At 34.9% G+C, this 57,671-nt stretch carries 34 protein-coding genes (2 of these 34 cut by a window edge); 3 read left to right on the top strand and 31 right to left on the bottom strand.

The genetic code is table 11. The annotated features are described in order from the left end of the window. The 25 genes from HC176_RS02880 to HC176_RS02760 all read right to left on the bottom strand — a co-directional run. Positions 1-1,191, bottom strand: partial view of a GH92 family glycosyl hydrolase gene (locus HC176_RS02880; RefSeq protein WP_167916688.1) — the 5' end (the start) only. 1,548 nt of this gene lie to the left of the window's left edge; 1,191 of the gene's 2,739 nt are visible here — the first part of the coding sequence; the start codon lies at positions 1,189-1,191; its stop codon lies beyond the left edge, outside the window. 252 nt (positions 1,192-1,443) lie between these two features. Then, complete coding sequence (locus tag HC176_RS02875) at positions 1,444-3,783, bottom strand: GH92 family glycosyl hydrolase (protein ID WP_280818670.1); 2,340 nt, start codon at positions 3,781-3,783, stop codon at positions 1,444-1,446. 26 nt (positions 3,784-3,809) lie between these two features. Further along, positions 3,810-4,883, bottom strand: a complete 1,074-nt coding sequence (locus HC176_RS02870) for a mannonate dehydratase (RefSeq protein WP_167916686.1) — start codon at positions 4,881-4,883, stop codon at positions 3,810-3,812. Between the two features lie 12 nt (positions 4,884-4,895). Then, a complete protein-coding gene (locus HC176_RS02865) occupies positions 4,896-6,083 on the bottom strand; it encodes a CaiB/BaiF CoA transferase family protein (RefSeq protein WP_280818669.1) in 1,188 nt (395 codons plus the stop codon). 3 nt (positions 6,084-6,086) lie between these two features. Further along, entirely contained in the window at positions 6,087-6,857 is a 771-nt protein-coding gene (locus HC176_RS02860) for an enoyl-CoA hydratase/isomerase family protein (protein WP_167916684.1), read from the bottom strand. Between the two features lie 2 nt (positions 6,858-6,859). Then, complete coding sequence (locus tag HC176_RS02855) at positions 6,860-7,999, bottom strand: extracellular solute-binding protein (RefSeq protein ID WP_167916683.1); 1,140 nt, start codon at positions 7,997-7,999, stop codon at positions 6,860-6,862. A 15-nt stretch (positions 8,000-8,014) separates the two neighbouring features. After that, a complete protein-coding gene (locus HC176_RS02850) occupies positions 8,015-9,103 on the bottom strand; it encodes a lactonase family protein (protein ID WP_167916682.1) in 1,089 nt (362 codons plus the stop codon). After that, a complete protein-coding gene (locus tag HC176_RS02845; RefSeq protein WP_167916681.1) occupies positions 9,104-9,907 on the bottom strand; it encodes an SDR family NAD(P)-dependent oxidoreductase in 804 nt (267 codons plus the stop codon). It abuts the gene before it with no gap. A gap of 6 nt (positions 9,908-9,913) precedes the next feature. After that, positions 9,914-10,345 carry a cupin domain-containing protein gene (locus HC176_RS02840; RefSeq protein ID WP_167916680.1) on the bottom strand — a complete coding sequence of 144 codons (432 nt, stop codon included), beginning with the start codon at positions 10,343-10,345 and terminating at the stop codon, positions 9,914-9,916. Positions 10,346-10,351: 6 nt separating this feature from the next. Then, entirely contained in the window at positions 10,352-11,803 is a 1,452-nt protein-coding gene (locus tag HC176_RS02835; protein ID WP_167916679.1) for a sugar porter family MFS transporter, read from the bottom strand. Positions 11,804-11,839: 36 nt separating this feature from the next. After that, positions 11,840-12,544, bottom strand: a complete 705-nt coding sequence (locus HC176_RS02830) for an RraA family protein (RefSeq protein WP_167916678.1) — start codon at positions 12,542-12,544, stop codon at positions 11,840-11,842. Positions 12,545-12,561: 17 nt separating this feature from the next. Then, a complete protein-coding gene (locus HC176_RS02825; RefSeq protein WP_167916677.1) occupies positions 12,562-15,417 on the bottom strand; it encodes a glycoside hydrolase family 38 N-terminal domain-containing protein in 2,856 nt (951 codons plus the stop codon). Positions 15,418-15,481: 64 nt separating this feature from the next. Next, a complete protein-coding gene (locus tag HC176_RS02820; RefSeq protein ID WP_167916676.1) occupies positions 15,482-16,516 on the bottom strand; it encodes a LacI family DNA-binding transcriptional regulator in 1,035 nt (344 codons plus the stop codon). A gap of 25 nt (positions 16,517-16,541) precedes the next feature. Next, complete coding sequence (locus tag HC176_RS02815) at positions 16,542-18,428, bottom strand: GxGYxYP domain-containing protein (protein ID WP_209309643.1); 1,887 nt, start codon at positions 18,426-18,428, stop codon at positions 16,542-16,544. A 25-nt stretch (positions 18,429-18,453) separates the two neighbouring features. After that, positions 18,454-20,787 (bottom strand): GH92 family glycosyl hydrolase, encoded by a 2,334-nt coding sequence (locus HC176_RS02810; RefSeq protein WP_167916674.1) that lies wholly within the window; start codon positions 20,785-20,787, stop codon positions 18,454-18,456. A 10-nt stretch (positions 20,788-20,797) separates the two neighbouring features. Beyond that, positions 20,798-21,772, bottom strand: a complete 975-nt coding sequence (locus HC176_RS02805; RefSeq protein WP_167916673.1) for a type I phosphomannose isomerase catalytic subunit — start codon at positions 21,770-21,772, stop codon at positions 20,798-20,800. Between the two features lie 191 nt (positions 21,773-21,963). Then, complete coding sequence (locus tag HC176_RS02800; RefSeq protein WP_167916672.1) at positions 21,964-23,010, bottom strand: DUF4998 domain-containing protein; 1,047 nt, start codon at positions 23,008-23,010, stop codon at positions 21,964-21,966. A gap of 28 nt (positions 23,011-23,038) precedes the next feature. After that, positions 23,039-24,226 carry a DUF5000 domain-containing lipoprotein gene (locus tag HC176_RS02795; protein WP_167916671.1) on the bottom strand — a complete coding sequence of 396 codons (1,188 nt, stop codon included), beginning with the start codon at positions 24,224-24,226 and terminating at the stop codon, positions 23,039-23,041. A gap of 30 nt (positions 24,227-24,256) precedes the next feature. Beyond that, positions 24,257-26,170, bottom strand: a complete 1,914-nt coding sequence (locus HC176_RS02790) for a RagB/SusD family nutrient uptake outer membrane protein (protein WP_167916670.1) — start codon at positions 26,168-26,170, stop codon at positions 24,257-24,259. A 9-nt stretch (positions 26,171-26,179) separates the two neighbouring features. Then, a complete protein-coding gene (locus HC176_RS02785) occupies positions 26,180-29,305 on the bottom strand; it encodes a SusC/RagA family TonB-linked outer membrane protein (protein WP_167916669.1) in 3,126 nt (1,041 codons plus the stop codon). A gap of 1,125 nt (positions 29,306-30,430) precedes the next feature. Continuing rightward, the gene (locus HC176_RS02780; RefSeq protein WP_167916668.1) at positions 30,431-31,801 is read right to left on the bottom strand and encodes a sugar porter family MFS transporter; all 1,371 of its coding nucleotides are present in this window, start codon (positions 31,799-31,801) and stop codon (positions 30,431-30,433) included. A gap of 401 nt (positions 31,802-32,202) precedes the next feature. Then, positions 32,203-33,522: an L-fucose:H+ symporter permease gene (gene fucP, locus HC176_RS02775; RefSeq protein WP_167916667.1), complete on the bottom strand. Its 1,320-nt coding sequence runs from the start codon at positions 33,520-33,522 to the stop codon at positions 32,203-32,205. Positions 33,523-33,637: 115 nt separating this feature from the next. Beyond that, positions 33,638-37,672, bottom strand: coding sequence for a hybrid sensor histidine kinase/response regulator transcription factor (locus HC176_RS02770; protein WP_167916666.1), 4,035 nt, complete (start codon positions 37,670-37,672; stop codon positions 33,638-33,640). A gap of 592 nt (positions 37,673-38,264) precedes the next feature. Beyond that, positions 38,265-40,952: a GH92 family glycosyl hydrolase gene (locus HC176_RS02765; protein WP_167916665.1), complete on the bottom strand. Its 2,688-nt coding sequence runs from the start codon at positions 40,950-40,952 to the stop codon at positions 38,265-38,267. 69 nt (positions 40,953-41,021) lie between these two features. Further along, complete coding sequence (locus HC176_RS02760) at positions 41,022-41,141, bottom strand: CoA transferase (RefSeq protein ID WP_167916664.1); 120 nt, start codon at positions 41,139-41,141, stop codon at positions 41,022-41,024. Between the two features lie 323 nt (positions 41,142-41,464). On the opposite strand from HC176_RS02760, the gene HC176_RS02755 reads away from it, so the two are divergent. After that, positions 41,465-45,022, top strand: coding sequence for a glycoside hydrolase family 38 N-terminal domain-containing protein (locus tag HC176_RS02755; protein ID WP_167916663.1), 3,558 nt, complete (start codon positions 41,465-41,467; stop codon positions 45,020-45,022). 83 nt (positions 45,023-45,105) lie between these two features. On the opposite strand, the gene HC176_RS02750 is transcribed toward HC176_RS02755, so the two are convergent. From HC176_RS02750 to HC176_RS02735, 4 genes are all read right to left on the bottom strand, one after another. Further along, on the bottom strand, positions 45,106-46,224 hold the full coding sequence (locus tag HC176_RS02750; protein ID WP_167916662.1) for a peptide-N-glycosidase F-related protein: 1,119 nt from the start codon (positions 46,222-46,224) through the stop codon (positions 45,106-45,108). Between the two features lie 233 nt (positions 46,225-46,457). Continuing rightward, a complete protein-coding gene (locus HC176_RS02745) occupies positions 46,458-48,326 on the bottom strand; it encodes a LamG domain-containing protein (RefSeq protein ID WP_167916661.1) in 1,869 nt (622 codons plus the stop codon). A gap of 12 nt (positions 48,327-48,338) precedes the next feature. Beyond that, positions 48,339-49,853, bottom strand: a complete 1,515-nt coding sequence (locus HC176_RS02740) for a SusD/RagB family nutrient-binding outer membrane lipoprotein (RefSeq protein WP_167916660.1) — start codon at positions 49,851-49,853, stop codon at positions 48,339-48,341. A gap of 25 nt (positions 49,854-49,878) precedes the next feature. Next, a complete protein-coding gene (locus HC176_RS02735) occupies positions 49,879-52,971 on the bottom strand; it encodes a SusC/RagA family TonB-linked outer membrane protein (protein WP_167916659.1) in 3,093 nt (1,030 codons plus the stop codon). Positions 52,972-53,387: 416 nt separating this feature from the next. On the opposite strand from HC176_RS02735, the gene nagB reads away from it, so the two are divergent. Beyond that, the gene (gene nagB, locus HC176_RS02730; RefSeq protein ID WP_167916658.1) at positions 53,388-55,295 is read left to right on the top strand and encodes a glucosamine-6-phosphate deaminase; all 1,908 of its coding nucleotides are present in this window, start codon (positions 53,388-53,390) and stop codon (positions 55,293-55,295) included. 2 nt (positions 55,296-55,297) lie between these two features. On the opposite strand, the gene HC176_RS02725 is transcribed toward nagB, so the two are convergent. Then, positions 55,298-56,014 (bottom strand): LytR/AlgR family response regulator transcription factor, encoded by a 717-nt coding sequence (locus HC176_RS02725; RefSeq protein ID WP_167916657.1) that lies wholly within the window; start codon positions 56,012-56,014, stop codon positions 55,298-55,300. Further along, positions 56,011-57,075 (bottom strand): sensor histidine kinase, encoded by a 1,065-nt coding sequence (locus HC176_RS02720; RefSeq protein ID WP_167916656.1) that lies wholly within the window; start codon positions 57,073-57,075, stop codon positions 56,011-56,013. The genes HC176_RS02725 and HC176_RS02720 overlap by 4 nt, the downstream gene beginning before the upstream one ends. Positions 57,076-57,186: 111 nt before the next feature. Here HC176_RS02720 and HC176_RS02715 point away from each other — a divergent pair, with 111 nt between their 5' ends. Then, on the top strand, positions 57,187-57,671 hold the 5' end (the start) of the coding sequence (locus HC176_RS02715) for a GH92 family glycosyl hydrolase (protein WP_167916655.1). 1,765 nt of this gene lie beyond the right edge of the window; only the first 485 of its 2,250 coding nucleotides appear in the window; the start codon lies at positions 57,187-57,189; its stop codon lies beyond the right edge, outside the window.

The following is a 57,671-nucleotide window of genomic DNA, read 5'->3' as shown; positions in this document are numbered from 1 at the left end:
GCTGGTATATGAAATGGCTATTTTTAACTGCACCTCATCTCCTGCTTTAGATTTATACTTCATGGATACACCACCATTATCGCCTTTTAAAGATGAAATATCTGTATAGTTTTCGTCTTCATTCCAACCATCAAACGATTTCCATTTTTCATCAACCTGAACAACAAAATATATTTTAACGTCTTTGGGCCCCACATTGTAAGCTCTATCTACAGAACTAATAGAACCTTCAAATTCTTTTTTATTAATTTTAGTAACATCGGCATTGGTCATTCTACTATTTCCTAATAGACCTCCAAGCGAAAGGAGTAATTGCGACTCAACATCTTCGGTCCATTTAAATCGGTAAAAGCTAACACGATCAGTAGAAGTTTGCTCCACCCACACTTTACTATCTGGAAGGAACACACGGTGGTAGCCTGGTTGTACGATTTCATCATCGTGTTTAAAAGATGATTTCCAAAACTGTTCGCCTTTGGTTGGATTTACAGAAGCTAAGGTTGGCATAAGGTTTAGCCCTGAAAGTGTCCAGGCGTGAATTTGAGGAAATCCTAAAATACTATCGGATTTATGGGCATACCCACCTCCGCCATTGTTCCAATTAATGGTCATTGGTGCCGCACTAATTACACCATAAGGGCGAGAACCTGTTGCGAATAAAAAAAAACGTCCTCTGTTGGTTTCTATATATGGGTCTACCCACTCTACTGGGGTAGTGTATTGATTAGGCGATGCGTAAACCTCAATTTCTGAAAGCCCTGATTTTTCACCTACCGATTCTTCAATTATAAAACGTACAGTTTGTGTACTTTTTTCGTCAAACTCTACGGCGATAGCACTTCCATCGCTTGGCAAATCTACATTAATAGTAGTACCATCACTAAACAACAATTTACCTTTTATTACTCTGGCAGTTTGGTCTGGATGATTATAGAGAACTACTTTATTAATTATTTGAGTATGTTCCCAAGCAAGCTCAACCCATGCTTTTTTAGATTTCGCCATCCAATTACCCTGATTCTTTATTGCTATAATGCCATCATTAATTTTTGAGCTATTATTTTTTTTGTTTAGAGACGATGAAGCATTAACTTTTGCTTTTGAGGCAATGCTTAAAGACTTGGCATACAGTGATTGACCACTCCATACCATTAACACAAAAAACAAGATACCAAACTTGAAGTTTTTCATTTTTTTTCTAAAGAGTTTAAATGTTAATTATTTTTGTTTTCAGACAATATTATTTATTACTTATCAGCAAGCCAAGATAATTATGTCTATACATATGAACAAATATATAATTTATTTTGAAATATTACATCTTTTTGGTGTTTTTTAACTCTTTTAATAAATTTAGAAACTTAAAATTTAACGCTACTAAAGACTATATATCTTAGAAAAATAAAGGCTTGCTTAAAGTGAAATACTATTTAATTCCTTTAACTAATAATTACCCATTTCAAAAATTAGTTCTCCACCATTAATAATTTCATTGTGATTAATATAATTTCTATCAATTTTTTTTCCATTTAGCATTATAGATTTAACCACAAAATTTTTATCTGTTAAATTGTTGGCTTTAATCGTAAACATCTTATTATTTGGCAATCTAATTGTAGCTTCCTCCACTTGTGGCGCACCTAAAACATACTCGCCTCCAGTAGGGTTTACTGGATAGAACCCTAAGACCGAAAACATGTACCATGCAGACATTTGTCCGCAATCATCATTCCCCATAAGGCCATCTGGCTTGGTATAATAATACTCGTCTACCAATGTTTTTATTATTTTATCTGTTTTTTCTGGAGCATTGGTATATTTATATAAATAAGGCAAGTGATGACAAGGTTCATTTCCATGCCAGTATTGCCCATATGTACCATGAATGTTCCATACTAAAGTTTTCACTTCTGGTTTAGATTTTGAAAAAAACAATTGGTCTAGTTTTTTTTCAAAGGCCTGTTTACCTTCCATAAGTTGTTGTAAACCGGGAATATCATGAAGCACGTGAAACTGATAATGAAATGCATTTCCCTCGGTAAAATCTGAACCCTCTAACCACTCACCTACTACCTCAGTATTATCTACATGCTTTCTAAAAACGCCATTGGCATTTTTACCGCGCATAAATCCGCTTTCTTTATCATAAACATTTTTGTAATACCCTGCTCGCTTATAAAGAAAATTCGCTTCGTTACTTTTGCCTAATTTTTCGGCAAACCTTGCCGCCGCATAATCATCATATATACCTTCTAAAAGTCTGGATACGGTTTCCCTTCCATCGTCAATCGAAGATAGCTTAACATCATAAGGAATGTAGCCAAAGGAATCTATTAATTGTACATGATTACGGTAATGTGGTTTTGTTACAGAAATCCATACGGCATCAAAAATATCATCATCGGTATACTGCTTAGGTTTTATTCCTTTTAAATACGCATCAACAATTACTGGTACAGCGTGATTACCCACCATGGTATGGGTTTCTTTCCCCCATAACTGCCATCTTGGTAAATATTTATTGGCTTCTTTAGGGTTTAGAGAATCGGTCACCATGTGTGTATAACTATCTAACATTGATGTGTTAATATCACTAACCAATTCTGGACTTAAAATTGTGTACATAGGGTTTGCCGCTCTAAATGTATCCCATAAGGATAATGTAGAGTAATATTTACCACTAGACGCCTTTTGAATTCCAGAATTGGCACTTCGATACTGCCCATCTACATCGGCAATATTATTAGGTTGAATATATAAATGATACAGAGACGTGTAAAAGGCTTCTTTTTTCTTTTTACCTCCTTGTATAGAAATAGTGTTTAAAATAGCATTCCATTTTTGGTTGGTGTTTTTTCTAACACTATCAAACGTATTCCATGAAGCAACTTCTGCTTCTAAATTCTTTTTTGCTTCTTTAATACCAACGGTTGACACGCCTATCAAAATTTCTAGTTCCTGATGGCCTTCCATATTAAAATCCAACACATACCGAGGTGCTTTCTCTGTGGTACCTTTTGCAGCTGGTAATTGGCGCTTAGTTACTACTGGTTTATTAAATTTAATTACATAATATAAATCTCTAGCGGCCCATTCTTTTGCTTTTCTATAGCCTGATAATACATACTCACTCTCAAATTGTTGCGAGGCTTCCAATATATTCGAGGATATGGTGTTGATATCCCAAGATACGCCATATTGCAAATCTATGAGTAGTCGTGCATCTTCAGGGTTGTCAAAAGTATATTTATGATAAGCGACATGTTCGGTAGCAGTAAGTTCTACCTTTACCTTAAAATCGTCTAAAAAGACTTTATAATATCCTGGTTTCGCTATTTCTGTTTCTTTTCTATATGCTGATTTAAAATTAAACCGAGATTCACTATTGATGGTATCCGTATTAATTGGAAGCAATAAAATATCTGACATTGATGGGCAGCCAACCCCATTTAGATGCGTTTGGGTAAAACCTAACAACCAAGGGTCGTTGTATTGATAGCCTGCAACGTGGTCCATTTCATAACCTTTATAATAGGTATTGTAAGATTCTGGACTAGGTTGAACCATTCCATGTGGGGTTGTTGCTCCTGGAAACGTATGGCCTTCGTTTTGGGTCCCTATAAAAGGGTTTACGTATTGGGTATAATCTGTGCCGTTAATTTCATTTTGACACGAAAGCAATCCTATGGCAAACAAAACAAACAAGCTTTGTTTCAAGATAAAACATAAGAAAGTGTTAGCTTTAAAACTCTTATACCACAAATACTTAACTACTTTTATCATGATATTTTTACTCTTTTATATAGTATTTAATCTCTATTAAGATTACCAAGAGCTGCTTTCATATAGCCCATTGCGTAAGCCATACCCGCATACCAAGCCCCATCGCAACTCATTTGTGGCGTATGATCTGGTATTAAAACACCTTCAAAGTTATTGCGCTTTAAAATCTCTAATATTTTGAACATGTCGATATCTCCCTCATCTACAAATACTTCATGGTAATTAGGAACTTTGCCAACTACATTTCTAAAATGTATATAGGCTATTTTATTTTGCTCGCTATATTGATCGGTAGCTTCGTATACATCGCCTTCAGTCATTTCAGATATGGTGCCCAAACAAAACTCTAAGTTGTTGTTATCACTGGGTTTCATATCTATTAAGCGTTGGTACATGTCTGGTTGATACACCAATCTTGGCGTGTTTCTAACATAAGGCATTGGCGGGTCATCTGGGTGTGCCGCCATCTTAACACCGGCTTCTTCAGCTACTGGTATCACGTGGTCTAAAAAGTATTGTAAACGTTCCCAAAGGATATCGTGAGATACCTTTTCTACCGTTCCTTCTGGTGCGTTTTCTTCATATATCATATTCCATACCATACCGTTTGGAATAGGTGTTTCATCCACACTACCTTCCATTCCCACGGAAACTGCGCCACCACGAGCAAAAGGTTTTTCCACTCTACTGGATACGCCTGCTAAAGAAAAATTATAACCAAATACAGGAATTCCTGCTTTGCCCACAATTCGTATTTGTTCCTTTACCAGTTCTATTTGCTCTTCTTTTTTAGGGCCATCTAGAAGAATATCGTGCCATATTGAAGGGTCAAAATTCTCAATAGCATACCACTCCAAACCATGGCTATTAATGTCTTCTTTAATTTTTAAAAGTTCCTCTAAAGACCATAGCTCTCCATTACCTGCTTTACCCCAGCCTTTATTACCGCCTATGGGTTGGTTGGCGTTTGATTTACTATTATCGGCATTCCCAAAATAATCTACCATGTGCACTACCACGTGTGTTGCTCCACATTGCTTTGCAAACTTATAATGCTGTTCATTAAGCATGTGACGGTATAATCCGAATCCTAATTTCATTTCACTAATTTTTTATGTTTTGTTTAAAAATGATTGGACATCCATATCGGAATATCCACAGTATTGTTTTAATATCTCTTCGGCATGTTGGTTGAGTAAAGGTGCCGGTTTTTCAATTTTTTGTGGTGTTTCACTAAACTTCACAGGAAAGCCTGTAGTTTTTATAGTGCCCACCTTTGGGTGTTCGTACTCCAAAATCATGTTATTATGTTTTATCTGTGGGTCTTCTACCATTTCTTTAAAACTATTGACTTGCGAACACCAAATGTCTCGTTCTAAAAGCTCTTCCAACCAAACCTTAGTTGTTTTAGTCTTTAAAACCGCTTCAATATCTAACTTGATAACATCACGATTTTCAATAATGTTATTAGAATTAAACGCTTCAGAATTATATTTTTCAAGACCAATAGTTTGCGCTATTTTCTGCACAGAACACATCCCTATTGAGATATAGCTATCTTTAGTACGATATATACCATAAGGCGCCCCAATCCATGGGTTTGGAATACCGCTTTCACTTCTCTCTGGGTTACTTCCTCGGTGTAAAAAAGCAGTAATTTCCTGTATATGGAAACCAACAACTGAATTGAGCAGGTTAGCTTCAATTTTTTGTCCTTTTCCTGTTTTTTCTCTAGAGTAAATAGCTGCTAAAACAGACTGATTGATAAATAGGCTTGTTAACAAATCTGCTTGTCCAACGGCTGTTACTATTGGGATTTGCCCTTTAAAACCATTTAAAGCAGCACTTCCACTTATAGACTGCGCTAACAAATCTTGACCGGGTCTATGTAAATAAGGCCCCGAAGCTCCATATCCTGAGCTTGAACAATACACTAAACCCTTGTTTAATTTTCGCATATCTTGATAACCTAAACCAAGCCTTTCCATGACTCCAGGACGAAAATTTTCTACTAAAACATCAGCCTTTTTAATAATATCAATTGCTATTTTCTTATCAATAGCATCTTTTAAGTTTAATGCAATACTTCTTTTATTTCTATTGAAGCTAACAAATGAGACACTCTCACCTTCTGGATACATATTGCCATAAGCATAGTGCCGCATCCAATCTCCTTTAGGTGGTTCTATTTTAATAATTTCTGCCCCCATATCACCCAACATTTGGGTAGCCCAAGGGCCTTGTGCCAATTGTGAAAAATCGGCTACTATTAAACCTTTTAGTGGTCCGTGTTGCTCCATAATTTATTGGTCAGATTTTTTTATAAATTTTTGAATAGCCGCTTGTGCTTCCTCTTGTAAATACAATTTCTTAACCGTCTGCGCTTCGTTATTTATGCGTTCTTCAAAAGGGGTAGCTGTCATACTTAAATTTACCAAACGCTTTAATTCTGCAATAGATTGTTGAGGTCTTCTGGATAATTTACCTGCATAATCCATAGCTTCATACAGAAAGTTATCATTTGGAAATACAGCATTTACAACCCCCCAATCTTTTAAGGTTTTAGCATGGTACTGCCCTCCTAAAAACAACATTTCTTTAACGCGGTTAACTCCTATTTTCTGAATTAATCTTTGCGTACCACCGCCGCCAGGTATTAAACTTAGAAATACTTCTGGCAGTCCCATTTTTGCGTCTTCCGAAGCAACTATCAAATCGCAAGACAATGCAATTTCAAAACCACCTCCTAAGGCAAAACCATTTACAGCTGCAACCCAAGGTTTTGATGCGTTTTCGATAGCATCATATAATTGCATTCCTTTTTCCTGAAACGTATCAAATTCTTCTGCCGTTTGATTGCCATATTCTTTAATATCAGCTCCTGCCATAAACGCTCTTCCTGCCCCAGTAATTACTGCAACATGATAGTCAGATTGGGCGTTAATCCAATGGATACCTTCAATTATTTCATCCATCATCTCCCGATTCATGGCATTTAATTGTGCTGGCCGATTAAATTTTAATACGGCAATGGCATCTGTAGTTTCAATGGTTATCGTTTTAAATACTTTCATAACTAAACGGATTTGTAACAGTCGTTTAACGTATTCATTATTGCCTCTGAACTCGTATCTTTTAATATACCATCGTGAATAATATCGGCACCCTGTTCTTGAAATGCATTCCAACCCGGATGTTGCGGACGTATATAAGCGTTTTCAATAGTCCATTCTGTATCATTAAAAAAGTTGTGACACAACGTATTGTTCGTTTGGCTCTCCCAAGCAGTTCTACTTGCTGGTTGTCCGCCATTTTTGGTAAACACCCCTTCTTGAACCTCTGCACTAGCTGCATAATTAACATACTTTGAAGCTATTTCAGGATGTTTGGTTAAAGCAGATACGGCTAGTCCTACACCTCCCATAATCGTTGATATATCTTTTTGTAATCCTATAGGGCTATTTGTAAAATGTACTAGATTTTTGGTGTAACCTTTGCGCGAATAATTGGTATACCCAAATAGATAAGGCGAATAAATTATACTTTCTTCATTCCCCATATTATCCAATATCTGAATGGGGTTCCAGTTTAAGGATTGGGGATGACTTTGCTCTACATAAAATTTTATATCATCTAAAACAGAAATACCAACTTTGGAACTAATTTCATTATTATCAATAAATCCAGAACCAAAATTTTGGGCGCATAACGTTAAAAATGTACACCAAATATCTGTTGGACATAATGCCCAAGCCACTGAAAACCCGGAAGGTAACTTTTTATAAAATGCTTTTAGCTCCTCCTGGTTTTTAGGTAAACCCAGTCCTAAACTATCTATAATATCTTTTCTATATGATGCCACTAAAGCAGCCGCATCAATGGGTGTAGCATAGACGTGCTTTTCGTAATTATAGATATCAAAGCATTTGCCTAAAGCCTGTTGTTTCAAGGCGCTTAATTCCTCGGTTTTTAAATAATCTTCTAACGGAAGTAATAAACCATTTTTATGGGCTTGCCCCATGTAGGGATGGTCTATGGTTATGATATCGAAATTTTCAATTAAATCTTCAATAGGCGTGTCTCCAAATTCCTTTAGGGAACGCACTTTCCAAGTGATATTGACATTTGGATTATTTTCTTGAAATGTCTTTGATGTAGCTATGAGTGGTTCATACCCTCTTGGATGGTCCCATGCTATGCCTTTTAATTCAATCATTATAACTTAATTAAATTATAACCAGCAAATATTTACTGGTGTATTTACTTTAAATGTTGATTTTCTTTGTAGTGTACCGTCGTTGGTATTTATTTCAAACACCACTAGGGTATTGCTGTCCTGATTGGCAGCTATAAGCCATTTGCCTTCGGGATGGATATTAAAGTCTCGTGGGGTTTTGCCATAGGTGGATTGATGCCCTACAAGGGATAACTGTTTGGATTGAGCATCAATTTTAAAAATAGCAATGGTTTCAGAACCGCGATTGGATGCGTATAAGAACTTTCCGTTGGGATGCATTCGTATGGCCGCACCACCAATTGCTCCATCATGATTTTCAGGAACAAAACTTATCTTTTGAATGCTCTTACTATCAATTTTCTTTACATCGACAACAAAAATCTCTCCTGTTAATTCTCCCAGTACATAGGCAAACTCTTGGTTGCTATCCATAACCATGTGTCGTGCACCACTTCCTGGCTCAATTGATATATCTAAAACTGGATTGCTCTGCCATTTTTGTTCTTTATCTTGCCATTGGTAGGCCTTTGCAGTATCTAAAGTTAAATCTACCGCATACATCTGATTGTCGGCAAAAGGGTATATCATGTGGGCATGTGCCGCTTCTTGCCGTTCTTTATTAGGGCCAACACCTTCGTGCTGGATGTCTTGCGAATATAGATTAAGACTACCATCTGCCTTTATGGGATAGGATAAAATATTTCCTGACACGTAACTTGCCAGTACCAATTTGTTTTCAATAATAGCTAGATGACATGCGTAATCGCCATTGATAGGTTGGGAATTTATAAGGCTTAAGCCTCCATTATTTTCAATCTTATAGGCATGTACCTTTGGCTTGAGATTTTCTTGGGTTTCCTCAACTGCATAAAGGTATTTTTTATCTTTAGAAATTACCAAGTAGCTCGGATTTCGCTGTTTTGTATAGCTTTTTTGGGTAATTTCTCCTGTTTCTAAATTAAATTCAAAACACTCGATACCTTTTCCTTCTGGATTTTCTGCCGGGGTACCTTGCCCCGTGTAGCTTCCTGTATAAAAAACACCCATACTTTGTAATGCAATTGTTATTAAAATTAATTTCATCTACTCATTCGTTTTTCTTGGAGGACGTGGGTCGTATTGTATAGTGTGGTTCATGTAAGCACCATCGATGTACAAATCTGCCCCGTTGATATACTCTGCCATATCACTTGCTAAAAATGCCACGGTACTGGCAACTTCGGTAACATTTCCTATTCGCCCAGATGGTATCCAATTATGAAACTTCTCTCTACCAAATTTGTTAATTTCCTCTCGGTTCATATTCGTTTCAATAGCTCCTGGCGCTACAGATACCACTCTAATGTTATCTTCTGCCAACTCTAAAGACAGACATTTTGTAAACATCTTTAATCCTGCTTTTGCAGAACAATAGTGAATCAATCCCTTTCTGGGAACCGTATCATGAATTGAGGAAATATTTATAATAACACCGCCTCCATTGTTTTCCATACGTTTTCCTGCTTCTTTAGCACATAAAAAAGGGCCTTTTAAATTGATGCCCATTACCCTATCCCATTCGTCTTCTTCTAAATCCAAAACATGTTGTACGCTTTCGCTACCAGCATTATTTACAAGAATATCAATAGTGCCAATTTCGGTATCCATTTGACTGAACATATCCTTAACTTCGGAAGCTTTTGCCACATTGGCTTTTCCTATGCTTACCGTAACATTATACTTTGATGTTATCTCATCTGCTACCTCCTGCGCTTTATCTTTATTACTGTAATAATTGATAAATACATCAGCACCACACTCCGCCAATGCTTTACAAATTCCTGCGCCGATACCTTGACTTCCTCCTGTTACTAGGGCTTTTTTGCCTTTTAAGTTAATTTGTATCATTGACTTTTAATCTTTTTGGTTATTAAAACAAGCTATTACCTTCTGTTTTAATTCAACTATTTGAGCATCATTTAATTGAAAAAACTCAAAGTCTGCTATATGTGTGTTTGATTTTTCTACTATAATAATCTCGCTTCCTTCTTTCATAGCTATATTATGCCACACATTGGCTGGAATATTATATGTGATGTTGGGTTTTAGTAGTTCTGCTTCAAAGGTTACACTATCGCCTTCAATTTCAGCCCCAATTAATACGGCTTCCCCTTTTAATAGAATAAATACCTCATCGGTTAAAAAATGAACATCTAATTTTTTTATATTATCTATATGTTGCTCTGGCATATAGTTTAATTGTGCCACTTGCCAGCCTTCTCGTATTAAAAACGGATGGTACCCATTAGCTTCTACTTTGTACTGTTCTATAACTGTTGTACTCATATTATTTTAGTCTTTTGTTTTATCTTGTTTCCAAGACATTTCTATCTCTTCTAATGTTTTGCCTTTTGTTTCTGGCACAAACTTCCATATAAACCAAATGGCTGGGAGCGTTAATGCGCCGTATAAAAAGAAAGTACCTGATGGTTTTATGTTTTCAATAAAAACTGGGTTAGTTAGTGTGATAAAAAAACCAGTAACCATTAATGATAAGCTACCAATACTTACCGCTAAACCTCTAATTTTGGTTGGGAATATTTCACTAATAATAACCCAAACAATAGGACCATAGGAAAAGGCAAAACATGCTACGTACATTAATAAAGGAATGATAACCCAACTGGAACCTAGGGCAAATAAGGTAGCTACACCAAATAATGATATGGCCGCACCTACTACGCCTATTAAAAGGAGTTTTCTTCTTCCGTAACGCTCAATATTCATAATCGCCACGAATGTAAAAATGGAATTTACTAGTCCTACTAAAACCGCTCCCAAAAAGGAACTTTCAACACTTTTTATAGATTCATTTAAAATATTTGGCGCAAAATACATGATGGCTGCAATTCCGCTTAAATGTGAAAACATTGGCAATAGAATACCTATTAAAAATGGTCGCCTTAAATAAGGTTTCAGTAAATCCTTAAAGCCTTGGGACTCCGTTTTTACTACAGATTGTATCTCATCCATTTGAGATTTCGCCATGAACTCCCCCATAGTTTTAACCATAATGGCGTAGGCTTTGTTTTCCTTACCATTTACCGCTAACCATCTTGGACTCTCTGGCACTAGAAACAACAGCACCAAGAACAATAATGCTATGGGGATTTCTGTGCCAAACATACCACGCCAAATCTCTTCTACAAATAACCAGTTCCAAAACCCTCCGTTTTCTTTCGCTACAACTCCTGCCGCATCTCCTGCCGCATTTAGCACCATCCAGTCCACTAAAAAGGCTAACAGAATACCTAGTGTTATTGAAAGCTGATATAGCGACACCATTTTTCCTCGCTTTTCGGGTAATGTTAATTCTGAAATGTATATGGGCGCTACAACTGACGTGATACCTACGCCTATACCGCCTATGATTCTTACCACAACTAAAAATACAAATGAGTTGTTAGATGATGCCGACATCCAGTAGGCATTGTTTAAATCGCCCAAAAATTGAGGCGGTAACATAGAACCAAACGCAGAAAGCAACAAACATGCTGCTGCCACTATTAAGGCTTTTTTTCTACCAAACTTGTCCGTAATACTTCCCGAAATCACACACCCTAAAATGGTGCCTAAAAGCGCTGAAGACACCACCCACCCCAACATACTTGATGACAGGTTATATTGACTTTCTAGAAATGTGTTACATCCCGAAATAATGGCGGTATCGTACCCAAAAAGAAAGCCCCCAATGGTGGACACAAAGCTGATGCCGTAAACGTAAAATGATGTGCTGCTTTTCATAATTTATAGTTAGTTAGTGTTTGTTTGGTTTTTCTACTACATAATTCCAAATTTGTTATAAGCATCAACAGTACTCATGCCTTCTTCTAAAGCTTTCTTTACCAATTGTTCGCCCCTTGCCTTTTCTATAGCCCCCATAAAAACTTTCTCCTCTACTTCTTTTGGGACTATAACCACGCCGTCTCTATCGCCATAAATAATATCGCCAGGATTAATACGAGTCCCTTCAATTTCTATTGGCACTCTATAATCAATAACCTTTCCTCTTGGGCCTTGGTCTTGTGCATAACCTCCATAAGAAAAGGTTGGAAAATTAAGTCCTAATACCTCATTTGTATCTCTGGAATAGCCATGAAGAACAGCTCCTGATGCTTTTAACTTCATAGCTCTTGTACTCATTAACCCACCCCAAAGCGCATATCTTGGAGATGAGCCCGAGCAGATATAAACTTCGTCTTCCTTTAAATCGTCTAAAGCCTCAAACATAATCCCAAAAGGTTTTTTCATCATGGGGTTATTAGTGCTTTTAGAACTTTCTTCAAATACATCGGCCTCTAAAACGGGCATGGCTCTGCCTATTAAAACAAAATCATCATTTAGAGGTTTAATATTTGGAGGTAAAAATTGATGTTGATATCCAAGGGTGTCAAGTATGTCGCCTACTAAGGCAACAAATAATTCAGACTTTGCTATGGCGTAAAGTTCCTTGTCATTTTGCCATATTTTATTAGTGGTATCCATATCGTATATTAAAATAATTAATTGTTTATTAGAATTTTATAAGTTTCAATAGCGTTATTACCTATATCAATTTTTATGTTCTCACCTTTTACCCCTAATGTTTCTGTTTCTTCTTCAATTAAGTTAGTTTTTATGACTTTTGAAGCTGCTTTAGGTAGCGTAATTGTTGGTTGACTAGCTTTTCCATTAAGCTCCACTAATCTTAAAACAATAGCATTATCATCTTCCGCTTTTTTAATTGTGCTCACACGCACCATAGGATCTGAGACATTAAAAAAGCTATGAGTGGTAGACAAAGTACCTGTATAGTTTTTCTTCTCTTTTCGTACTACTTGTAACGGGTGATTTGAACCATTCCCAAATTGATAAGATGTATTGTCATTAGCTTCGTGAGACGTTATTGAAAATTTAAAATGGTGATCTCCTGTTTGGTGATACCAGTTTCCTTCTCCATGACAGCTTTTATGCGAAGCCATAAGAATACCTTGAAGTACTGTATATTCTACAGATTCTCTAGTTGGGTCTATCCAATCTGCCAATGCTACATCAGTAGCCAAGGTAACTTGAAATCCTTCTTTTTCTGAAGAAATAAAATTCATGACTTCTCTTGGATGGATTTCAACAGGTTTTTGGTCATAGGTTCCACCCCAAGCCCATCCACGTGGTGCTTGTTTCATTTCAGATTTTCCTACTTCAGCAATGGCTAATGGCACTTCATATTTGATAGTAGAATCTTCCATATCTAAAGGCAACATAAATCTAAACTCACGATTGTGAGTACCATCCCAATTTAAAATATCTACAGAAACATCAATTTTCTTAATATGATGATGCACTTTTATATACTGTACAATGTCTGCATGTTTAAATTTAACTTTGTTGCTGTATTCTGTATACACACTACCATCACTAATAATCTCCCAGTTTGCTGTATGCATACTTGTTTTATTAAAGCCATCCATTTTAGGTTCTGTCATTTGTGTAAACTCACCTGCTCCATTACCATCATATTTCATAGTAATAATATCGCCTCCAGAAAACCTTGTTGATTTTACAACTTCTTTATTTAATTTATTATCAAATAAATACGTTAAACCTCCATCTCCTAAGCGCAATGTGTAAAACTCATTACTTAGGGCATTTGGTGTTACTGATTTTTTAACCTTAACGGATTTTTTTCCTTGTTTTAAATAAAATGTAGTATAACCTAAAGAAGGCGTATTTGGAGCTACAAACTCTAATATTCTTTTACCATCTCTGTTACTTATTTGAGAAGGCACAACTGTTCCGTTAGCATCAACCACATAATAATTTGAATTGTCTTTTATCTCTAAAGTAGCTGTAGCTGTTCTTTCCCAAGACAGGTCGTTATAAACAATAACGGCATTGTTGCGTTTAGTTTTTACGTTTTTAGATATGGATTGAAGAGATTTTCCAATTAATCTATCGGCTTCCGAAGCGGCAAATTCTAGTTTAGCGCGAAAAATACTATCGGTTATATGTCCATTTTTTCCTCCCCATCCATGATCTGGATAAATAGACTCTTCAAAAGCATTAGACAGTGCCTCTGTTGGATAACTATCAAATGATTCTTTTAAAATAGCATCTATGGAAGCAAAAATTTCTGCTGAAGGCAATAAGCGTCCTGCTTTTCTTGAAGCCGTAATAGCTTTTTCGTGCCCAGGACCGTGAATGTAAGACCATAAATTTGGTCTTTCTCCAGAAATTTTTTCAAAAATAGCATCTGGTGTCTTAATTTCGTTCATTAATGCCGTTACAGAAGAATGCTTTAGTTTTGGCATTTTCACACCTGTTTGCTTTATAATATTATTCCATTCTGTTACTATATGTCCATAATTTGCAGGTCCAGCTGCATCGTTACTAATTAATATTGCAAAATGAGGAGGCAAATTTCTTTCTTTATAATAATCTCCCCACATTTTTACTCTCGACTGCAATTTATGCATGGCTTCTATAGCGTCTTGCTCAAAAAGCTTATAAAACATAACCGCCCAACCATAGTTTCCAGGACTGTATGTTGGTATTTTAGAACCGTCTGGAGAATACCAATTGTAATAACCTTCTTTCATTCTAGAAACAAACAGGTTTTCTACGCCAGATTTGGCTAGTATTTGAGGGAACTGTAATGTTCTTCCTGGAACATCAGTGTTAAAGGCAGTTACCACATCGTTACCTTCAAAATTCTTTTTAAGCCAGCGTCTTCCAAAATACATTTCACGAATCAATTGTTCATCGGTTTGCATCCCTTCATAAGGTTGATTGTATGTTGCCCCCCAAGTAAATCTGCCTTCGTTAGAACGCAGCATAACTTCTCCTTTTCTTTCAGGAAATTCTTCTATAAATTCTTTAAGATTTAGTGTTTGCTCCATCCCAAAATGAAATGCTTTATCTGTATCCATTATATCCAAAGCAGGAGCTATAATGTCGTGTATACGTTCATGTCTACAGTATGCTGGCGTATCCATCCATGCAATGTCTTGATGAGAGGATGATATAATATGAAATGTACCTTCATTAAAATATCCCCAGTCTGTTGTAACCAATGGGGTAAACAATTGTTTTGTAGAATGCTTTCTAGAAGCACCAACAAAGGTTATGTTTTCTGGTGTTCCAAAAACGGGTAGCCAAAGCCATGCTTTACCCTCCTCTTGTTTTATTGTTATAGTTTCTCCACTATCAAAAAGCACTTTTTTAAATAATTGAGCATCCTCAATATCTAAACTAGCTTTTGCCAGTAAATTTCCAGTGACTTCCTTATACTCATAAGGTTCTACATATTTAATGTTAATCGTTTTTTGCCCAAAAGCAAAACTAAAAACGAACAGTAGGATTAAAATTGAGTGTTTTTTCATAATTAATTTATTTTATTCTTATTTACTAAATCGGTTTAGTTTTTAATTAAAAAAGTATTGTAAGTCATAATACTTGACCACAAGACGCTCTAATTTCAAGTTTTGTCTCTAACACTTTGGTTTCTGTTTTTCCATGAATAGCCCCATTCATCTTATTTAATAATATGTTTACAGCGGTGCTTCCAATTTCATTTGTAGGTTGAATTACAGATGTTATAGGAGGGTCTACAATATCAAAAGCACTTAATTCATCAAAACTTACAATAGCGACATCTTTTGGTACACTTATGCTTAACTTTTTAAGTACTCTTAAACCTTGAGAGGCTAAATAATGTGTAGAAAACACAATAGCATCCATTGTTTTTTCACCTGATACCAGGTTTATTATAGCATTTTCTATTTCCTTAAAATACGATTCTCGCTCAATTTCTACAATATGTGACTCCTCAGGTTTTATATCAAAATCTATTAAAGCGTCTTTATAACCTTGCAATCTTTGCGCAATAGGCTCTAATCCTGGTTTTAAGGTAATTAGTCCTATTTTTTTTCGTCCTAGCCCTAGCAGGTGTTTTGTTATTTTTTTTGTTCCTAAATAATTATCCACCACAACGTAATCTGTATCTTTATCTGGATAATATCTATCAAACAAAACAAAAGGAAATTTCTCTTTTTTCAAAAAATCAATTTCTTTTTGATTTTGCTGAGTAGACGCTATAATTAATCCATCTACTTGCCTATTTAACATAGAATGTATCAATTTACCTTCTTTTTTAGGATCTTCATAAGAACTACTAAAAAGCACTGTATATCCTTGTTCTTGGGCTTCTTTTTCTATCACACCCGCCACTTTAGAATAAAACGTATCTGAAATATTTGGTATAATTAAACCAATGGTTTCGCTCTTTCCCCTACTTAATCCTCTAGCTAATTGGTTTGGAACATATCCGTTTTTCTTGGCGTATTCTTTAATTCTTTTTTGGGTATTGGCACTAATTTTATTTTCATCTCCTTTGTTATTAAGTACAAACGACACCGTTGTTTTTGATATATTTAAATCATTTGCTATATCTTTTAACGAGTATTTCTTATTTTTAAGCAAAACTAAACCGATTTAGTCAGCTAAACTAATGATTATTTTTGAATAGTTCTAATCTTTTTTTTGTTTGATTAGGTTTGTAATGCATTCTTACCCTCCAAATCAATTCCTCTACATTTACTACTTTAAAGTTTTCACTTAATTTACTAGCGTTTAATTTTGCTATTCCTGGGCCTATTATTGGCCCCAAAACGTTTTCAGCTACTTCGTCTTTTGAATTACCTGTGTCTGAAAATCTACTCCATGCATGAATGGATATAACGCTAAAAGGGTTACTATCAGATTCTGAATTTAACTTATTCGCTATGTAGGTTGGTGTACCTTCACGTTCATTATTTTTATCACCAAAATTCCACAAGGAATATTTTACCGTTATTATTGGAATATCATACCCATCACTATTGGTTTCCCAATAAATGGTGCCTTTACCACCAGCATATGGTGAATACTGTACCGCCAATATACCTTCTAATTGATTATTGGCTTTTATATAGGCACGATATGCTTCTTTGGCTTCTTCTGAACCTACATCTTTTGCCATTAACGACAAAATTTTTATGCGGTGTTGGCGCATATGTGCAGCTGTAGCGCTAGCAATTTGCTTTAAACTTCCTGCTCTGTTTCCTTTTATTCCAAAAAGGTCGGCATAGTTATATCCGCCTCCAAAGGTTTGTACTATTGAAGTATTTTCGCCTTGCTTATCGAACAGTAACTCCATAACATCTGGAGCCATCATTGATAAATTATCTACAGGAAGGCCAAAAGCAATTTTCATAGTATCAGCTGCGGGATGGTTAAAATAGTATTCATTTGCAAATCCATTCATCATCCATTGCACGTTGTCGCCATCAGATAAATGATAGGATACGTATTTTTTTCCTTTCTCTGTAAAATCTATAGCTTTTGGATCTAATACTTTAGCTAACCCACTTTGACGACTTTTGTAGAGTAAAGATGTTAAGTTTAAATTGTACATCCAGTCTGCAGGAACCATGATATTCCCTGTTTCTGACACCTTATTGACAAACAAATCTTCGCCTACGCCATGTTCCCATCCGTATATGGGTGAACCAGGTTTTAACCACTGCAATACCTCATCAAACAAAGCCGTGTTTTGTCCTGCAGAGGCATCGTTATATTTTTTGTTTAAATTAATTACAAACAAATTGTTTTTAATAGCAAACTCTCTTTGTTCTCCAGTTTGAAGCGGCATAACTACCAAAGCATTATTATTACATTTATCTTTGAACTCGTTCCATGCATCTTGAGTGTTTTTTTTCGACGCATCATACATCATTTTATAACCTAATGAATCAAAATAGTCTTTATCTCTAACATCAACAATAATAGCATTATACACATGCGAAGCCACTGTGGCTACCGTATTACTTTCTGGGTTATTTTCAATATCTGTTAACACATAACCATTAAATAAATCTTTCACTTGCACTTTTACACCATCAACATCAGCATATGTTTCGCTAACAAGTTCTATGGCTGTTGTTTGAGCGTGTTCTTGAACACCCATTTTTACCAGTCCCTGTTTGGCTACCTTATAAGCTTCTTTTTCGCTATGGTCATGTAACCATATGCCAACATCACTTTTCCCTTGGTCTACAGCCCTGTTTACCAAACCAGAAATAGATTGGCATAACAAATGGTATTGCATACCTTTTGTTAATTCTGTATGGCCCAATTCATTTTTATGAAGTTTGGGTATTAAACCTGCAATACTCCAGTATTTTTTTGGCTTTACTTGCATTCCTAGATGCCAATATTGCCCTAAGTCTTTAAAAGAATCGTACTCGTTAGTATAAGCTTTATTGGCCTCTGCACTATCGCGCTCTTTTTTTGAGTTGTTGATGCATGCATTGGTTAAAAACGCTAAAACCAATGCTGTTACTATTGTTTTCACTTTTAAGATTTTAATCATCAACTTTTTAGTTCTTAAGGCTTAATGAATAAGGAACGGCATCTTCGGTACTTGCCCAATTTTTATTAGGAGTGGCGCTCATTTCAAATTTTAAGGTTCCGCCGGCCATCACATCATTATAATCTAAATACGATTTATTGTAATCCTTAGCATTTAAAGTTGCAGATTGGATATACACATTTTCCTTAGTGTTTTGTGGTGCTGAAATTTCGAAAGTGTTTCCATTCTCTAAATGAATGGTTGCCTTTTTGAATAATGGGCTACCAATAACATATTGGTCTGCTCCCGGTGTTACAGGATAAAATCCTAACGAACTAAATACATACCAAGCGGAAGTTTGACCGTTATCTTCATCGCCACAATACCCATCTGGTGTTGGCGCATATAACTTAGTTAATACTTTTCTTATTTTTTCTTGCGCTTTATAAGATGCATTGGCGTAATTGTATAAATATATCATGTGCTGAATAGGTTGATTACCATGCGCGTAATTACCCATGTTCATGATTTGCATTTCACGAATTTCGTGTATGGTAAAGCCGTAGTATGAATGGTCAAAAACTGGAGGCATTTCAAACACTTCATCCAATTTGTTTTCAAAAGCATTTTTACCGCCCATTAATTCCATTAGTCCATTTACATCGTGAAAAACAGACCATGTATAGTGAATGCTATTGCCTTCTGTAAATGCATCGCCCCATTTAAGCGGATTGAAAGGGCTTTGAAATGTACCATCTTCATTTTTACCGCGCATCCATTTGGTTTCAGGGTCGAATAGATTTTTATAGTTTAAAGATTGCTTATAGAAACGCTCTGCAACATCTTTCTTTCCTAATTTATCAGCCATTTGTGCAATGGTAAAGTCGGCATAGGCGTACTCTAATGTTCTTGCAGCATTTTCGTTGATACCGACATTATAAGGCACATAACCTAATTTATTGTAATATTCTACACCTTCTCTCCCAACCGATTTTAGGGTATTCCCTCCTTTTGAAAGCGGCCTTCCTTTAGAAGTAGTTGCATTTTTTAACATGGCATCAAATAGAATCTCTTGGTCTTTTATGTGAACGCCCTTTAAAAAAGCATCGGCTATAATGGGGGCTGAGTTAGACCCCACCATACAATCTCTATGACCCGGGCTAGCCCACTCTGGCAACCACCCCGATTCTTTATACGTGTTGGCTAATCCTTCCATAATTTTTGAATTTAACTCCGGGTACATCATATTGAAAAATGGAAATACGGCTCTAAACGTATCCCAAAAGCCATTATCGGTAAACATGTATCCTGGTAAAACTTCTCCGTTGTACGGGCTATAATGTACAATGGCATTGTTTTTATCTATTTCGTGAAATTGTCTTGGAAATAATAGGACACGGTACAGGCAAGAATAAAAGGTTCTTAAATTATCAATATTATCATCTTCAACCACTATTCTTCCTAATTCTTTCTCCCATGAAGCTTTTGCCTTTGTTAAAGTGGTTTTAAAATTATCACCTCCTATTTCTCTATTTAGGTTAAGTTGTGCTTGCTCTGGACTTATAAAAGAAGAGGCTACTTTTACGTGTACTTCTTCGCCTTTTTTGGTTTTAAAACCTATTATTGCTCCAACGTGTTCACCCTCATTTTCGGTACTGTTTTCTGCTAATTTCCAATTATCGCTCCATGTATGGGTTAATTCAAAATCTTTATCAAATTCGGCTACAAAATAGTTATGGAAATTATCTGGAACACCACCACTATTGTTTCTACAATACCCGATTATTTTACGTTCTTTTGGTAGTATTTTCACCATAGAACCTTTAAAAAATGCATCTAATAGAATATAGGACTGATTTTCGGGAAAGGTAAATTTAAAATGTGCAGCACGTTCGGTTGGTGTTACTTCTGCGGTAACATCGTAATCTGCCAAATAGGTCTTATAATGATGTGGTTTTACCGTTTCGGCTTTATGTGAAAACCACGATGCGCGCTCGTCTTCTTTAAACTTTAAATCCCCTGTTACTGCCATTAATGAAAATGCTGCATAATCATTTATCCAAGGACTTGGTTGGTGTGTTTGTTTTATTCCTCTAATTTTATGGTCATCATATTTATACGTCCATCCATCTCCCATTTTAGAGGTCATGGGGGTCCAGAAATTCATGCCCCAAGGAGTTGCTATGGCAGGATATGTGTTTCCGTTTGATAATTCAAAAGAAGAATCTGTTCCCATTAAGGGGTTTACAAAATCTACTAAACTTTCTTCTTTTATTGTTGTGTTGGTTTCTCCATGTCCGTCTTTTGTGTTAACACAGGAGACAATGAATAATGATAATATTAAATAAAATAACTTCTTCATAAATAATGTTTTATTGATAATAAACCTCTAAAAGTTTAGCTTTTGTAGCTTTTAACTGTAGTTGATTTAAACTTGCAGGAATTAATAATGTTTCTCCCTGTTTTAACTGATAATTTTCGCCATTACTGATAACAATAACCTCGCCCTCTACACAGATATAAATTAAAAATGAGTCTATTGCAGAATAATCTTTTTTTACCTCTTGATTTAAATCTATTATATTAGTTTTAAAATATGGAGAATGCACTAAGGTGTTTGATGTGTTTTCTTCTAAACTATAATTTGTTTTATAGCTGTTATGTACTTGGTAATCTATAACATCTATAGCCAGTTCATTGTGCAGTTCGCGTTTACTACCGGTTTTGGCATCAACTCTATCGTAATCGTAAATCCTGTAAGTTACATCAGAGGTTTGTTGTATTTCAGCCAATAAAACACCTGCACCTATGGCATGCACACGCCCTGTTGGAATATAAAACGTATCACCTGCTTTTACAGTTTCATGGTGCATTACATCTAAAATGGTATTATTGTCTAGGTGTTTTTTATATTCACTTTGTGTTATTTGTTTTTCAAAACCAACAATTAACTCTGCATTATCATCGGCCTGCATAACGTACCACATTTCGTTTTTACCAAAAGAATTATGGCGTTTTTTAGCCACCTCATTACTGGGGTGTACTTGAATGGACAATGGTGTTTTAGCATCTATAAATTTAATTAGTAGAGGAAAAGTGTTTCCAAATTTTTGATACACTACTTCCCCTACTAAATCTTGTTTATAATCTGCTATTAATTCTTTTAGTGTTTTATTTTTTAATGTGCCTTGAGCTACTAAAGTCTCATCATTTTCAACACCTGAAATCTCCCAAGACTCTCCTATATTTTCTTCTGAATAATCTTTATTTAATACGGTTTTTAATTTTTCGCCACCCCATATTCTGTATTTATAAAGTGGGGTGAATTTTAATGGGTATAATGTCATTGTTTTATGTGTAATATTATTTTTATAATGTTATTTAGTTGTGCCAAATCAACATAATTTTTACTCTATTGACCTAGAATTTCTATGCATTTTAATGTAAAAAGCTTCTTTATGTCATCTATCAACAAAACACAGGTTGTTAAATTTCAAACATTAAGAAGCTTTAAACTTAAATATTGAGATTAAATACGCTAATCCTGTAATTTTACAGCTACGGTAAAATCTCCCCAAAGATTACTTCTATCAAGGTTATCAATATGTAGCCTTACACTAATAATACCATCGCAGTAAGAAATAAAGTTATCGTCACTTTCAATACTCTCTGCGGTCATGTACCACGGTGCTCCAAAATTTCCTATTTCTTGTAAATCTACAGAAGTCTTTAATGTTACGGGGTCTACATGAATAATCATTGGAACAGCATTTCCGGCATCGGTTGATAATATATATGAATATTGATACTCACTAATTTTAGTAACCTCTCGCTTATGGCCTTTATTAGGCATCCACCCATGGGGTGTATTATGTTCAGAAATCACTTCGTATTCACCTGTATTTAATTCAATAGTTTTTATGGTTTCCGTTTTAAATGCGGTATAAAACGTATCAATTGACTTAGCGTCTGGAACATGAAGGGTTCTGAACTTAAATGGTGTTCCTTCTTTTATCCCCTCTAAAGTTGTTGATTGGTCTTCGTTGGTAACCATAACTGTCTGTTCTTCATCTAAATCATTTATATAATTGACTTCTACTCCAATCATTGATGACACAGGAGGCACCCAATTTATAATACCGCAAGTGGCAGACTCAATTTGTCTATTAAAAATAGAGTTTTGAAACGTATCACCGAAAACGGTTCCTGAAACATTCTTAACAACAGATTGGTTCCCAGACGTATCAAATGTATAAATCTGAAAGTTATATACGCCTTCTTGCAAATTTTCTATCAACACATCTATAGTATCATTTGCAGTAGTTCTAGAAAATGTAACTTCAGTAGAATCTTGTCTGTTTTTCCAGAAAGCCTTAATTTTATTAACCGTAGGATCGCTACCTAATACCATTGCCAGCTCTATTCTATTTTTACCAGAGTAAACTATTACAGAATCTACCTTTGCAGGATATACTATATCTCCACCTTCTTTATACTTCTTAAATTCATCTATGGGCGTGCAGGAAGCTAAAACCACTAACCCTAGAATTAAGCATATAATGCTTATATGTTTTACAGTTTTCATTTTTTTAATATTTTTAGTGAACGAATAGTTAGTCTATTGGTTGTCCCCACAGGGATATCTCATTAAAATTAACATACGTTCCGTTTGACCAATTACGTAATGTTTTAAATCTAATATACCTATACCCCTTTGTATCTAGAGGAAACACAATTGTTTCCCCTGCTTCAGCTGCAGCAAGATCATCGTTAGATAATTGTCCATTAGGTAAACCTGATGGTTTTATTTGTTCATATTCAATTATCAAATCCCAAGACTCCCAACTACCATCAGGAGCGGGATCATTAGATCCATAAATTTCGATGTTTCTCGGATTATGTAAACTATATAGCCAACGCGTACCATCAGCCCTCATCCACCAAGCCAACCTACTTAATTTCACTTTTTTTCCTAGATCAAAAGAAAACCATTGGGGCATCCTTGCTTGGTCTCCACTAGAATAAAATCCGCCTCCTTCTGTAATATCATCGTTGAACAGAGCTGGTATATTACCACCGTAACCCAAAATAGCATCATTAGGCAATGTTAAAGCAGTAATTTCACTTTTATCAATTTCCGTTTCAAAATATGGAGTCAACCGAACTATCGTGGTATCTGAAATATTCCCCCAACGGTCGCGTACATAAACTCCAAAATCGGCTTCTTCTGATTCGAATCCTCTAGTTGAAAATCTACCTTCAATTTTTTGAGTGTAGTATGTATTATAAGGTATAAAGTTACCTAAGGAATCATTAGCTAAAACAACTATGGCAAGGTTATCTTCAGTTGGGTTTTCAAAATCAACAAAAAGGCCGCCAAAATCTGGTCCAATATTTAAACTTTCACCAACATTTTGGTACGGAGCTTTTTCGGGGTTTACTGTTACGGTTATTGGCTTTGAAGCATTTTCACCCCGATCTACAGCATAAATACTCACCTCATAAGGTTTATTTTTTCCGAATCCAGTTAATGTCATTTCATTTGTGTAGTATGAGGCTTTAACCTCTCTAACAACATTTCTTTCTGTTGTGTAAACGGCCTTGGCGTAAAACACATCTGGATCGTTTGGAAGTGTATAACTTAGTTTAACACTTCCCGATAAGTTTTCAATCTGGACTTCAGAAACAGGCCCCGGTGGCGTGCCATCATTTTCTGTTGGTTGCAACAAATCTGTTGTACATCCTAGTACAAACATAGCAAGAGCAGCTATTGGTACTAGATAAATTTTATATTTTTCCATTGTATCAAGTTTTATATCTTTTAGAATAATTTACCACCCTGGGTTTTGTACCAAATTAGGGTTAATTGTGAGCACATTATCTGATAATGGCCAAAAATAGTCTCGTGGCGCATTAAATTTTTGATCGAATAGCAACGTTCTTCTGTTATAAGTTTCATACTCCTCTTGGCCAATATCCCATCCGTAAATTGGGGTATTTAATCTAGAAGCAGATTTTTTCCAACGCTTTAAATCCCAGAAGCGTTTGCCCTCAAGCGCTAATTCTATTAAACGTTCTTGCTGTATTATTTCTCTTAACCCATCTTGTGTAGTGTATTTTCCGGGATTATTAGAATAAGTACTCCATGAGGTTTGTACAGTCTCCAAACCAGCTCTTTCTCGCACTTTATTAATATATTCTAAAGCCAAAGCATTATTACCTGTTTCATTTAAAGCTTCAGCGTACAATAAATACAAATCTGCTAAACGCATTACGGGCCAAGGGTAAAACTCTAAACTTACCCCGCCTCCTTGAGAAATTACCATGTTCCAGTTAACTAGTTTTTTAGCATAGTAACCGGTTATGGAATACAAAACACTCTGTTTTTTTCCTGCATGCTGACCAATTTTGGTCTTTAAATCCCAAGTATTATTGCGCATAAACCAGGTAGCACCATCAAAGCCTAAGTTTGCATAAAATCGTGGTTCTCTGTTAAAATGCAAACCGACCGTTTTGTACCCCTCCTGCATACCTTCATCACTTGCTTCAACGGTACGCAAATTATATCGGTCTTGATAGCTCCATGTTTTATCTTCGTCAATAGGCACTCCGTTTTCAGTATAAAACATTTCTGCAATGCGTAAAGTAGGCGCAAAATGTGCCTTTAGATTTAAACTTGTAATATTAGGATCTAAATTGGGGCTAGCTGTTAACTGGACTGCCCATGAAGGCACATCAGAACCAACATTACCCCAAATAAGTTCAGAGTTCCATCTTTCGCAAACTGCATTTCTAATGCTCATTTCTGTCTTTATCCTATCTGTAGCACCTTGAGCGTTTTCATTAAACTCGTACAAACTTATTCCTGCTGCTTCGCAGGCTACAACTGCTTCTTCACAAGCCTTTAAAGCCCTGTTCCATTTTTCAATTTCAAAGTTAGTATTGAACAAAGGTGTTCCATCATTGCCTAAAAAATTATCGAAATCTGTGTTGCCGTTAAACAAAGGGCTTGCTGCTGTAACTAAAACACGTGCCTTTATTGCTAGAGCTATTGGCTTTGTAATTCTACCGAGCTCTGAAGTTTTATTATCTATTCTATTGGGCAGACCTCCATTAACTTCTTCTTGAGTTACTGAGTCTATTAATTCTACAATATAATCTACCACGTCATCAACCGGTTGCCTTTCTATTCTGACCTGATCTGAGTTGGCAGATATAGGCAGGTTTTCGTCTACAATAGGAATTGGCCCGTAGGCTTTCAATAAATACCAATGGTAATAAGCTTTAAGAAATTTAACTTCGGCAATCCACCTATTTTTAAGAAAAGGTTCTAGGTCCGTTACTTTATCAATATTCTCTAAAAAGATGTTACAAGATCTAATCCCTTGCCATAATGGAGGTACCCTTCCTCCTCCTTCCCAAAAATTCATTAGGGGACTTACTCTATTTTGTAATCCGCGAGCAATTTGGTAAGGGTCTAAAGAAGTCGCATAACCATCGGGAATAGGCCAAAAAATCCAATATTCGTCTCCTGCGTAAAACTCTGGGTTCCCCTCAGGATCATCAAATCGGGGTAAAAAAGAATAACAGGTAAACAGGTATTTTTCTGCTTGAGTTTTATCAACAAAAGCGTTATCGATGGTAGCAACATTATCTGGAACAACGTCCAAATAATCACTACATGAACTAATTATTCCCAAAAAGGTTAAAATAACTAGTATTCTTATTTTTTTAATATCTCTCATGTTTCTTGTTTAAAAATTAAAGGTCATTCCAAAATTAATAACACGCTGGATAGGATAACCTAAACCATTGCCCCCCATCTCTATATCCCATAAATCGAAACCACTAATACTCAATAAGTTTATACCACTAAAGTATAAACGTGCATTCGATAAATGTAGATTTTTGATAACGGCATCGGGCAAACTGAAACCTAACTCTACGGACTTAAGTCTTAAAAATGCTCCGTTTCTCATAAACCAAGTACTTCTTTGAGTGTTATTAGTATTTAAAGTACTACTCAGCCTTGGCCAAAGCGCATATGAATCTCTATTTGATTCCGACCAGTGATTATCTGCATAAACTTGTAAAAGCGCATTTTGCGATCCAGCCCCTAAATCGGGATTTGCAACAAAGGGGGCTGTTCTTACTGGATCTATCCAGAAGGAAGACCGAGCAGAACCTTGTAAAAAGAATGAAAAATCGAAATTTTTATAACCTAGAGATAATCCGCCTCCGTATATAATTTCAGGCACCGTAGGGTGGCCTATTGGAACCCTATCCAAATTGGTTATCTCTCCATCTCCATTTACATCTCTATACTTTATATCTCCAGCAGCATATTCTCCAAAATTTTGTTTGGGTGAATTATCTACATCAAACTCATCTATAAATAAACGCTCTGCCACAAGCCCCCATTGTTGTGACAATGACTGTCCTTTATGAAACAAATGACTGTTTTCTTCAGAATATTGGGGTTCTTCAAAGAAAAGAAACTCACTATGGGCATAGGTGAAATTGGTTCTACTTTGTAACCAAAAGCCATTGGTGAACGATTTATTATAGTCGAAAGAAATTTCAAAACCGTTTGACTTTGCCTTACCTACATTCGCTCTAATAGGTGCAGACAACCCCATGGTTGCAGGAATAAAGGCCCTATCCATCAATATGTTACTTCTGTTTTCGGTAAAATAATCTGCTTGTATCTCTAAACTGTTAAATAAATTAACTTCCAACCCAAGGTTCATTTTTTTTGCAGTTTCCCAGCTAATGTCCTCATTAGAATAACGGTTTACATTAACACCGGGTCTAGCGTACTGAAAATTAGTTCCAAACCATGCGGCTCTGCCTCCCGCATTTAAGTCAACCTCTGAAAGATAAAAAAACCGGTCTTCTGCACTACCTATGGCATCGTTACCTACCAAACCATAAGTTGCTCTCAATTTAAATTTCGGCACCACAGATTTTATGCCTTCCCAAAATGACTCGTTAGAAACAAACCAACCTAAACCTGCCGATGGGAAAAACCCATATCGATGTGATTTATGAAAACGCTCCGAACCATTGTAACCAAAATTAAATTCTGTCATGTACCGAGAGTCGTACCCATAAGTTACCCTGCCTGAAATGCCTTGGTTTCTATATGGTAATGATTTCTGTAAAGTACCTTGATTTGCGAACAATTGGTTTCTTCTTGTCCCCACCAGCATACCAGTAACTTCGTGTTTTTCAGAAAATGTATTTTGATAATTAATTGCGACTTCTGTGTACGTCGCTGAATTTATTTGCCTTTGGCCTTCGTTATAATTTAAATAATCTGTTGCTGATAGCTCATTGAGTAAATTCAATTTATAGGAATCATTAGATTTATCATAGCCAAAAGCCGAATAAAAATGCGGGTTATAAAATCTAGAAACATCAAAAAACGAATAGCGTTCTGTATTAAACAGCATTCTTGCTGACAAACCTGGGATAAAAAACGACAAATCTTGCTTTAACTCGAACTGTGCAGACATATTAGATCTGGTGTAATCTTTGTACCCCTTAACCATATCTGCATAAGGGTTAATAAAACTAGGTTCGTTACCACTAGAGGCATTACTGCTATTACCAAATAAGATGTGCCTTGCATAAGGCTTAGCCTCGGATGGGTAATATGCTGGAAACATGACCGGATTAGAACCAAGAATTTTTGAAAACATTCTTCCCCCTCCATCAATTGGTCCCGTATAATCATCAAAAGAACCTGCTAGCCTAACTACGGCCTCGGTGGTTTCTGTTAGGTCTATATTGATATTCGAACGAAGTTGATAATTTTTAAGATTAATATTACTATTAAAGTTATTTCGATCATCAACCTTTAAAATTCCATTATCTTTATTAAATACCCCAGCTATATAATACCTTGCCACTTTACCTCCACCACTAACATTTAAATTTAGCCTATTGTTTACGGTAAAATCTTTTAACAGTTGATCCATCCAGTTATTTGCTGGATAGACATATTCGTTTAAGCCCGCTTTGGTATTGTCTATTTTATTTTGCGAGTAAGGTAAAAACCCAATAGGATTGCGCGTTAATACTGCTTCATTTTCTAACAGCATGTATGTTACGGGGTCCGCCAGCTTTAATTGCTTTGTATTACTTGAAAACGAGGTTTCGTAGCGCACAAATACTTTAGCCTTACCTTCTTTTCCTTCTTTAGTCGAAATCAATATAACACCATTAGCACCTCTTGCTCCGTATAATGATGTTGCTGTTGCATCTTTCATAATTGAAAATGAACTAATATCATCGGGCGACAACTGTGCCAATTCTGTTGTTGAAGATTCAACACCATCAATTAAAATTAACGGATCTACCTTATACCCAAAACTTGTGACTCCTCTTATAAAAAAGGACGCGTTATCTTGCCCTGGTTCCCCGCTTCTTTGGTACGAGATAACTCCAGGGATTCTTCCTGCCAACGCTGTTGTTAAATTACTTGATGGTATTTTTAATTCACCTGGCTGAACCGTTGAAATAGAACCAATAACACTCGATTTTTTCTGTTTGGCAAAAGCTACAATTGTAACCTCATCTAATTCATCTTGATTTGGCATCAATTGCACATTCAATTTCTCCTTATCGCCTACCGTTATTTTTTTGGTAGTATAACCCACATAAGAAAATACTAACACACTGTTTTGGTTGGTTACACTTAAACTGTACTCTCCATCAAAATTGGTAACAGTTCCGTTTTTAGTTCCCGCCTCCATAACGGTAACTCCGGGCAGTGGCACTCCCTTTTCATCTGTTACAACTCCAGATACACTCTCCTGAATAAAATTTTGGCTAATTTTATCCAACCCTTTGCTTAGAGCAAGTCCATCTTTCATTATTGAAGTATTAGTGGTTTTTGCAAGAGAAAACGAAAAATGAAAGACAGAAAACATAGCAGCAAATAGTAAATGCTTGAAATGTTCCTGCCTAAAAAGTAAAAATTTACATTTCATAATAATTAGTTATTTGGTTTAATTGGTTTAATTGGTTTATGAAAAACACTTAAGATAAATTGAATAATAAATTTTATTCATTGTAAAACTAAATACAATAGGAATGCGATTATGATATTATAGTCGCTAAAAATGAATCAATATCAACATTAAGTATCAATTGATTTTTTTTTTAAGATTAAATTTTTGCTTCAGAATTAACTTTTAAAAATTGACTTAGAGCAAGCCCATCTTTCCTATTAAAGCATCAGTGGTTTTTGCAAGAGAAAACGAAAAATGAAAGACCGAAAATATAGCAGCAAATAGTAAATGCTTGAAAATGTTCCTGCCTAAAAAGTAAAAATTTACATTTCATAATAATTAGTTATTTGGTTTAATTGGTTTGATTGGTTTATGAAAAACACTTAAGATAAATTGAATAATAAATTTTATTCATTGTAAAGCTAAGTACAATAGGAATGCGATTATGATATTAAAGTCACTGAAAATGAGTCAATATTAACAATAAGTATCAATTGATTTTATAAGATTAAATTTTTGCTTCAGAATTAACTTTTAAAAATTGACTTAGAGCAAGCCCATCTTTCCTATTGAAGCATTAGTGGTTTTTGCTAAAGAAAACGAAAAATGAAAGACCGAAAATATAGCAGCAAATAGTAAATGCTTGAAATGTTCCTGCCTAAAAGTGAAAATTTACATTTCATAATAATTAGTTATTTGGTTAAATTCTTTTTTTTGAAGACAAATGGACTTTTTATCAATTTACGGTTCGCGCTAAACCTTAACTAATATATTGTATGAATGTCTGAACATATCAAGTATATATAAAAATTTTGACAGATTAATACTAAGAATAAAAGCTTTAAAAAAAAGAAGTCCGCAACCATTGGCAGGCTATAACATGTGAATCTATTCGCTCTAAACAAAAGAAAAAAAACTATTTTAAGACAAGTCCTTGAATTGTCCTAAAACAGCTTTTGTATAAAATTTCAATAAAACTATTAATTACTATTTCTTCCAGCTTTCTTCAATATCCTCAAGTGTTTTTCCGCTCGTTTCTGGTAGTTTTTTATAAATAAAACCCAATAAGAATATAGCGTTTAGCATAAACACCCAAAACGTAAATGCACCTCCTAAATGTTCTAGCATAACTGGTGTAAACTGCGTGATACCTACTACACCCAACCAAACCATTAGCGTAGCACAAGACATGGCTATTCCTCGCGTTTTAGTTGGAAAAATCTCAGATATAATAACCCAAGGAATAGGCCCCAAGGAAGAAGCGAAACTCGCTATAAAACCTAAAATAAAAATTAAGGTAAAAACACTAGAACTCTGATTGAAATAGAATACACAGCCCACGCCAAACAGTGATGCTATCATTCCTATTAGCCCCCAAATCAATAATTTTCTTCGTCCAATTTTATCTATAAATAGTATAGCCACAAAGGTAAACAAGGTATTCACGGCACCAATAATTACAGTTTGAAACAACGCTGAATCTGTATTAAACCCAATATTTTTAAAAATTTCAGGGGCATAGTAAATTATAGCATTAATTCCCGTAATCTGTGAAAACAGTGCCAAAACCAATCCTAAAATTAATGCAGGTCTCAAACTACTGGACAATAACTCTTTAAAGGTACCTTTTTCAAATTTCAGTGTTTCCTTTATTTGATTTAAAACTTTTTCGCCTTCTATTTGTCCGTTTACTTTATTTAAAACTTTTGCGGCCTCACTGGTTCTTCCCTTTGAAGCTAACCACCTTGGGCTTTCTGGCACAAACAACAACATAAAGAAAAAAAGTGCCGCTGGTATTACCTCAGAACCTAGCATATAACGCCATCCCATTTCAACGTTCCAAGCCTCAGTGCTTGAGCCTGCTATTTTTAAGTTTATAAAATACACGACATTAATTCCTAAAACTATAGCTAGCTGGTATAATGTTACCAACATACCTCTTTTTTTAGCTGGTGCAATTTCTGAAATATATAAAGGTGACAACATTGATGCTGCCCCAACACCAACACCACCTATAAATCTGGCTATTACAAATTGTGTTAACGTGTTTGGAATTGCAGAGCCTATTGCAGAAATAGAAAAAAGTATTGCGGTAATTAATAAGACTTTCTTTCTTCCGTATCTATCACTCACATAGCCCGCAACCATTGCTCCAAAAACACAGCCCCAAATAGCACTCGATGCCGCCCAACCAGTCATGGCTGCTGATAACTGAAACTTAGTCTGCAAAAAACCAATAGCTCCAGCAATAACTGCCGTATCGTAACCAAACAATAAACCGCCTAAAGCAGCTGTAATGGTTACTATATATATATAACGCTTGTTTATTTTTTGAACTGAAGTGTTTGTGCTTTTCATTTTTATAATTAAGTTATTTTAGTCTTTATTTAGCAAGTAGTTGTTTGATTAATTAGTACTCATGCCTGAGTAAAATTTAGTTTTATATTTTTTATTAAATAATGATATTATGGAATCATTATTATTTGTTTTCAAATAATAAAAACACCTTTAATCAGGCAAATAATTTAAATGACCATATGTCTATACATTCAAATATATGGTATATATTTTATTTACAAAACTAATTTGTCACTTAATATCTCATTAACAGATTCGTTCTTTTTTTAATAAACTATTATAATTTATCATTAGTTATTTGACCCGATTAAACCTTAATAACTTTCAATCCGTTCTTCATAATTCACTTTCAGACTTTTTAATTGATTAGTATTAGTATCAAAATAGGTTAGTTTGGCCTATTAACTCGAATGAATCTTTTGTGTTTTTTCACGATTGCCAACTAAAAAGCCGTACCACATAATGTATATAAAGCATAACATAGGGAGGATGAAAGAAAAATTAATTTCAGATACTCCTAAAATTTTAATATCGGATACTCCCGCCCCCCCAAAATCTATAATACTACCCTGTAATTTAGGCATTAAGGCACCCCCCACAATGGCCATTACCAAACCAGCAGACCCAACCTTAGATTGTTCTTCGGTTAAATCTCCTAGAGCTATACCATAAATAGTTGGAAACATTAAAGACATGCAAAACGATACGCCCACAAGTGCATAAAGGCCTAAAAGGCCATTTAAAACAATGGTTCCAGACACAAACACTATGGCTAATAACGCAAAAAGCATTAATAATTTACCAGAGCCTATAAATCTTAACATATACGTACCTACTGCTCTACCTACAGTAAATAAAACAAACGCTACCATTTGATAGTAACCAGCTGTAACACTATCTACACCAATACCCTCAGCATACTGGTATATGTAGGTCCAACACATAATTTGTGCCCCTACGTATAAAACTTGTGCTAAAACCCCAAGAGTGTAGTTTTTATTTTTAGCTAAATTTTTAAACGTTTCCTTAATGCTTGGCAAATGTCCTTCTTCTCTAGATTGTGGCATTTTACTAACCAAAAACAACACGAATACGCCTATAAGGACTAACCCCAAAATGACATACGGATTTCTAATTACAAGTAAATCTGAAGTTTTAATTAATAATTTAGAAGCCTCATCGAGTGATGAGAAGTTTTCAATATCATCAGACTGTAAATTTTTAAGCACAAACTGTTGAGCTACAAATAAGCCTAGTATTAACCCTACAGGATTAAATGCTTGAGCTAAATTTAAACGCTGTGTGGCTGTTTCTTTTGGTCCCATTGCCAAAGCATACGGATTTGCCGCTGTTTCTAAAAAAGCCAATCCAAACGTTAAAATATATAAACCAAGACAAAAGAACCAAAACTTCTCGGTGGTTGCAGCTGGATAAAACAAAAGTGCTCCAACAGCATACAGCCCCAAACCAATTAAAATGCCGGTTTTATAAGAATACTTGCGCATAAATATTGATGCTGGCAATGCCATGCAAAAATAACCGCCGTAAAACGCCATTTGAACCCAAGCAGCTTGCGAGTTTGAAAGTTCTAAAACTTTTTTAAAAGCCTGTACCATAGGATCGGTTACAGCATTAGCAAAGCCCCAAAGGGCAAAAAGCGAAGTTACTAATATAAATGGCAGCAACATTTTAGATGGTACCACAGGAATTTTTGATTTCATATTTAGTTTAGTTTAGAAATTTTTAGTTTGCAAAATCTTACGTTTTCATGATATTTAGCAGTAAAATCTATTCAAAAACATGTAAATATTGACCCATATGACAAATACTGCATAACTATTTTAAAAGTTTGCTTGGACTATACCCAAACTGTTTTTTAAATACCTTGCTGAAATAGAATGGATCATTAAAACCTATCATATCTGAAACTTCAGAAACATTGTAGCGTTTGGTTTTTAATAGTTGTGCAGATTTTTTTAACTGAATCGTTCTAATAAACTCGTAAGGCGTTAAATCGGTAAGTTGCTTAATTTTTCTATAAAGTTTTGAAGTACTCATGCCTACTTCTTCTGCTATAAAATTTGGTGATAGTTTGGAAGAACTAATATTGTTTTCTATTATTCCCTTTATTTTGGAAACTAAATCTATGTCTAATTGCGAGTGTGCTAAGGTTAATATATCACCTTCTACTTCACCTGAAAAACGCTGCTTTAAGTCAAAATGTAATTTTATTATATTATCAATACGGGTTTTTAACAGTGCGGGATCAAAAGGTTTTGTGAGGTAACCATCTACACCTATAGAGTATCCTTTTATTCTATTTTCATTTTCTGCTAATGCCGTTAAAAGTATTACACCAATATGGCTGATATCGTCATCTGATTTTAGTATTTCAACAAATTCAAACCCGTCCATAATAGGCATCATAACATCTACAACACATAAAACAGGCTTTTCTTTCTTGCATATTTCAAGGCCCTCTTGCCCATTTTTAGCCTCTACAACCTTGTAGAAGCTGGATAAGTACTGTGCCACATAATCTCTTAGTTCGGTATTATCTTCTATTAAAAGTATTTTTTGTTTTACTTTGGTTTGCGGTAACGGATTTGAGTTACCGCTAGATTGTACGATTTCTAATTGGTTAGTTATATGGCTCTCTTTTGGTAAAGAATCTACTGATTTGGTTTGGACAGCCTTAAAGCGTTCATCGTTATTATAGGCGTTTTTATTTACAGGTAATTCTACAGTAAATACACTACCCTTACCAATGGAACTATTAACCTTAATTTCTCCTTTATGGATTTCTACTAGTGCTTTTACTAAAGACAAACCTATTCCTGTACCGGTGTTCTCTACAGTAGTTCTAGCTTGGTAAAACCTGTTAAATATTTTTTCTTGACTTTCTTCTGGAATTCCAATTCCATTATCACTAACTTCAAGAATCATTTTTTTTGCATCGTTATCCTTTAGGCCAAGAAACAAATCCACATTTCCATTTCTTTCAGTGAATTTTACAGCATTGGAAAGCAAATTGAATAATATTTTACTAAACTTATCAATATCAATCCAACATATAAAAGCACCTTCGCTTTCAATGTTTAGACTTAAACTGATGTTTTTTTCTATAGCTAATTCTTTAAAAGAATTAAATACACTTTTAACATGCTCACTTACATTTGTTTTAGCTACTTTTAATTTTAACTCACCCGTTTCTGCTCTTCTAAAATCTAAAATTTGATTAACCAACCTTAGCAAACGATTGGCGTTTTGGTATACTAAATTAGCCCTACTAAGGATATAATCATCATTTTGATTATTTAATAACTGCTTTGCCGGCCCCAAAATGAGTGTTAGCGGTGTTCTAAGCTCATGTGATATGTTTGTGAAAAAACGGAGTTTTTCGTTGTTTAGTTTTTCATCACGCTCACGTTTCACTTTTTCAAGCAGCAATTCTTGCTTTAAGCGTCTACGATTTTTTAATTGGTTATGTAAAAAATATGCTCCTATTGAAAGAAGCCCAAAAATCATAATAAAAAAGATTGGTGTAAGCCAAAAAGGAGGTAAAACTTTGATCGTATAACTCGATATGTCACTTTCGTAACCATTATTGTTGGTTGCTTTAAGTTTTAAGCTATACTCGCCCGAAGGTAAATTGGCATACTGTATAGCGCGCGATCCGCTAGTTGTTTTGTTCCATTGTTTATCTAAACCATCTAGCTTATAATAAAACGTATTTTGCCTTTGACTGACATAAGATGGCAAAGAAAACTTAACTGTAAAATTTCTAGTTCCATACCCTAATTGTATTTGTTTTGAGTAATTAATATCTTCATTTAAAATTAGCACATTTTCAAGCTTTTCCCCTGGTTTAATTTCATTATTGCTAACTTTAAAATCAGATATAACCGGGATTGGCGCATTTTTATTTTCTTTTATTTCTAAAGGGTTGAATAATATTATTTCTTTGTTGCCCCCCAAATAAATTTTATCGTTATTAAAATGTAAAAAACCGCGTTTATTCCATAAGTTTGAACGCATACCGTTGTTAACGTAAAACGTTTTATAATCATTATTTTCGGGGTTATATTTTCCTATTTTATTGTAATTTAAGTTTAGCCATATTATACCTAAACTATCTGCTGTTATATCGGTAACCCATTCATCAGCCAATGCTTTGGGCTGATTTAGATGTACAAATTTATTGGTTTGTGAATTGTAATAGTGCAAACCTTCTCTTGTACCCGCCCAAAGCTTTTCGTGCCTATCAAAAAACAAATCCTTTACCTTGTTGTTAGATAAGCCTTCATTACTATTTTGGTTTGTATATTGCTCTAAACTATTGGATAGCATATTGTACTTAAAAACTCCTTCTTCGGTAGCAATCCAAAATAGGTTTTGAGATTTGGAATATACTATTTTGTTAATGTCTTTAAATTTGGGGTTATTTTTTTTTATAAAAACCTTTTCTCCTGTTCTTAAATTAAACTTTACAAGTCCTTCACCTTGTGAGCCTACTAATAGCTCATTGTTTGATATTTTATAAAACGCAAACACTGGCGAATTAACAAAACCTACATTTAGTTTTTTCTGTTGATTGTTTTTATAATTGTATTCTACAACGCCACCATCCCATAATCCGATGTAAAAAATGATGTTATCATCTGTGTAGATACTACCTATCTCCTTATAATTTTTAAGAACTTTAATAAAAGTATTATTTTTCTTTAAGAACATTCCTTGAGCGTGGGTTCCTATAAGTAGATTATTATCGTACGTTTTGGCAAAAGAACTGATAACTGGTATTTGATTGTTTCCCGTAAAATTCAACCCTAAAGATTTAAATTGGTTTTCAAATGGGTTTAAACTTTCCAATCCATTTTCTGTACCCACCCAAAGCACACCCAAATTATCGAAATACAAGGATATAATGTAATTATTCACAAGGGAATTAGGGTTGTTTAAATCGGTTGTGTGCTGCTTATATTCACCTTTTATAAAAGCTTCCATTGAGGTGCATTCAATAATTCCGTTAGATGTACCAAACCAATAACCGCCATCTGGGGCTTTAGTATAACACCTAAAATAACTACTCATGGGGTTTGCCCTAATGACTTTAAAGTTATTGTCAATCTTATCTAGTTTAAATAAACCCTCACGCGTTCCAACATATACATTATAAGCCTTATCTTCAAAAACAAAATAAGCATTGGCATTTTTATTTGTTACTCTAGTAGGGTGCAGTTCATAATTTTGTAAATCGTTTACTTTTCCAGTTTCATCTATAAAAAAACTAAACACTCCATTATTAAAACTGGTTACCCATATTCTACCGTCGTGTGTTTGAGTTATACCTCTAATATTATCAAGTTCTCCTAAATCTACTTTGTAAAACTTTTTTGTATTAGTATCTAGATAGCACAAGCCTTTATTTAATGTTCCCACCCAAACCCTTTGGGTTTTGTCAATAAATATAGATCTTAATCTATCTTCAACTATAGCATGTTTATCCTGAGGGTTTGAATGAAAAGTTTTGAAACTAGATGTAGGTAAGTGGTATTTAGTTAGTCCATTATCTGTTGCAATCCATAGATTAGATTTTTCATCTGGCATTATTTGTAAAATATCATTACTATTAAGATAATTTGATGTTTCATTCTTGGCTGAAAACACTTTAAAATCGTATCCATCAAAACGGCTTACACCACCAAATGTGCCTAACCATAAAAAGCCTTTATTGTCTTGAACAATACTTCTAACAGAATTATGAGACAAACCCTTTGTTTCGTTATAATGCTCAAAATATAGCTCTTGACCAATACCTTTAAAACAAAAAAATAAAATTATAGTGTATAAGAATTTAGTTTTGGACATGATAACTACTGTAATTGATTTATTTTAACTTTACTGTTGCTTAAATTAATAAAATTAACGCTTGGCACTCTTTTTAAATACTTTTTGTAAGTTAAACGAAGTCCGCACTTTTTTTATTCCATTCTAAATTTATACCAATCATCTTGATTTGGGTTTTCAAAAAAGTAAAAAAATAGATTTACTCTTGACCTTGGTTATTATAAACCAATAAACATGATAGCCAAGTTTTAACAGCTCTACCTTAATCTCCTTAACCCGTAATTCACAAAACTACACTTAAAATTACTTCTATTGATAGACATATGATATGGTTTTCTAACCATCGTTTTAATGCAACTGAATTAATTATTTACTATAACCTCTTTCTGTCCCTACAGACTTCACCCATCTTCTTAACTGTAAATTTAAACTAATGGTGTTTTAAATAAAAAAATTATTTCTAAGCTTTCTTCTCAAAGTTTATGAAAAAATTCCTTTTTCATTTTGACATGATTAAAAGATAAATAATATTAATTCTATTCTCCTTTTGTTCCGTCTAAGATAAAAAGTTCAATACTGCTAAAATTTGCAAAATATTTTTCATGAATATGATTTAGTTAGAAATTGGTTTACTAACGGATTCATGCCTGTTTTCTAACTTGGCTCCCCACTCCTTATTTGGTTTGGGTCCCATTTCGAATTCTAGTGTGCTACCGGCCATAATATCATCATGATGAATCCATGATTTCGTGTAGGACTTCCCATTAAGAGTTGCCGATTGGATGTAAACATTTTCTTGTGAATTATTATGAGCTATGATGGTAAATTGTTTTCCGTTGGATAATTTTAAACTAACCTTATCAAACATGGGGCTTCCAATTTGATACGTTGGGCTACCGGGACATGTGGGATAAAAGCCCATACTTCCAAAAATATACCACGACGACATTTGTCCGCAATCTTCATTACCCGGTAATCCTCCAGGACCCGAAGAAAAGTTTTCGTTGAGTAAGGTTCTAATCAGTTTTTGGGTTTTCCAAGGTGCCCCTATGTAATTATACAAATAAGGCGAGTGCATGGAGTATTCATCGCCCACATAATAAAAATCGTTTTCAAAAAAATGGTCTAGATAAGCTTCAAGAACCTCATCACCTCCCATGAAATTGGCAAGCCCTTGCACATCATGCGGGGCAAAGAGTGTAATATTTCTAAAATAATTTTCTCTATCCTTATCGGAACCATACGCCCAACCACTAATAGAAGGATCTGTAGCACTGCGCCAGCTTCCATCGGCATTTCTACCTCTCACCAACTTTGTTTCTGGGTCTAAAAAGTTTATGTAATAAAGTGAACGCTTTATGTATTCCTTGTATACTGCTTCTTTACCCATTGCATTTGCCATTTGGGCAATACAATAATCGTCGTAAGCAAACTCCAGGGTTCTTATGGCCGATTCACCATATCTATCTGTAGGTACGTAACCTAACTTTTGGTAATCTATAATACCTACACGAGCCACGTAATGTCCTGTACCGGGTGTTGTACCATTTTTTAACATAGCTCCAAAAGCCTTTTCTGTGTCATAATCTCGAATGCCCTTTATGTAGGCATCGGCAACAACCGCATCGGCATGAGTACCGTGCATGATGTTGGAGTACCCCGGACTAGGCCACTTGGGCATCCAACCTCCTTCATCATAAGAATTTAATAGGGCGGTAATCATTTCTGAAACCCTTTCAGGCTCGAGTAAAATAAGTAAAGGGTGCTCTGAGCGAAAAGTGTCCCAAATTGAAAAATCGGTGTACATCATCCCCGGCATAACCTTTCCGTTAAAAGCGCTATAGTGGTAACCATCTTCCGTAATGTTTCTTGGTAGTAATAAACTGCGCTGTAAGGCTGTGTAGAATATTTTCTTTTGGTCTTCTGACCCTTCGATTTGTATTTTTTCTAAGGCTTTATTCCATGCTTCTTTAGTGGCTTGTGCCGTTTTCTCAAAATCCCAATGATTAATTTCACTTTCTAAATTCTTTCTTGCTTGCGCTATGTTTATAAAAGAGGTCCCTATCTTCACCTGAACCTTTTCATCTTCTTCCGTTTTAAAAGAAACGTGAACTGCCGACGCCTCAGCCCCATTTATAGCCATTTGCATTAATTTAGATGCATTCAAAGATGCCGGTTGTGCACAACCAAATTTTAAAGTACCTCCGCCATAATAGTCATAGTATTCAATTTTTATTTTATAAGATTCCCCAGCCTTCAAATTCATACTAAAATCATCTGTTGTTGCGCCTCGATTAACCCAAGAATCGATGACTAATGTATCGTTTACAAATAAACGAACGCCATCATCAGAAGTTACATAAAACGTATGTTGTCCAGATTGTTTTGCAATAAGCTCTCCCGTATATCTCACTGAAAACAGGTCTGTATTGATGGTACTAGCAGGGGCTCCCGACCATTCAAAATCAATGGAGGAATCTATACGTTGTAAATTCGGTTTTCCCGAAAGTTCCATATTATTGTAGAATTCTCCCCTAAACCCATCAGGGAATAGCTCAATTGTACTACTTAAATCTGGTTTTGCTACTAGGGCAAAATCTTCAAAAGGTTTACTAAATTTTGCAACAAAATAAGATGCAAATTCCCTACCTGTGTAACCCTTATTGCCTTTTCTGCCGGTATTATCGGTATAGCCTTCTATTTCATTTTTTTCAGGATTTACACGAAAATAACCATGGGCCATCGGGTTATCGATAACAATATGTGACGCATTAGATTTTGGAAAGGTAAATTGCAAAAACTTGGCTTTGGATACTGCCGTAAGTTCTGCCTTAATATCATAATCATCCAGTATTATTGAATAATAGTGAGGTTGAGCTAATTCAGAACCATGACTAAAACTGGAGGCTCGGTCTTCGGGAGTTGTCTTTAACTCGCCAACTAATGGCATTATGGTCAATGAGCCATATTCAGACATGGAAGCCCCATTGGGATAATGCGTACTGCGGAATCCTTGTATTTTTTCATTCTCCCACCAATATGGAATATCTTTTGTTGTGGTTTGTGGGGTTATTTGAGTCATGGCAAATGGCAAACCAACGCCCGGATATACATGGCCTTGGGGCAATTCTGCCTGACTCAAGGTCGATTTACCAGACCATGATTTTGTACCTATTCTGGTGTCGATATGTTGTATTTGGTCTTTAGCAGTGACATCATCCTCTTGTTGGTTTTTTGTTTCACAACTTACAATCCATAGAACCAGAGCACAAAAGCTAAATAGATATTTATTTTTTTTCAAAATTTTTGATTTATAAATCATTTCATAAATTTTTATAACAATTTACCAAATGAAAGGACAGACTAGTAACTAAGCCCTTTCTACTTTTATGATATCGGCTCCTAAATCGCTCTTCATTTGAGTTGCATAAGGCCATTGTAGTAACCGCGAAAAACCTAAAACTTTTACACCTTCTAGTGCTTCTTGCATTTTTTCTATTATTATGTGTTTTCAAATAAGTTCTTAAATAGATACTATAATTACCAGAAATTGAAATATCTACATAAAGATAATTTTCAGTTTTTTAGTAAAAATAACATTTCGACAAACAACAACATAAACAACCTTATTTGTAAAGTAAACTCCAAATATTTAGGAATTTTGATTTATCTGTCCATAAAGTTGACAAATATTTTAGTTGATGTATGTTATTTTTTTCAATATATTTGGAAACTAAACCGATTTAGTTGTTTTTATTAATTTAAAACTAAACCGATTTAGTAAAAATCAAACTTACAAAGAACAAAAACACTATGAAATTTATCGTTGCTATTATTCTATGTATTACAACAAGCGTTAATGCCAATAACTCCAGCAATAGTTCTGCAGTTATTTTGCACGGAGGCACCAGTATTAGTCATATTCAAGAGCTAAACACCAATTACCACTTGCATCAAATTTGTAAAGATGATATTGAAGGCTACAAAGAAATGCTTTCTGGTTCGGAATTTTTCCTATATCCTTCGCTCAGAGAAGACATGAATGTTTCTATGATTGCAAGGGCTACAACTGGCAAAATGGGCTTTGAATTTCTAACAGGAAAAGTACCTGAAAACTATCAAAAAGATAGTGTCAACTTCTTTTTCTTAAGCGACATAGATTTTAATTTAAGGGAGTCATTCGACATTTTTGTAAACGACCAACACCTGCTAACTTTTAATTCTAACAAAGATGGTTCCTTGTCTATCACCGAAAATCCTGGTAATGGTAATGCTCAATACTTTTTGGTAAGGCGCGATGCCAATGGCGATGGTCTAGGAGCTTTTAGATTGTCGGTTCCTACCTCAAAAATAAAAAAAGGAGAAAGTGCCAAAATAAAAGTGATAGGACGCAAAAAAAATTCCAACTGCTGGTTTATGATTTTTAAGGGCACTGATGTTGTAGAGCGCATTAAAAAATCGGTTACAGAAGAAATGGCCTTCAGTATCAAGCAGAAAGATAATGTACTGTATGTAGATGCCCCTGCTCATTTTGCTGGCAAACCCATTCAATTAATTTCCGATGGAAAAAAGAGTAAATCAAAAACGTTTAAAGGTCAAGGCGAATTGGCAAAAGCATCTTTCCAAATTAACGCTCCTAAACATAGTTTTGAGGTTATTTACAACAATGAAACTATAACATTAACTTTTGAAAAAGGTGACGGCTCTGGCATGAAAACTGACATTGTTGGTTCATTTTTATACCATCATATTACCAATTACAATCCCTACTGGACTGCTTCTTTAGCTAAACTTTATAAACCTGAATTCTTTGATACTTATGATAATTTCTTCGATAAGAAATACGATAAAGGTTTAGTTTCAATAATGAATTCCAGTCACCAAGATATTGCTTGGGTAGATAGACCTTCGGTTTGTATTATTTTAAGAGACACGTTGTTATTGGCACCCGTTTTAAAGGATGCTTTTATACGCGATGACTATGGTTTTGACATTGAAGATGGTTTAATGTTGCGTGAATACATAGACCGCCACCCAGGTTCTGAGGCACAAATTACAGAATTATTAAATAGAAAATTAGTTTCTGTTGGAGCCACTTACAACTGCCCTTACGAAGACATGTATGATGCCGAAGACCAAGTACGCCAATTATATTTAGGTAAAAAATGGGTAAAAAAGACCTTTGGTGGATACGACTCTAAAGTATATTGGAATGTTGATGTACCTGGTAAAACCCTTCAATATCCACAAATACTAAAAAAAGCAGGTGTAGATTATATGGTTATTAGTAGGCATGCAAAGGGAATGTTCCATTGGGCGAGTCCAGATGGTAGTTCTGTGTTTACTTACTCCCCTGGGCATTATGGAAACGATTTATTATACCTAACCAGAGACATGAACAGCAAAATGAAATACGGAGCAGAACAAATACTTTGGTGGGAAAACAGTTTTGAAGATGGCAAAATACACACCCCCCTATTGTCCAGCCAAGACATGTTGCCTGCCATTGATTATTCTGACTATATTGATACTTGGAATACCTTCGATAAGGTAAAGGATAGCAACAGAAAAGAAGTTGAAGTGAATTTACCGAAAATGGAACTTATGACGGTTGATGAATACCTACCGCTAGCAGAACAACATGCTACCAAAGTAGATACCATCATGGGAGAACGCCCCAATGTATGGGTGTACATTCATGGCCCAGGGCATCATGATGCTCTTACTGCTAGTAGAGAGGGTTCTAAATTACTACCGGCCGCAGAAAAATTTCTATCCATTGCCAATAAATTAGACCCTGTTAAAACGCCTTATCCGTTTGAAACTTTTGATGAAGCGTGGCAAGCCAAAATTTATCCAGACCACGGCTGGGGCGGTCATGATGGCGATGTTACCGATAATCTATTTAAAGAAAATCTGATAAAATCGAGAACCATGGGGCAAAACCTTTTAAATGAAGGTTTAAATATCATTGCATCTAAAATTAAAAAAAATGAAAAAATAGGAATACCTATTGTGCTTTTTAATAGTTTGTCTTGGGAAAGAACAGACCCTGTAACCACTACACTACAATTTCCAAAAGGTTACAAAAATGGCATCACCATAGTTAATAAAGACAAAAAAATAATCCCATCACAAATTACAAATGCCAAATATCATGACGATGGAAGTCTAAAAAGTGCTGATGTTACTTTTATTGCTGAAAATATTCCATCTATAGGGTATGCCACATATTATGTTCAAAACAAAAAAACAACCTTTGCCAACAATACCAATGTTTCAAAAAGTGCTTACGAAAACCCTTATTATCGCATCAATTTTGAAAAAGGTGGTATGACCTCAGTTTTCGATAAAGAATTGAACAAAGAATTGTTTGATAATAGCGTATTTAAAACAGGCGACGTTTTCACCATGCAATCTGTTGGTAATGGCGCTGGAGAGTTTGGAGATATACAGCAACCTACTATGGTAGACTATGACCAAGTAAGCTTGCACAATACCGATTGGGAAGTTTTAGAAAATGGTCCTGTGTACACTAAATATAGAGTGGAACAACAAATAAAGCATGCTGTAGTTAGACAAGACATTACCTTGTACCACGACTTAAAACGTGTGTATTTTAACACCAGTTTACGCAATTGGTCTGGAGAACTTTATAGAGAATTTAGAACAGCATTCCCAGTAAACATGGAAAACCCTGAAATAGCCCATGAAGTACCTTTTGGTACTGTAAGAGTAGGCAAGGACGAAATTGAAACTGCTGGAGAACGCTACACACCACTATGTAAAGACGTACACCCAAGAGCTATTATAGATTGGATTTCGGCAACCGATAACGAAGTTTCTATAACACTAAGTTCATCAGTAGCAGCCGCAGATTGGATAGACCCAACAGGTAAAACCGACAGCAATATATTACAGCATTTGCTATTGGCCAGTAGAACCTCGTGCCATTGGGAAGGTAACGAATATTCGCAGGGTGGAAATCACGATTTTCATAATGTGCTCACCTCAACCAAAGCAGGTAGTGTATCAGGTCAAAAGATAGCGAAACAAAAAAATGAGCCGATTCATGTGGTAGTTAATCCCATTACCGCATCAAAACCTTATTTACCGCAAAATTTAAGTTTCTTCTCTATTGATACGGACAATATTATCATAACTACTATTAAAAAAGCAGAAGATTCTGAAGATTTTATTACAAGGATGTATAATGTAGAGGGTAGTACGGAAACAGTGAATGTATCCTCTTATTTTGATATTAAATCTTATCATCATACCAACATTATTGAAGAAAACCCTGTACCCGTTTCACCTCAATTGAAAATTGGTAAATATGCCATAGAAACCTATAGTTTAAAAGTTGATTAATAGCAGTTATATTTTCTTAAGAGAAAGCCGGCTTCACTTTAAAGATAGCCGGCTTTATTATTTATTAATAGCATTTATCCGAATTAATTGGTAATTACAGGAGCATCAATTGGAGTTTTACTTTTTACCACAACATAAGTAGAAATTGCATAGAAAGCCCCTGTTTGTCCAGATTGCGTACCCCCATCAGACACCCAATCTTCAAAATCGTATTCAAAATTAAATGTTACATTAGAATTTGATTTATCAAACTCATCAATCCTAACTGGTACTGCCATTCCCGGGCACCAACCAGCTCTATCTGGCGCCCAATTACCTCGTTGCGGGTTTATTTTATTACTACCACACCCTATTGGTTTAAGCTCGTGCGTAAACTTAGTTTCATTATCAATTTTAATTTGATGCGTTCTAAAACACCACTCAGCACAACCTCTACCATCGCTATCGGCTGGAGTTGCATGTCCCCAACCACTTATTATAGTTCTTAAATGTGTACTAAATGCATTACTAGGAACAGTAATTGTTTTGGATAAATCAAAGCCTGCGGAACTACTACCGTATGGAACTCCTCCTAAAGAAGAACTGTTATAAGCAAGAACTTCTGAGACGGCGTAATAGGGAAAATCTGGTATACCTTCTTCAAAATCAAAATCAACCGATAAATTCCAACCGTCATCTCCCCAAGTCTCTATAAATGCACGAAGTTCTACCTGACCTTCTAGAAGAGATTTAAAATCGGTAACATCTATTTCAATACCGCGTGTTAATTGTGAGGTATCTACTCCATAAGGTGTAATGTATCTCCCCAACTCAAACCACTTTTTAGTTTTTTTATCCTTGACACTAATATTGGCATAAACATCCCAAATATTGCACCCTGCATTAGGGCAATCTAATTGTATAAACATTTTCACAGCCTTAACATTAGTATTATCTTCATTTAAAGTAAAAGTTGCTATTTTACTTTGGCTAAGACCTGCTCCAAATGCTATTCTGGTTTTACTAAACGTTTTATAATTTAAGGTTTTGAAATCTTGTAGAGGATTCTTAGGTTTCTCAGAAGTATTTGTACCATCTGCAGTATTGCCACTACAGCAAAAACTAAATACTAATATAAACGGTAAATAAACTGAAATTTTTAATACTCTTTTTAATACTCTTTTTAATAATTCTGTATTAATGACTTTATTCTTCTTTATCATTTTTTACTAAATATTACGTAAATAGGCGTTTCTTAATAGAATAAGTAATACTAACAGTAAATTTATATTTAATCTTTTGAACCAAATAATAAATTATATTACTATTAGCATGTAAAATTCATTTGTAGTTTGAATATAAAAACCTTTATCACATTCCATATAAAAGAAAAAGAAGCACCTTAGACAAGGTACTTCTTTTTACAAAAACCAAACTAATTAAAACGAAATATGTTTTAATTATTCCAAACTATACCGCGCATTTCTCCGCTATAGTTTCCTGTTTCATCACTAAATTGAATACCTTTAACTCTATCTAACGGGAAATATGTTTGTAAATTAGGCTCTGTACCATCAATATCGGCATTTAGTTCTCCTACAGAACGTACTTCGTCCCATCTTCTAAAATCTTTAATATAACCATTAATTTTAGCTCCAAAGGCATTGCCAAGCCATGTTTCTCCCCAAACAGAATTCATAGGTACGCCAACATCTTCCTGTTGTGCAACCATTTCCCCATCAACATAAATGGCTGTGGTTCTTGCATTATCGTCATGCACAATAGCTATATGCTGCCAAGTACCAGATTTTATTGTTAAAGCTGGATATGTAGGCCCTGCATAATTTGCTATTGCTTCAATATAAGTGAAGTTCCAACCTCCTCCAGCATTTAGCAGGTTTTCTTCAGACAACTCCTGGTATCCATTAAGTCTTAAACCTAAGGTGTTATTCCCAAAAATGTCTCCCCAACCAAATTCAGGCAATTCTAAAGTTTTAATCTTTAAATCAAACTCATAGGTATAATCTCCTGTAGGTGTGTAATTAGGTGTCATTCTAAATCCTACCGCATTAGGGTCTTCACTATCAATATATATACCCTCTGCTGGTCCTACCAAGTTTGCATTTATTAAATCAATAGCACTTCCTAATGAATCAGCTGCATCATCTAAGGCTGTTTGTCTCGTTTCGCTCTCTAAGACTCCATTAGCGCCTTCGAGTAAGCTATCGATATAATCTAAGGTACCAATTGGGTAGTCACCATCCATATCACCTTCAACTACCGTTGCCCTAAAATCTGTTAATTCTTGAATAGCTGCATTAATATTATCATAGTTAAGTACAATTACTGGTGGCTCTGACACCCACTCTACAGCCCCCTCAAGAGTTGCAGTTGAGTTACCAACTACATCAGAGAAAGATGACCCTAAATTAGACCCTAGTGGGAAATATGCCTCTAGACCAGACTCTGTGCCATCTACACTGGCTCCGATATTAGCCTGTATTGTTCCTTGGTCTAATTCTGAATTCCATACTTTAACCTCTTTTACGACAACATTACAGGAACGATCATTCCAGAAGGGTCCATTACCAATTATGTAAGGCACATCAGTTTCCGCAGGTGTACCTTCTATAGTAGCTACTAAAGCACCGTTAACATAAAACTTTTGTCCAGATCCTGAATTGGTATACGCAATATCCAGCCATTCTCCAGACTTAAGAGTTCCTGGATCTGCACCAGCTACCACCCAGCCAGATGCTGTTCCAGCTACTAATTGTAAGGAACCATCTGCAAAATATCTTGCAGTCATCCCATTATTAGGAAGTGCTTCTGATGAAAGCAAATTATTAAGTCCAGTGCCACTAAACGCATTCAAGTCTACAATGTATACCTGTAGTTCTATAGTAGAGGCTCCAAATAAAACTTGCTTTAGATTGTCTGAAAGTGTTATTCCAGATCCATTTCCATGTTGTATCCAAGGTAAGGCTACTGAAACCGTACTTGTTAAAAACTTATCTATAGCCGCATTTAGTTTAATAACAGCGTCATCAATATCTGCTTGAGATTTGGAACTTTCTATTCTCTTATAAATCCAGTTAACTACATCTTGAAGTGCCTTTTTAGAGCCTGGTTGATAATCTCCTGCATTAATACCTTCAACACTTGTGGCTATTAAGTCTTCAGCCTCAGCTATTCTCTCTTCTAGCTGAGCAATATTAAAATTCTGTGTAGTTGAATCATCGTCATTATCACAGGATACCGTAAAGAACAGTACTACCAGCGGTAATGCAAATGCTACTTTTTTTAAATTGTTTAATATCTTCATCTTATTTTTTTGTTAAAAATTACTATTCATCAAACCATTAGATTTTGTTTTTGTGTCTGCAACATCCCACCATAACTTGTTATCCATACGGTTTGTATCAATTGTATTTTGGTCTGGTGGTAACATATCTGATTCTGTGTTAAATGCATTATCTGGATATCTGATACGTTTTACATAAGTTCCTTGTGCTACAGAAGCAGCGCTACTTACGCCATCAATAGGCAAAGTAAGATCTGGGTAATCTGTACGTCTAAAATCTACCCAAGCTTCTCGTCCATTAGGGAAGTTTGCTATGTATTTCTGGGTTATCAGTTGCTTTAATTGTTCTTCATTTGAACCAGACAACACAGGTACTTCATTAATGTATGCAGTAGCCGCGGCAGGATCTACACCTACAAACTCCATAGACGCTCTAACACCTTCTTGCATTAAGGTTGTAGGGTCTCCTCCTGTCCACCCTCTTAATGCTGCTTCAGCTTTTAAAAACACTACTTCAGTATAAAGCATTACGGGTTGATAATGGTCTATTTCAGCATCGTTACCTGTAAAACCAATATATGTGGTATTCTCATTCATTGTTGCAAAATCATTAGCGTCTGCAGGTAAGATATTATATCCATTTTCAACACCTTCAAGACGTTCACTGCCAAACATTGGTGAGCTTTCTTTGTAACCAAACCAAATTCTTGCCCTAGGATCTTCCATGGATGTTTGAGAGTACATCATATCGGTAAATGTTTTAGAACACCTAATATTATCCCATAAAATAGCCATATTACGTAAATAATCATAAAAGCCATTTACCCAAGCTGGTATATGTGCTACATCATCATTACTTTGCATTACTCCATCATTAATAGCAGCTACTGCTTCAGTTTGTGCTTTCCCTGGATCTACATTAGAAATTCTCATAGCTAATCGTAATCGCATAGAATTTCCAAAACGCTTCCATTTATCTAAATCCCATCCATAAATTAAATCTTCGGCACTAGGCATTACGTATTGGTTAGTATTACTCACATCTATAGCATTTACGGCCTTGTCTAATCTTTCAAATAAATCGTAATAAATATCGCGTTCTGAGTCATACGGCACTTTTGATGCAAAGTCGATTTCAAAATATGGTAAATCACCATAGTAGGCTAACATTCTGGCCCATTCTGAAACTTCCCAAATTTCTAAAACTTGCATTAAATTATTATAAAATGGATCATCACCATATATGTTTTGAAGTGATTTGATGTTAGCCAAACCATCTACAAAAAATGCATTCCATCCTGTAAAAGCCCATCCATCTACATACTCGTAACGACCAGACTCAAAACCGTCGACCGTATTTGCCCAGTATTGCGCATAAAAATCTGCATATAAATTTACGTTTCGTTGATAATCGAAAACTGGTGTGGTAACAATTCTGTTGAATAACTGTCCTGGTTGCGGAGCAGTAACCGCGTTGCGGTTTGTATTAATTTCCTCGAAATTTTCTGTACAGCTAACCGTAACAAGAAATAACGTTGTTATTACCATTAATATTTTTTTCATAATTCTTTTTTTAAAATTTAACATTCAAAGAAAAGCCATAGGTTCTTTCTACTGGCACAGGAGAAAAGTCAAAAGCTTGACCTCCAACTGATGAGTTAAACGAACTTGCATCAGGTACTGTGCCCGGTGTATTTCTATATAGGTAAAACAGATTCCTTCCTATTAAAGATAGTTTAACACTATTAATTACTCCTTTACCTAAAGACTCAATTATAGACTTAGGGAAAGAATACCCAAGAGATAATTCTCCTAATTTCATGAATGAAGCGTCATATATAAATTCTTCGGATATACCAGATACGGTTTGCCAATAAGATTGAGGACTAACTATTGTAGTGTTTGAGCTACCATCAGCTAGAATACCATTAGGTGTAAAAAAAGGCTCTCTCCCTAAAGACAAGGTTCTTAATGAGTTACCTGTACCTGTTGCAGACGCTTCGGTTAAAGAATATATATCGCCCCCTTGTTGCATAGTAAATAAGGCGTTTAAGGAAACTCCTTTGTATGCTGCATTAATGCCAATTGAACCTGTAAAATCCGCTTGAATATTTCCTATTTTTTCTTTTTCGGTAGTATTAACTGGTAAACCATCTGCACCTACTATAATATTCCCATCTGCATCTTTTTGGTACTTAAATCCATAAATATCACCATATCGCTTTCCTACATATCCACGTACCTCTTCTATAATAGTATTACTTTGAAAGTATTGAAAAAACTCAGTATCATCTGCCAATTCTTCTATTACACCTTTGTTAGCAGCAAAATTTAAGGTTAAACCTAAATTAAAATCTTCAGTTTTAACAGGCACTACATTTGCATACACCTCAATACCTTTATTAGAAATCTCACCTACGTTAGTAAGCAAACTAGAAAAAAGACTTGTACTATTTACTGGTACTGGAGCTATTTGATTTCTAGTACGTTCATCATATAAAGCCATATCAAAATTTAAGCGATTATCGAACAACCTAAATTCTATACCAAACTCTGTTGTAGTTGATATTTCTGGATTTAAATTAGGATCTACACCCTCATTTGGTGTTGTAGACTGTGATAAATTGAAATTACTTAGAAAAACATTAAATGTTGGGTTTGTTGTTTGAGGTGTGGATGCCTTACCTACTTCTGCCCAGGTTCCTCTTACTTTTAAATAATTCATCCAATCTGGCATATCAACCATTTCTGATACTAATGCACTTAATCCCACTGATGAATACAAAAAAGAGTTATTTGTTGTTGGTAAAGTAGAAGACCAATCATTTCTAATTGTGGCATTTACAAATAAATAATTTTTATAAGACATATCTGCAAAACCATATAGGGAGTGAATTTCTTCATCTGTAAATTGTTCATTAGCTTGTATATTTGTACCTGCATTTAAGAAAAGGGTACTTTCAGAGTCTAATTTACCTGATGATGCGGTTAGGGTTTCTACACTTCTTCGCATTTGATTTCCTCCTGCACTAATTCCTAAATTAAAGTCTTCGTTTAAATCTTTGTTATAACTCAATAAAAACTCGGCATTCTCTTCTTTAAAAAATGATTCTGAAGTATTAATAGACGGTGTATTATTAAAAAATATTTGATCTTCAAAGCGCGCACCAAACACTTGCTCGTAGCGATAAATATCTAAACCATATTTAACTTTTAATCTCAGTGCCTCTGAAAACTTAACATTTGTGGCTAAATAACCAAATGATCTATTACGTTGATCTCTGTTAAAATTTTGGTTTTGTAAAAAGTACGGGTTTCTGTTATTGGCATTAGCGTTTTCTGTTAAAACTGCACTCGGTCCAAATAATATTTCTTTTGTCTTGTTATCTTCAATAACAAAACCAGGAGACAAATCTTGAGTTCTTATATTAGCCGGCATTGTGTTAAAAAACGACACAAAACTATATCTACCAATGGTTGGTCTTTGAAATCCTTGCGTATTAATGTAAGACACTTTTGCGTCAACATTTAACCAAGGATTTATATCGTAATTAGCTTTAAAATCAAAATTTAAACGCTCTAAAGCTTGTCCTTCATAAATACCTTGTGTATCATCTTTACTTACCAAAACCTTAAAGTTTCCGTTCTCGCTTCCTTTAGTAAAAGTTATGGCGTGTCTTGTGCTTACGCCTGTTCTTGTAAAATCTTCTAATAAATTAGATTCAGATTGATAAGGCAATAACTCACCCGTCCAAGCCTCTCTTTCTACACCATCAAACCGAGGTCCCCAAGACACCCTTGAGCTAGGATCGTAAACACCATCAATACCTTGGCCATACTCCCTTTGGGTATCCAGAAAAAAGCTAGCTTCAGAAAATGTAGTAGAGCCTGTGTATGATATACCTAAACCTTGAGAACGTTTACCGCTTTTAGTTGTTATCAGCACGACTCCATTACCACCACGCGCACCGTACAATGCAGCTGCGGGACCTCCTTTTAAAACTGAAATGGTTTCTATGTCATCTGGGTTAATATCCAAAAATCCTCCACCGTTAGAGTTACCACCAAATAAATCTTCTGCATCTGATGTAAAGTCTTGTGTAGAAAAGGGTACTCCATCTATTACCCATAGTAGTTGATCATTTCCGCTTAAGGAACTTGCTCCGCGAATATCTATTCTTGGCTTACCTGTAATACCTCCAGAATTGGTAATATTAACCCCCGCAGCTTTACCTTGCAAAGCAGATGTAGCGCTTGGGTTTGCAGCAGCTGTAATAGTTTCAGAATCCACCTCTTGAACCGCATAAGCCAGAGCTTTCTTCTCTTTTTTAATACCAAGAGCTGTTACTACAACTTCATCTAAAGCCTCTAGGCTTTCTTGCAATGTTACATTAATTACTGTTCGAGAATTAACAACCTCTTCTTTTGCCACAAAACCAACAAAGGTAAATACCAAAGTTGCTTTAGGACTAACATCTAAAGAATAGTTGCCGTCAAAATCAGTTGTTGTACCTTTACTAGCACCTTTAACCATTATATTAACCCCTGGAAGTGGCACTCCATTAGGATCTAGTACTGTTCCATTTACAATACCACCTTGCGCTTTTATTATGTTTGCAGACAACAAAAACACAAAAACTAAAAAGAATAATAATTTTTTCTTCATACTAGTTTTAATTTAATTAGTTTAGAATTATTTAAAATTTATGTTTAAGTAAATGTTACAAAAAAGTTAAGAATTCAAAAGGTTTTTCGACCAACAACATTCTATAAAAGCTAAAGGTTATAAAATGGCAGAGGATAACCTTAAATAATGATTTTCATGGCACATTACCACTAAACATCTCACTATCCACGTCTTAAACAAATAGTTAATCTTACTTAAACATGCCCTTTTTGTTTTCAATCTACATATTATCAGATAAATTTAATGTATTGTTTCACACTTAGCATTTCTCATGAAAACGTGTTAAATAAATTATTAGACTAATACCATATGTTGTTCGTCGAAATATTAAACATTATTGAGCTTATACTTTTTAGCTTTGATTAATCAAATTAATCTAATAAAAAGTTGTTTATATGAAATCCTTAGTTTTTAGTAGACCAGGAATGTTTGAAGAAACCCGTTTCGAAAAAATACACAATATTATTTTTGAAGACTCTCAAACACCATCTAAACTTGTAGCACACGAAATTTCCCAATTAATTAGAAACAAACAACAGAAAAAAGAGTTTTGTGTTTTAGGTTTGGCTACAGGATCTTCTCCAATAAAAGTATACGAAGAATTAGTTCGATTACACAAAGAGGAAGGATTAAGTTTTTCTAATGTCATTACATTTAATCTTGATGAATATTATCCTATGGATAAAGGCAATATACAAAGCTACTTTTATTTTATGTATGAGCATTTATTTAATCATGTAGATATATTACCAGAGAATATTAATATCCCCGATGGAAAGGTAAGCGCAGAAGATTTACAACAATATTGCATTGATTATGAGAGAAAAATAAAAGCCCTAGGAGGTTTGGATTTTCAACTTTTAGGTATTGGACGAACCGGCCATATTGGTTTTAACGAACCTGGCTCTCACTATAATTCTAGCACTAGAAGCATTACTTTAGATCACATAACTCGAGTAGATGCTGCTCCTGCTTTTTTAGGAGTTGACAATGTACCAAGAAAAGCGATTACCATGGGAATTGGAACCGTAATGAGCGCTAAGCGTATTGTATTACTGGCTTGGGGAAATAATAAAGCAGAAATAATACAAAAAACAATAGAAGGGAATGTGACATCTGAAGTACCAGCAACATATTTACAAAACCATAGCAATACCACTTTTATTTTAGATGAAGAAGCCTCTAAAGAACTTACCCGTGTAAAAACACCATGGCTTGTAACTTCTTGTAGATGGAACGACTCCCTAAAACTTAAAGCTGTAGTATGGTTGTCAGAACTTTTAAATAAATCCATTTTAAAGCTAACGGATTCAGACTATAACAACAACGGCATGTCTGGTTTGCTTACTGAAGAGGGCACAGCTTATGATTTAAATATTAAAATGTTTAACACCCTACAGCATACCATTACGGGGTGGCCTGCCGGGAAACCTAATGCAGACGATTCCAAAAGGCCCGAACGCTCAACTCCTGAACGTAAACGCGTGATAATTTTTAGTCCACACCCAGATGACGATGTTATTTCTATGGGAGGTACTTTTGACAGACTTGTTGAACAAGGGCATGATGTTCATGTAGCTTACCAAACATCTGGCAATATAGCGGTTTCTGACGAGGATGCTTTAAAGTTTGCAGAAATAACTCAATCTCTATGCCCTGATTGTAGTGAAACCCAAAATATCATCAGCTTTTTATCATCAAAAACCAAGAATAATATTGATACCGTTGCGGTAAGAAAACTTAAAGGGTTAATAAGAAGAAATGAGTCATTATCCGCTACACGGTATTTAAATTTAAATGATGAAAATGTTCATTTTTTAGATTTACCTTTTTATGAAACCGGGACTATAAAAAAGAAAAATATTTCTAATGAAGACATTTCTATAATGGAGAAGCTAATTGTCGATATAAAACCACATCAAATTTATGCGGCTGGCGATTTAGCAGATCCACACGGCACACATAAGGTTTGTCTTGATGCATTATTTTATGCTTTAGAAAAACTAAAGAAAAATGATTTCATGAGTGATTGCTGGGTATGGCTATATCGTGGTGCATGGCACGAGTGGGATACTTACCAAATTGAAATGGCTGTTCCTTTAAGTCCAGACCAAGTGCTTAAAAAACGACGTGCTATTTTTTATCATCAATCTCAAAAAGATGGGGTTATGTTTCAAGGGGACGACTCCAGAGAGTTCTGGGTAAGGGCTGAAGACAGAAACCGTTTAACCGCAAAAAAATATAATGATTTAGGTTTGGCTGATTACGAAGCAATAGAAGCTTTTAAAAGATACCATTTTTAATTCTAGTCTATGCTATTAGGGTTTAATATTTTACCCTTAACCTCCTCAAGGTAAGACCTACCTATTACATACCTTAACCCCTCTATTTCAACGCTATTACCTTCAACAACATCAATTTTGTCTATAGCTATAGTATAAGATCTATGAATACGTATAAAATTATGCTCAGGAAGCAACGATGTAAAATCTGATAAAGTGCTATGAATTATATATTTCCCTGTGGTAGTATTTATTTTTAAATAATCTTTTAATGATTCAATAGTAAGAATTTCATCTAGGTAGATTTTTTTCATCTTTTTTTTGTCAATTTTAACAAAAAGATGCTCTCTGGCATTATTATTTTGATTTATTGTGGTTGTCTTCATGAGTTTATGCTCCACCTTATCAATGGCTTTAATAAATCTAGGAAACTCTATAGGTTTAACTAAATAATCAAGCACATTAAGCTCATACGTTTCAACAGCAAACTCAGTATAAGCTGTAGTAACAATAATTAAAGGAGGATCATTCAGTGCTTTTACAAAACTCAACCCATCTAATAAAGGCATATTAATATCCAAAAACATAACATCTATTTGTTCACTTTTTAAAAAGTCTAATGCTTCCAAAGCGTTACTAAAGGTTTTTGTTACCTCAAAACCTTTTATTTGCTGTAGATAATTCTTGATAACGTTTATTGCCAAGGGTTCATCATCAATTATTATACATTTGGTACTCATGCTACTCGTATTTTTAGTTTTGCTATAAAAATATTATCCACTTCATCAAATTCTAAGTTATAATCATTTTCAGAATAACCTAACGAAAGCCGTTTTCTAACATTTTTAAGGCCTATACCTCCGGAATAGTTTTTTTCTAAATTTTGATTCATAATTGAAGGCATAGGGTTTGACACACTAAAGTATAGAAAATCTTCTTTAATTTCGAATAAAATATCAATTTTAATATTACCAATGTTTTTGTTTACCCCATGTTTAAATGCATTCTCAACTAAAGACAACAAAATAATTGGAGCAATTTTTTTGCCTTGTATATCTCCGGTAATTGATACTTCTACTTGTAAAGACTTACTGTGTCTTATTCGCTCTAAATCCAGATAGTTTTGCACACATAAAATTTCCTTTTCCAATGTTTGCCTTCTTTGTCGTGTTTCATACAAAAGATAGCGCATAAGTTCTGACAACTTTAAAATTATTTTGGAAGTTTTCTTTGATTTCTCTAATGCAAGTGAGTGGATATTGTTTAAAGTATTAAAGAAGAAATGAGGCGATATCTGGGCTTTTAAAAACATGAGTTCGGTCTCTAAATTTGCTTTCTCAAGTTCAGCCACTCGCCTATGTTCTTGTAGATAATCTAACGTTATTTTTATGGCTGTTACAAATGTTATAACATATAGCTCGCCAATCATCATATCAATAACATAGTTAAGGGATAGTGAATTAAGCGTTTCCGGGCCTTCTGGCCATACATTCGTGCTTATTAAAATATATGTAAGATTAAACTTAACCAAAACCATAATGAAAATAGCAGTAAGTACAGATAAAACATATAATATATACTTTCTCTTGTAGACTAAAAATGGCATTAAAACAAAAATATTAAGGTAACATAACACCATGTGAATTGGGAAACCCAAAAGGTTTGTCTTCAAAGAATATATGTAATCCCCAAAGTAACTTCCCCATCTAAATGTATTGAAAGAAAAATAAATCAACCAAAATATTAAATGAAATTTAAAGGGTAATTTATAATATTCCTTAGAGTTTAAAATCTTTACCATAGTTTCCTTACTATAATTTTTTTCGGTGTTTAGCTTCGATTAGATGTTGTCCGTCTAAATTTATTTGGGAGAATGATAAAATTATGAATTTTTACATTAACCGATTTTTTTATGAAGCATATATTGCCGTATTTGTTTTTGATTGTTTTGGTTTTTACTTGCAAAAATAAAAGTAAAGATTCTTTAAAAAATAGTGCTAAACCAAAATTAACCCATCTGGTAAACCCTTTTATTGGAACAGGCGGTCATGGACATACATATCCTGGTGCCACTGTGCCGTTTGGTATGTTGCAGGTAAGCCCTGTAAATGGCATATCAGCTTGGGACTGGTGCTCTGGCTACCATTATACAGATTCGGTAGCCATAGGTTTTAGCCACTTGGCACTAAGCGGAACAGGTATTGGAGATTTGGCTGACATATTACTAATGCCCATTAATAAAGAGGTGGATTTGTCTCCCATACCTAAAGAACGAGATAGTCTAAACTATAAATCAAAATACACTCATAAAAATGAGAGCGCTTCTCCAGGATATTATCAAGTATATTTAGAAGACCATGATATTGATGTAGAATTAACAACTTCTCAGAGAACAGC

The sequence above is a fragment of the Tamlana crocina genome (genome assembly GCF_012037625.1).
The sequence above is the reverse complement of the archived record's forward strand: the minus strand, read 5'-3'. Positions and strand labels throughout refer to the sequence as shown.

Bases quoted from the DNA above. Each gene is read 5' to 3' on its own strand.
- HC176_RS02875 (WP_280818670.1), bottom strand. From the start codon at position 3,783: ATGATAAAAGTAGTTAAGTATTTGTGGTATAAGAGTTTTAAAGCTAAC.
- HC176_RS02870 (WP_167916686.1), bottom strand. From the start codon at position 4,883: ATGAAATTAGGATTCGGATTATACCGTCACATGCTTAATGAACAGCAT.
- HC176_RS02865 (WP_280818669.1), bottom strand. From the start codon at position 6,083: ATGGAGCAACACGGACCACTAAAAGGTTTAATAGTAGCCGATTTTTCA.
- HC176_RS02860 (WP_167916684.1), bottom strand. From the start codon at position 6,857: ATGAAAGTATTTAAAACGATAACCATTGAAACTACAGATGCCATTGCC.
- HC176_RS02855 (WP_167916683.1), bottom strand. From the start codon at position 7,999: ATGATTGAATTAAAAGGCATAGCATGGGACCATCCAAGAGGGTATGAA.
- HC176_RS02850 (WP_167916682.1), bottom strand. From the start codon at position 9,103: ATGAAATTAATTTTAATAACAATTGCATTACAAAGTATGGGTGTTTTT.
- HC176_RS02845 (WP_167916681.1), bottom strand. From the start codon at position 9,907: ATGATACAAATTAACTTAAAAGGCAAAAAAGCCCTAGTAACAGGAGGA.
- HC176_RS02840 (WP_167916680.1), bottom strand. From the start codon at position 10,345: ATGAGTACAACAGTTATAGAACAGTACAAAGTAGAAGCTAATGGGTAC.
- HC176_RS02835 (WP_167916679.1), bottom strand. From the start codon at position 11,803: ATGAAAAGCAGCACATCATTTTACGTTTACGGCATCAGCTTTGTGTCC.
- HC176_RS02830 (WP_167916678.1), bottom strand. From the start codon at position 12,544: ATGGATACCACTAATAAAATATGGCAAAATGACAAGGAACTTTACGCC.
- HC176_RS02825 (WP_167916677.1), bottom strand. From the start codon at position 15,417: ATGAAAAAACACTCAATTTTAATCCTACTGTTCGTTTTTAGTTTTGCT.
- HC176_RS02810 (WP_167916674.1), bottom strand. From the start codon at position 20,787: ATGAAGAAGTTATTTTATTTAATATTATCATTATTCATTGTCTCCTGT.
- HC176_RS02805 (WP_167916673.1), bottom strand. From the start codon at position 21,772: ATGACATTATACCCATTAAAATTCACCCCACTTTATAAATACAGAATA.
- HC176_RS02800 (WP_167916672.1), bottom strand. From the start codon at position 23,010: ATGAAAACTGTAAAACATATAAGCATTATATGCTTAATTCTAGGGTTA.
- HC176_RS02795 (WP_167916671.1), bottom strand. From the start codon at position 24,226: ATGGAAAAATATAAAATTTATCTAGTACCAATAGCTGCTCTTGCTATG.
- HC176_RS02790 (WP_167916670.1), bottom strand. From the start codon at position 26,170: ATGAGAGATATTAAAAAAATAAGAATACTAGTTATTTTAACCTTTTTG.
- HC176_RS02785 (WP_167916669.1), bottom strand. From the start codon at position 29,305: ATGAAAGATGGACTTGCTCTAAGCAAAGGGTTGGATAAAATTAGCCAA.
- HC176_RS02780 (WP_167916668.1), bottom strand. From the start codon at position 31,801: ATGAAAAGCACAAACACTTCAGTTCAAAAAATAAACAAGCGTTATATA.
- fucP (WP_167916667.1), bottom strand. From the start codon at position 33,522: ATGAAATCAAAAATTCCTGTGGTACCATCTAAAATGTTGCTGCCATTT.
- HC176_RS02770 (WP_167916666.1), bottom strand. From the start codon at position 37,672: ATGTCCAAAACTAAATTCTTATACACTATAATTTTATTTTTTTGTTTT.
- HC176_RS02760 (WP_167916664.1), bottom strand. From the start codon at position 41,141: ATGCAAGAAGCACTAGAAGGTGTAAAAGTTTTAGGTTTTTCGCGGTTA.
- HC176_RS02755 (WP_167916663.1), top strand. From the start codon at position 41,465: ATGAAATTTATCGTTGCTATTATTCTATGTATTACAACAAGCGTTAAT.
- HC176_RS02750 (WP_167916662.1), bottom strand. From the start codon at position 46,224: ATGATAAAGAAGAATAAAGTCATTAATACAGAATTATTAAAAAGAGTA.
- HC176_RS02745 (WP_167916661.1), bottom strand. From the start codon at position 48,326: ATGAAGATATTAAACAATTTAAAAAAAGTAGCATTTGCATTACCGCTG.
- HC176_RS02740 (WP_167916660.1), bottom strand. From the start codon at position 49,853: ATGGTAATAACAACGTTATTTCTTGTTACGGTTAGCTGTACAGAAAAT.
- HC176_RS02735 (WP_167916659.1), bottom strand. From the start codon at position 52,971: ATGAAGAAAAAATTATTATTCTTTTTAGTTTTTGTGTTTTTGTTGTCT.
- nagB (WP_167916658.1), top strand. From the start codon at position 53,388: ATGAAATCCTTAGTTTTTAGTAGACCAGGAATGTTTGAAGAAACCCGT.
- HC176_RS02725 (WP_167916657.1), bottom strand. From the start codon at position 56,014: ATGAGTACCAAATGTATAATAATTGATGATGAACCCTTGGCAATAAAC.
- HC176_RS02720 (WP_167916656.1), bottom strand. From the start codon at position 57,075: ATGGTAAAGATTTTAAACTCTAAGGAATATTATAAATTACCCTTTAAA.